The organism is Streptomyces sp. 12E, from assembly GCF_055633275.1.
Genome location: NZ_JBVNCJ010000003.1, coordinates 111,087 through 168,206 on the forward strand (window position 1 = coordinate 111,087; position 57,120 = coordinate 168,206).

Here is a 57,120-nt window from a genome sequence, read left to right on the forward strand (position 1 = left end):
CCTGCGCGAGGAACCGCGGGGCCACCGCCAGGGACCGCACGGGGACCACCAGCCGCGAGGAGAGCCGGACGCCTCGGAGCGTGTCGTCCACGACCTCCAGGCCGGTCACCTCCCCCTGCACGACCTCGACGCCGCGGGCCGCCAGGCGCTCCCACTGCTCCTCCTCGGGCTCCGGCGCCGTGTGCAGGAAGAGCGTCACCCGGCTGGACCACTGGCGGAACAACAGCGCCTGGTGCACCGAGGCCGCACTTGTGCCGAGCACACCGATCGGCGTGTCCCGTACTTCCCACCCATGGCAGTAGGGGCAGTGCAGCACGTCCCTTCCCCACCGCTCGCGCAGCCCCGGCACCTGCGGCAGCTCGTCCACCAGGCCCGTGGTCACCAGCAGCCGCCGGGCCCGGAAGCTCGCACCGCTCTGCGTGCCGACGACGAAGAGCCCTTCCACGCGCATGGCGTGCGTGGCACGGTCGGAGAGCACCTGCCCGCCGTACCGGCTCACCTCGGCCCGCCCGGCACGCAGCAGGTCCAGCGGCGCCACCCCGTCACGCGAGAGCAGGCCGTGAGCCGCAGCGGCGGGGGCGTTGCGGGGCTCCCCCGCGTCCAGCACCAGCACCGACCGCCGGGCCCGCGACAGGGTCAGCGCCCCTGACAGGCCGGCCACACCGCCGCCGATCACGACTACATCGAAAACGCCGGAATCCAGTTTGTCGTTCATGCGGCACACGGTGCGGGGCTCCGACAAAGGAAGCAAACTCTCTTGCCGGTCCGGCAAGGAAAGAGCCGTCTTTCGTGTTCACATGGTCGACGCAGGCGAGCAGCCCGTCGCTCCGGAACCGGACGATCGGCACCTTCGCCTGGGCCTCGATCAGGGCGACGTCGGGGTCTGCCGGAAGGCGGGCGGGGACGGCCGGGTGGGCCCGGCGCCGGTTCTCGTCGCGTCGTTTCCCGGCCTCCCGCTCCGCCTCGCATGGTGCCGTGCCGGGCTCGGAGGCATACTGGGGTGGTCGCAGATTCGCGTACAGGTGCGGCAAGGCCCCGGCAGTCCCGCCGGGGCCTTGCTGCTTCTCCCGCGTCAGGCGACGGCGTGGAGGCCGCCCTTGCCGGGCTTGGGGGGACGCTTGCCGTAGCCGGGGACCCTGATGGAGGGCGGGCCGCCCACCGACAGGAGCTGGGTCATCTCCTTCTCCAGCTCCGTCTGCGACTCGTAGCCGGCGACGGCCGGGTTGAGGGCGTAGCGGTGGCCCCGGCCGCCTCCCGAGCGCAGGACGATGCCCCGCTCGACGAGCAGGGCCATGGCACGGCTCATCGACGCCTGGCCCACGCCGAGGATCTCGTCGATCTCGGACTGGTTCATGCCGACCGAGCCGCCCGGCTGCTGGTGGGCCACCATCACCGACAGGACGTCGATGGCCGTCGGCGTCAGCCGGAGCTGGTGCAGCATGCCCAGCAGGCCCGTGGTGTTGAAGAGCATGGCGATCAGTATCCCTTCCGTCAGCCGGTGCCGGTCTTGGGGAACCGGGTCAGTTCGGGGGAGAGTTCGTCGGGGAAGCGGGAGTCCAGGGCGAGGGCCCGCAGTTCGGCGAGGAAGTCGTACTGCTCCTGCCCGTTGCCGTTGTAGGCCACACGGGGATTGAGCTGATAGGTCGACCTCTTGGTCCGGTGGATCAGGTTCTTCTCGCACAGGGCGTCCAGGGCGTGGCCGATGCTGGTGCGCTTCACGCCGAGCTCCTCCGCGATCTCCGCGTGGGTGACCGCGATCCTGCCCTTCTTCTGCCGGCCGATGATGTTCGACAGCACGGCCGACTGCAGCTTCGTGATGGCGTTGTGCATCAGGCAGTAGGGCAGCACGCGCCGCAGGAAGTAGTTGCTGACGAGCGAGTAGCCGTCGGCGCCGAGCATGTCGTGCGGGGGCCGCCGGTAGACGGTCGTCTTCACCTCGTGCACCGGGGTCTTGCCGAACTGTTCGGCGATCAGGCGCGCCAGGTCCGGGCCGTCGTCGGCCCTCACCGCCCGTACCGGTCTCGCCTGCTGTGGTCCGGGCCCCGCGTGCAATCCACGCAGAGGCTGTGCAGATTCACCCATGTGGGGATCCTTTCGCATACAGGTGCTGGGCACTGTACGGCAAAAGTTGTGGCCATCCGCATGTTCCGCCCCGGAGAGTTGCGGGTGGCGGCAAGTCTGTGTCGGCGGCCACCGGCATACGGTGTTCCGGCCCCGATACGGAACCAGGGCATCCGGCCGGGACCGGCCCGGTTCTGCCTGTGAACGCCCTCGGTGAGGGAAAGTTGCGTCTGTCCGCATGTTTCCGACGGAAGTTGCGGACAGACGCAACTTTCCCCTCGGAATGTCGGCGCTCAACGACATTCAGGGAGGCGTAATGTCGGCGGCCACCGACATTTGCTCACGTAAACCCGCAGCTCAGAGGCCGGTTTTCGGAAATCCCTCTTAAAAAAAGAACCCCCGGTGGCTCAGCTCGCTTCGCGTGCGGCGCCGTTGACCCGTGAAGGCCCTGGTCAGCAGCAGCGGTGCCGAGTCCCGGGTGGTGCCGGCCGTGACGGAAAGACAGCACCGAAAGCGTGGTGGCGGCAGGGGGCGGGCCGTCCTCCGAGCCTCCGGCCCGGAGGACTCCGTACCTCCGCACCAAGTCGGTCGGCCGCGGGTCGTCGCACCGTCCGTTCGGGGGCCGGGGCCGGAGGGCGGAGGTCGTTTCGAGGGCGGAAGGTGTGCGCGAACCACTCAATGGGCGTGCGCGAACACGGGAACGGAAACGCACGCGCCTTCCTAGCGTGGAGGTCTCGCACGACGAGCCGTGTGCCCACGGCCGTTCACGGCTGTCCACGGCCGTCCGCCGTTCCGAGCACCCCCGTGTCCGCCACGTCCACGCCGCTGCCCAAGGAACCCCGAGGTGTCCCGATGACCGTTCTTCCCGAAGCAGGCACCCGGCACGAGGCGTCCGCCGCCGGCCGTCTCCAGGCCGTGCTCGCCGAGGCGGCAGAGGTGGTCGGCGCGGACCGGGTCACGTACCCCGACGAGGAGACGACCGGCACGCCGGCCACCACGCTCGGGCCGAACGCCGGCCTCTACCGCCCGCGCGCCGTCTTCGGGGTGGTACGGCCGCGGACGGCCGAGGACGTACGGCGCGTCGTGGAGCTGTTCGCCGACGGGGAGACTCCCGCCGCGCTGCACGCCTTCAGCACCGGCGGGAACTGGGGGCTCGGCTCGCGCGAGCCCGCGCGGGACGGGGCGGTGGTGCTCGACCTGTCCGGCCTCGACCGGATCCGCGACGTCGACGTCGCCCGGGGCTGGGCCGTGGTGGAACCCGGCGTCACCCAGGCCCGCCTCGCCCGGCTCCTCGAGGGCAGCGAGCGCATGCTGAACGTGACGGCCTCCTCCGCGCACACCAGCGTGGTCGGCAACGCCCTGGACCGCGGTGTGGGCCTGCGCCACCAGCGGGTGGAGGACCTGACGGGCCTGGAGGTCGTGCTGCCCGACGGCGAGTTGATCCGGGTCGGCTGGTGGCCCGAGCAGGACCGGCCGACCCCGGTCTACGCCCACGGTCTCGGCCCTTCGCTGGTGCAGCTGTTCGTGCAGTCCGACCTCGGCGTGGTCACCGCGGCCACCGTGCGGTTGCTGCCGAGGCCCGAGGCGCTGCGGGTGGTCCGGCTCGCCTTCGCCCCCGACCGGGTGGAGGCGGCCGCCGCCGAGGTGCGGCGCTGGGTGACCCAGGGACTGACCCGCGGTGTGGTGAAGATCTACAACGAGGTGGCCGCCCGGGCGTACGGCGGCGAGCCCGGCCAGTACCTGGTCCATGTGTGCGTCGACGGGACGCCGGAGGTCGTGGACGCGCTGAGCGGCATCCTCGTCGTGGAGGCCGTCAGGTCCCGCCTGTTCAGCGCGGTCTCGGACTCCGACGCGACCGATCCGGACGCGGCCGGCCACGACGTCGCCGTACGGGTGGAGCGCGCGTACGCGGGTGACCCGGACCCGTCGGACGCGCTGTTCGAGGCGAAGACGGGCCGTCCGGCCGGGCGGCTGGACGAGGAGGGCGGCTTCCTGTTCTTCCTGCCGCTGGTGCCCTTCGGCGGGGCGGCGCTGGCGCGGGCGGACGAACTGGTCGGGCAGGTGCGCGCGGAGACCGGGATCCGGTGCGGGGTCACGCTCAACGTGCTCGGCGCGGACGTCGTCGACTGCGTCGTGACGATGAGGTTCGCCCGGCGCGGCGAGGAGGCCGAGCGGGCCCACCGGGCGCTGGACCGGCTCTACGAACTGTTCGCGGGCGAGGGGTTCCTCCCCTACCGCCTCGACGTCGATCACACCGGCTGGGCCGGCCGGCTGCCCGCGGGCGCCGGTGCGCGGGCCTTCGCCCGGCGGCTGAAGGACGCCGTCGATCCCCACCACGTCATCGCCGCGGGGCGTTACGCGTGAGTCCCGCGCGCCGGGAAGGAGAAGGCCGCATGAGCCTCATCGACCTGCTGGATTCCGTCTCCGCCGAGGAGGGCGCCCTCACCGCGGAGGAGATCCTGGCGCGCGCCCGCGCCGTCGCGCCCCGGCTGCGCGAACGGGCCGAGGACATCGAGAACAGCCGGCAGCTGCCGCCGGACGTCGTCGAGCTGCTGCGCGGGACCGGTGTCTTCCGCATGGCCCGTCCCAAGGCGTGGGGCGGGCCCGAACTCGACGCCGTGCAGCAGACGGAGGTCGTCGAGGCCCTGGCCACCGGTGACGCCTCCGCCGCCTGGTGCGCGATGATCGGCATGGACACCCCGATCTACGCGGGGTTCCTCCGCGAGGACGTCGCGCGCCGGCTGCTGGCCGACCCGGACGCCGTCACCGCCGGGGCGATCACGCCGACGGGCCGTGCCGAGCGGGTGCCCGGCGGCTACCGGGTGACGGGGCAGTGGCACTTCGGCAGCGGGATCACCCACAGCACCTGGGTCGTCGGCGGTGTGCTGGTCACCCGCCGCGGCGAACTCGAGCCCGGGCCGCCCGGGGCCCCGGGCAACTGGCGCATCGTGGTGGCTCCCGTCGAGGACTTCGAGACCGAGGACACCTGGTACACGACCGGTCTGGCCGGCTCCGGCAGCAGGGACTACCGCACGGAGAACCTGTACGTGCCCGAGGAGTACACGTTCAGCTTCGCCCGGCCGCGGGTCACCGGCGCCGCCGCCACGTCCGACGCGGTGCTGCGCAACATGCCCGGTGTGCCGCTCGGGGTGGCCCGTGCCGCGATCGACCATGTGCGCCGGATGGCGGCGACCCGTGTCGACCGCGCCGCGCGGACGCCGTGGTCGGAGAGCTACCGCGTCCAGACGGCCGTCGCCCGGGCGGAGATGGAGCTGGCCGCGGCCCGGTACGCCGTCTACGGCAGCCTGCGCGAGCAGTGGGAGGTCCTCCAGGCCGGTGACGTGCCCACGCCCGACGAGCAGGTGGCGACCGTGCTGGCCCGGGCGGGCGCCTTCCGTACGGCCCGTTCCGTCGTGGCCTCCCTCTTCGACCTGGTGGCGACCGCCGCGGTCTACCGGCCCTCCGTGCTGGACCGCTGGCTGCGCGACCTCACCACGATGTGCCAGCACGTCGTGGCCCAGGACCAGGTCCTCCAGTCCGCGGGCGCCCGTCTGCTGGGCGGTGTCCCGCACAACGCCTACACCGTGGGCGTCGTCCAGTGAGACCGGGCCGGCCGTTCGGTACGGCGGGCGGGAGTCCGTATCCGGCCACGTGTGTCAGGTCGGCGCCCGGGCGAGAGGGCCGTCCGGGCGGTGAAGCCGGGGCGAAGTCCCGTGTGGCGACGGAGGAATCCGGTCGATCGTGTCCACGGGCGAGGGCGGAGAAGGCTCCTCCGATAGTTTGTGGATCATGAAGCGGGACGGCCCTTTGGCAGGTAAGTGCGTCTTCATCAGCGGGGCGAGCAGCGGGATCGGCGCCGCGGCCGCACGCGTGTTCTGCCGCGACGGCGCGGCGGTGATGCTGGTGGCCCGTCGCGAGGAGAGGCTGCGGGCCCTCACCCACGAGTTGCGCGCCGCGGGACACGAGGCGGAGTTCACGACCGCCGACGTCGTGCGCGGTGCCGAGGTGGCCGCCGCGGTGGAGCGCACGCTCGCCTGCTTCGGGCGGCTGGACGTCGCCTTCAACAACGCCGGCGCCGCGGCCCCCCAGGTCCCCCTGCACGAGACGGCGGACGAGCTGTACGACCTGATCATGGACACCAATGTGCGCGGGGTGTGGAACTGCATGCGGCACCAGATCCGCGCGATGCTGCCGTACGGCGGGGCCATCGTGAACACCAGCAGTACCGCGGGACTGGTCGCCACCCCCGTCGCGGCCCCCTACGTCGCCTCCAAGCACGCCGTGATCGGACTGACGAAGGCGGCGGCAGCGGAGTACGCGGCGCACGGCATCCGCATCAACGTCATCGCGCCGGGCTCGACGCGCGGCGAGATGCTCGACGACTGGCTCGAACGGCAGCCCGGTGCCGAGGAGTTGATCCGCAGCGCCACGCCCCTGCCGCGTCTGGCCGACCCGGAGGAGATCGCCGAGGCCGCCGCCTGGCTCGGCAGCGACCGGGCTTCGTTCGTCGTCGGCGCCACCGTGCCGGTGGACGGTGGCTGGACGGTCCGTTGAGCGGCTGCGGCGGGGTGCCGCTTTCGGCGTCGTCGCAGGTGTGCGCGCTTGCCGGGTCCCGGCGCGGTGGGGCGCGGTCGGGACCCGGCAAGCGCACGGCGGCGGCCTCCTCGGCGTACAGGTGTGACCGGGGGCTCTTCCGCTGGGGGAGGGACGGTGACGGGCCGGTGGAGGGGGCGGCACGTGGCGCGCGTACGAGGGGGACGCACCCGGTGACGTGCTCTGCCGGGGCAGGCCGTGGGGGGATGCCGGTGCGGGGGGACGGCGAGGCGGCACCCGCGGAGGGGGGTCGTGCACGGACTCGTACGGCGACGGCGGTTCGGCTCCGTCGGAGAGCGGGACGGCGGCCCTGCCGGGCGGTCTCCCGCGGGAAGGCGGCGTGGCGCCGCGGGGCCCTATCGGGCGGCGGTGTCGGCGAACTCGATCACGAAGGCGAGTTGCTCGCCCTGGTGACCGGTCACGCGGACCGAGGTCGTTCCGTCCTCGGTGGTGTCCTGGTGGGCCTCGATCCAGCACGGCTGGTCGAGCTCGACGTACCGGCTGAAGTTCATCCTGGAGGACGACGGGACGAACCGGCTCCTGGGGGCGGTCAGGCCGGCGGCCTGCTGTGCGGCCTCGACCAGGACCATCGCAGGGATGTGGTCGTTGACCCGGTCGAAGAAGAGGGTGTTGGCCGGGTCGGCCCGCAGCCGCCAGCGGCCGGGCCGGTCGGCCGCGGCGAGGACGACGTCGCACGCCCGGGCGTGGTGGACGGTCGGCGGGTCCACCGGGGTGGGCAGTGCGGCGGCCAGGTCGGGGGCGCCGGTGGTGGGGAGGGAGCCGCGTATGCGGGTGTACGCGGCGGGCGAGGTGATGTTGAAGCGGATGGAGCCGGCGCCGACGGCGCGTCCCGCCGCGCGGATCGTCATCTCCAGCGCCACCGCGGACGGTACGGCGCCGCGTCGGCGCAGGTCCGTCACCTCGACGTCCAGGGTGATCCCTGTGGAGGGGGTGTCGAGGGTCGGCAGTTCCACGTCGAGGCGGTGGCCCATGTCCCACATCACGAAGTGGTGGCCCAGGGGAACGCCCAGTTCGGCGTGTGAGACCAGGAGCGTGGTCTGCCGGATCGCCTCCAGCACGTATGAGGCCGTGCACCGGCCGTCCGCGGTCGTGAAGAGCCGGTGGCGATGGGGGAGGCGTGCGGAAACCGTGAAGTTGGTGTCGTCGTGGCGGGTCAGTTCGGTGGGGAGCACGTCGTGCGCCTGTGCCCGGTGGACGAGTTCCCGGGCCACCGGTCTCGGCGCGACGGGCGGTCTTGCGGCTTTGACCTGCGGGAACAGGGCGTAGTGCGCCCCTTTGTGGAGTCCCCGGGTCTGTGAAGCCATAGCACTCGATGTCATTGCTGTCCCTTCGTCGGTGAAGGTGCACGCGGTGAGGTATGGCCGATCGCCCCCCGCGGTCGGTAAAGTACAGGCATGCGGGTTTGTTTTTCAATGGGATGGACGACGGGCCCGTCGAACAGGCACAGGAAGCTGTCCTTCCGGGCGGCTGAGCACAGATGGGAGGCCGCGTGGCACGACAGGAGCGTGCGGTCAGGACCAGGAAAGCGATCCTCGACGCAGCCGGTGAGGTCTTCGCCGAGCACGGCTACGCGGGGGCCACGATCTACGACGTCTACAACCGGTGCGGGGTGACGAAAGGAGCCTTCTACTTCCACTTCGCGTCCAAGGTGGAACTCGCCCAGGCCGTCCTCGACGAACAGGTCGGCGGCCAGATCGGCTACCTGGAGGTGCCGCCCGGCGAGCGCACGGTCAAGCTCCAGGAAGTGCTCGACATGGGGCTGCTCGTCGCCCACCGCCTCACCTTCGACCGGATGCTGCAGGGCAGCATCCGGCTGGCGGTGGACCAGGTGCACGAGCTCGACCGCCGGGTTCCGTACCAGGCGTGGATCGACGCGCACCTCAGGATCCTCACCGAGGCGGACGAGCGGGGCGAGCTGCTGCCGGACGTCGACATCCCCGACGCCGCGCAGATGATCGTCGGCGCGTTCAGCGGGGTGCAGCTGATGTCGGAGGTGATGAGCGACCGCAGTGACCTGGAGGAACGGATAGCGGTCCTCTACCGGGGGCTCGCCCGTGTGATCGCGACCCCCGAGACGTACGAGCAGCTGGACATCGCGACCGACCGCGGCAAACGGCTGATGGCCAGGGCCGAGCAGGAGCAGGAGCAGGCCGCCGCCGGGTGAACGGGCCCGCCGCGGGCAGGGGGAGCGCGGCGGCCCCTCGGCGCCCGGGCGGCGACGCGGCCGGCCCGGCCCGAGCAGGCTGTCCGCGGAACGGACGACCGGCTGCCGCAACCGCTCGGCCGTCCGCAACCGCTCGGCCGTCCGCAACCGCTCGGCCGTCCGCAGCCGCCGGTCGCGGACGGCCTGCCGCGGCGGTCGCGGCGGCCTCGGTGCCGCCCGTCCGCGGGAGTGACGACGCGCCGGCTCCGGGACGGCATCACGACCGGCCCGCCACGGCGGCTTCCGGTGTGCCGGGCCCGCGCCGCTCCAGGGCCCCGGCGGCACGCCCTCGACAGCCGCTGCGGTCCGGTCCGCCGCAGGCCCGCCCGAGGGCTGCGACGCCGAAGGCGCGCACCGGCGGGCGCCTGCGGCTCTCGGTGCCGTCCGGCCCCGGAACGGGAGGCCGGCCGTCGAGGAGGCGGCCTGTTCACGCCCGGGTGCGCGGCGCCGGCGGGCAGCGGCCGCCCACGGCGCGGCGCGGAGCCGGCGGGGCCGGTCAGCGGGCCGGCCGGAGGGACAGGGACCGCAGAGCCGCCCACGCGACCTGCGCGGCGTCGCGGCCCCGGGTGGGTACGGTCACCCGGGCGACCTCGCGGTAGAACGGCGCGCGCCGCGCGGCCAGTTCCCGCAGCCGGGCGGCGGCGTCCCCGGTGAGCAGCGGACGGCCCGCGACGCCCCCGCGGCGGCTCAGCACTTCTCGCACCTCGGCGTCGACGTGGACCACCGGACCGCCCGCGAGCAGCCCGCGCGTGTCCGGATCGACGACGGCGCCCCCGCCCAGCGCGAGCACTCCCGTGTGCTCGGCGAGCGCGGTGCGCACCGCCGCCTTCTCCAGTTCCCGGAACCGGTGTTCCCCGTCCCGGGCGAAGAGCTGCGCGACGGACCGTCCGGTACCGGACTCGACGTCCTCGTCGGTGTCCCGGAAGCCGACGCCGAGGTGTCCGGCCATCAGCCGCCCCACGGTGGACTTGCCCGCCCCGGGCAGGCCGACGAGCACGGCGAGGGGCCTCATGCGGGCACCGCCCGGCCGGGCGGGCGGCAGGCGGCCGGCGGACGGGTCCGGGCGTCGCGCAAGGCGTCCTCCGTGGGTCGGCGGGCCGGTGACTTTGATGATCGGCGCCCATGGGCGCGGGGGCGCGCGGACCTGACACACCGGCACCGTGGCATCGCACTTTCCGATACGAATTGAAAACCCGCATGCGGGTTTGTTTTTCTGTCACCAGCTCCCCTGGCGCTTGATCCGCTTCCGCACCCGCCGTGCGTGCCGTACCCGATGCCCGCTGCCCGGCGCGGAGGTGCGACGAGGGCCGGACGCCGGAGCCCGGGCTCACCGACCACGGAGAAGCCACATGATCAAGCTTGACGACATCCGCCGGCATGCGGCTGCCCGCCCCGACGCGATCGCCGTCGTGGACGGCGCGACGCGTCTGTCCTGGACGGACTTCGCCGACGCGGTGGACCGGTGCGCGGCCGGCCTCGTGGCCCGGCTGCCCGAAGCCGGCCCCGTCCGCGCGGTGTTCCTGGCCGACCCGAGCGGGGAACTCGCGGTCGCCCTGGCCGCCTGCGCGACGCTCGGCATCCCCTGCACGGGGCTCGACCCCGCGCAGGAGGGCGACCGGCTCGACGCCCTCCTCGGCACGCTCGACCCGTGCGCGGTGTTCGTCGACCCGCACCACCGGCCGCTGCTGGAGGGACGCACGTGGCCGAACGGGCCCGCGTCCTCGTGGATCACGCTGGACACCACGACGGAGGGCGGGACCGGACCGGCGGAGGACGTACCCGCGACGGACGTGCGGGAGCCCGTGCCGGGCGGAGCCGGGACCCCGGAGGCTTCCGGTGCGCCGTGCACGGAGGTGTCGTCGCGCCGTCTGTCGGAGAGCGAGCCGCTGCGCCGGCTGCCCGGACCGCTGCACCGGGAGTCCCTCGGTGTGGTGCCCGGCGGGCAGCGGATCACGGTGCGCCGGGCCGCCACCGAGGGGCGCGGGCTGGTCGGTCTGATCGACGAGTTCGGATTCGACGCGCACGACACGCACCTGGTGGCCGCACCCCTGTGGCTGCCCCTCTCCCTGCAACTGGCGCGCACCCTGCTCGCGGTGGGCGCCACCGTGGTGCTGGACGCCACGGGGGACGCGCGGACCCTGGCCGCGCTCGTCACCGCCGAACACGTCACCACCGCGGTGTTCGACCCCGGCGCGCTCGGCCGGCTGCTGGCCCACCCGGCGTCCGCGCCGCTGGCGTCCCTGGGGCGTCTGCGCTGCGTGATCACCCCCGGCCGGCACCTGGGCCGCTGGACGGTCAACGCCGCCTGGGAGCGGCTCGGCCCCGTGCTGCACCTGGCGTACACGACACCCGAGACCGGGCTGAGCGCGATCCTCACCCCCGAGGAGGGGCAGGTCTCCCGCATGCGCACGGGACGGGCGGTGTTCGGCACCACGATCGCGGTCCTGGACGCGGAGGGGGCCGTGCTGCCGGCCGGAAGACCCGGCCGGGTCGCCGTCTGCGGGCACCACGTGATGGACGGCTACCTCGACGGCGAGGACGCGTTCGTCACCCTCGACGCGGGAGCCGGGGAGCAGCGCTTCTTCGTCACCGACGACCTGGGCGTCCTCGACGAGCAGGGCCGGCTCACCCTGACCGGGCGCGGTTCGGGCGTGACGTCGCCCGCCCGCGACCGCGCCCTCGACGCGGCGCTGTTCCGCCTCGAGTCGGACCTGCTCAACCTGCCCTGCCTGCGCGACACCGCCGTGGTGCGGGTCAGTCTGCCCGCGCTCGGCGACGCGCTCGTCGTGCCGTTCATCGCCGTCGCCGTCGGCCGCGAGGTCTCGGGACACACCGCGCTGCGCACCGCCTGTGCCCGCCGGGTGCCGTCGATCCCGGCCCACGTGATCGCGGTCGACCACATCCCCTACAGCCCCATGGGCCGGATCCGGACCGCCGAGCTGCTGGAAGCGGTGCTTCCGATCATCACCCTCAACCTCCAGCTGGAGCAGACCGTGCATCAGGAGGTCTCCGCATGACCGTCCACCCCGCGTTCGACCTCTTCGAGGACGTCCCGGACGCCGACCTGGACAGCGGCTTCTTCGCCCTGGAGGGGGAGCTGCTCGAGCTGGCCTGCGTGCGGGAGTGCGCCGTGGTCCACACCGAGCTGCCCGAGCTGGGCGGCGCGCTGGTGGTGGCGTTCGTACCGCTCTCGCCGGAGCGGGAGATCTCCGGGCGGCGGGCCGTGCTCGCGGCCTGCCAGCGCAATCTGCCCGCCCTGTACGCGCACGCCGTGGCCGTGGACGAGCTGCCGCGCACCGCGGAGGGGGCGGTGCGGGAGGGGGAGCTGCTGGACGGCGTGATGCCGCAGCTCGCCCGGGACCTGATGTCGCCGGTGGCGATGTCCGACTGAACGACCGACCAGGGTCGAACAGAAACAGGCATGCTGGTATCTTCCCTTGTCCCAGGAGCGTGGTCGGAGAAAGGGGCCATGTCATGCAGTTCCAACAGTTACGGGCCTTTCGCGAGGTGGCGGCCGAGCTGAGCTTCACGCAGGCCGCCAAGAACCTGCACTACGCCCAGTCGACCGTGACCGCCCAGATCAAGAACCTCGAAGAAGCCGTCGGGACCGAGCTGTTCGACCGCAGCCGGCGCCGGCTGTCCCTGACCGAGGCGGGCATGCGGCTGCTGCCGCACGCCGAGCGCATCATCGAGATCGCGGAGACGGCCCGGCGCGAGATCGCCCTGTCCACGCCGACGGTGCGGCGCCCGCGCGGCGGCCCTCTCACCCGCCCGGTGACCCGGCGGCCCACCGGGCCGGTGAGCGCCGGCCTTCCTTAGCCCGCTCCCCCCTCCCCGGCCCGTTCCCTCTCCTCCCCCGGCCGGCCCCCTTCGGGGCCGGCCGTCGTGCGCGGGCGAAGGGGGCGGCCGGGGCGCGTGATTCCGCAAGGGTCCGTGCGCGGGGCGGCAAATCGTGCGTCGGGTTCGTTCCTAGAGTCGTCGGCAGCGGATCGCTCCCGTCGCCGTCGGACGTCCGCGTTCGTCTCCCGTGCGCTCCGTCCGCGGACCCCGCGCCGCACGTCCCCCACCCGGAGAGGATCCATCATGGGCCAGGCCCCAGCAGCGGACCGGACGGCGGGCGCCGTCGACGCCCCCGGCGGCCCGCACCGCGAGGAACGGGCCGCCCGCCGGCGCGGCGCGACGACCGTCGGCTCCCTCGCCTCCGTGCCGCTCGAACCCTCGCGGGCATGACCGCCGCGGGAACGTCTCCCACCGGGCCCGGCCCCCGCGAGGACGGCCCCCGCCGGGACGACCGGCACGGGAACAGCCCCTGCGGGAACGGCGCCCGCGCCACCCCCGGTGAGGCCCGGCGGCGGCCGTCCGCGGCAGGGGCGGGCCGCCGCCGCGTCCCGCATCCGTCCGGCGCCGGGTTCCCGGCCTCCCCGCCCGAGCCCTCCGCATACCGATAGGTGACTGACACATGTCCTCTGGAATCTCGATCGGCGTCGTCGGCGGCGGCGCGGCGACCGTCTGCCTGATCGACGCCCTGGCCCGCAGCGAGGGCGACCCGGGCGGCATCACCGTGTTCGAGCCCTCGCCCCATCTGTGGCGCGGCCGGGCCTACCAGGTGGACGCCGAGACGCTGCGCGTGAACGCGCCCCCCGACGACATGTCCGTACGCGCCGGCGACCCGGGCCACTTCGAACGCTGGCTGGAGACCCGCGACCGCGTCACCGGTGTCCGCCAGGGCGTCGACCGGATGTCGGGGGCCCGGTTCGCTCCCCGCCCGGTCTACGGCGCCTACCTGGAGGAGTCCGCGTACGCGGCCCTCGCCGAACTGCGGCGCAGGGGCTGGCGCGTGGACATCATCGGCGAGGCCGTCACCTCCGCCGCCCGGCTGCCCGACCGGGTGCTGCTGCGCACCGGCCCGGGCTCCTCCCGCGCCTTCGACTACGTCGTGCTGTCCGTCGGCGGGGACAGCCCCAAGGACGTCTACGGTCTCGGCGGCGTCCCCGGCTTCGTCGGCGACCCCTACCCGGTCTCCGGCGCGCTCGGGGACATCGGCGAGGACGAACACGTCGCCGTCATCGGCAGCGGTCTGACGGCCGTGGACATCGTGCTGTCGCTGGTCTCCCGGGGCCACCAGGGCCCGGTCAGCCTGCTGTCGCGGCGCGGCGTGCTGCCGGGCGTGCGGCAGCGGCCCGTCCACGTGGAACTGCGCCACCTGACGCCGGACCGGATGCGCGGCACGGCCAGGGGCCGGCGCGAGCTGGCCCTCGAGGACGTCGCCGCGGTGCTGCGGGCGGAGTTCCGCGACGCCGGGGCCGACCTGGACGCCGTCATCCACGAGATCGTCCGCGTCGACCTGGAGGACCCGGTCGACCGGCTGCGACGGCAGATCGACGAGGTCGACTCGCCCCGGCCGGGCCTGCGCATCCTGCAGCGCGCCGTGCCGGAGACCGGGCCCGACGTGTGGCCGCTGCTGCGCGAGGCGGAGAAGATCCGGCTCCTGCGCGCCCACTACCGCACCATCATGAGCCTGTGCTGTCCGATGCCGCCGGGCAGCGCCGCCGTCCTGCTCGAACTGGTCGAGGCGGGGCAGCTGGAGATGTTCTCCGGCCTGCTCGACGTCACCCCCTCCGAGGACGGCGGCTTCGACGTGCTCGCGGCCGACGGCACCGCCTTCCGCGCCGACCGGGTGATCAGCGCCGTCAACGCCGCCGAGGGGCGCATCCCCGCCGGCGCGATGCCCCTGGTCACCTCGCTGATCCGGGCCCGCGCGGCCAGCCGCCACCCGCACGGCGGGCTCCAGCTGGCCCGCGCCACCAGCCGGCTCACCAGCAACGGCCGGCCCGACCCACGGCTGTACGGGCTCGGCAACATCGCCGCCGGAGCCCTGTTCTTCACCTTCGGCATCCCCTCCCTCGTCGACCGCAGCCAGGACATCGTCGCCGCGATCCTCGAGCACTCCGCCACCGTGCAGGCCGCCCGCGGCGAGGCCGAACCGGTCGCCGCCTGACGGCCGCCGGACCGGTCACCGCCCTACAGGAAGGACCCACCCGCACATGAGCACGACCGCCACCGAGCCCCGCCCCGCCCACCTGGCCGACACCGCCACCGGGCTGCCGATCCCCGGCGAGCCGTACTTCGCCACGCACGAGGAGGCCCGCCGCCACCGCAAGCAGCGGCTCGCGGCCGCGCTGAGACTGTTCGGCAAGCACGGGTTCGGCGAAGGCATATCCGGCCACATCTCCGTGCGCGACCCCGAGCACCGGGACCGCTTCTGGGTCAACCCCTTCGGCATCTCGTTCAACCGGGTGCGCGTCGCCGACCTGATCTGCGTCGACCCCGCCGGGCACGTCGTCAGCGGCCGCCACCCGGTCAACCCCAGCGCCTTCGTGATCCACTCGCAGATCCACGCACTGCACCCGGACGCCACCGCCGCCGCCCACGGCCACACCCCGCACTCCCGGGCCCTGGGCGCGCTCGGCCGGCTCCTGGAACCCGTCGACCAGGAGTCCGCCGCGTTCTACGGCCGCCAGGCGCTCTACGGCGACTACCGGGGCCCCTCCGTCTCGGTGGCCCAGGGCCGCGCCATCGCCGAGAGCCTCGGCGACAACCTGGCCGTCCTGCTGCGCCACCACGGGCTGATCACGGTGGGCGGCTCCCTGGACGAGGCCGTGCACTGGTTCCTCACCTACGACAGCTGCGCCCAGGTGCAGCTGCTCGCCCGGGCCGCCGGCACCCCGCAGGCCCTCACCCACGAACAGGCCCTGGCCGCCCGCGAGGGCTTCGGGGACCGGCAGCTGGGCCGGTTCAGCTTCCAGCTGCTGTGGGACGAGATCGTCGCCGAGCAGCCCGACCTGCTCGAGGAGTAGCCGGCGCGGTGGTGCCCGCCCCTGTCCTCCCGCGCCGGCTCCGGCGCTCCGCACCCCACCGAAGGAAGTGCATTGTCTGCTTTGCGATGGCTCACCGCCGGCGAGTCGCACGGGCCGGCCCTGACCGCCGTGCTCGAGGGACTGCCGGCCGGTGTGCGGACCTCCACCCACGAGGTCGCCGACGCCCTCGCCCGCCGCCGCCTGGGACACGGGCGCGGCGCGCGCATGAAGTTCGAACGCGACGAGGTGGACTTCGTCGGCGGAGTACGGCACGGCCGTACCCTCGGCAGCCCGCTCGCCGTCCGCGTCGGCAACAGCGAGTGGCCGAAGTGGGAGACCGTGATGGCCGCCGACCCGGTCCCCGCCGAGGACCTGGCCGGCCAGGCGCGCAACGCCCCCCTCACCCGGCCCCGCCCCGGCCACGCCGACCTGGCCGGCATGCAGAAGTACGGGTTCGACGACGCCCGGCCGGTCCTGGAGCGGGCCAGCGCCCGCGAGACCGCCGCCCGGGTCGCGCTGGGCAGCATCGCCGAGGCCTTCCTGCGGCAGGCGTACGGGATCGGGCTGGCCAGCCACGTCGTGGCACTCGGCACCCGGCGTTCCGCGTCCACCGCGCTGCCCGGCCCCGAGGACACCGAGCGGCTCGACGCCGACCCCGTGCGCTGCTTCGACGCCGCCGCGTCGGCGGCCATGGTCGCCGAGGTCGACCGGGCGCACCGCGCCGGGGACACCCTCGGCGGCGTCGTCGAGGTCCTGGTGCACGGGCTGCCGCCGGGCCTCGGCTCGCACGTGCACTGGGACCGCCGGCTGGACGCGCGCCTGGCGGGCGCCCTCATGGGCATCCAGGCCATCAAGGGCGTCGAGTTCGGGGCGGGCTTCGCCCTCGCCGCCGTCCCCGGCTCCGAGGCGCACGACGAGATCGTCCCCGCCGACGACGGCGTACGCCGCGCCAGTGGCCGCTCCGGCGGTGTCGAGGGCGGCATCTCCACGGGCGAACTCCTGCGGGTGCGCGCCGCGATGAAGCCGATCGCCACCGTGCCGCGGGCCCTGGCCACCGTCGACACGGCCACCGGCGAGGCCGCCGTGGCGCACCACCAGCGTTCCGACGTGTGCGCGGTGCCGGCCGCCGCCGTGGTCGCCCAGGCCGTGACCGCCCTGGTGATCGCCGACGCCGCCCTGGAGAAGTTCGGCGGCGACAGCGTGCCGGAGACCACCCGCAACCACCACGCCTATCTCACCCACCTGGCCGTCAAATGAGGCAGAACGTGACCCTTCCGATCCAGTCGTCCGCCGCGTCCACCACCCTGCTCGCGGCCGGCCCCGCGCCGTACCCCGTCGTCGTCGGCAGCGGCCTGCACGAGCAGGCCGGGCGCATGCTCGGCGAGGACGTGCGGCGCGTGGCACTCGTCCACCCCCCGAAGCTGGCCGCGGCCTGCCACCGGATCGCCGGCGACCTCGAGCGCCACGGCCGCCACGTGCTGCCGCTGGTGGTGCCGCCCGGCGAGGGGGCCAAGGACGCCGGCGTCCTCGTCTACCTGTGGTCGCAGCTCGCCGAGTCCGGCTTCACCGGCTCCGACGCGGTGATCGCCCTCGGCGGCGGCGCCACCGTCGACCTCGCCGGCGTCCTCGCCGCCACCTGGCAGGGCGGCATCGGCCTGGTCCTGGCCCCCACCACACCGGCGGCCATGGTCGACGCCGCGGTCGGCGGCCGCGCCGCCCTCAACATCCCGCAGGGCAAGAACCTGGTCGGCGTCCGCCACCGGCCGGCCGGCGTGGTGTGCGACCTGGACCTGCTGGCCCAGCTGCCGCGCGCCGACTACACCGACGGCCTCGCCGAGGTCGTCAAGGCGGGCCTGATCGGCGATCCCGCCCTCCTGGACCTGATCGAGGACGACCCGCGGGCGGCCGCCGACCCGGCGGACGCGCGGTCCCGGGAGCTGATCGAGGGCGCGATGCGCGCGAAGGCCGCCGTGGTCGCGGGCGCCCCGCCGGCCGAGGGCCCGTGGGAGTTCCTCGACTACGGCCACACGCTCGCCCACGCCGTCGAACACGCGGAGAACTACCGCGTCGGACACGGCCGCGCCGTGTCCATCGGCATGGTGTTCGCCGCCGAACTCGCCCGCGCGGCGGGACGGCTGGACGACGGGCACGTGGCGCGGCACCGGGACCTGCTGGAGTCGCTGGGCCTGCCGACGTCCTACCCCCGCTACGCCTGGGAGCGGCTGCGCACCGCGTTCGCCTCCGACGGCACGGCCCACGGGACCCGGCTCAGGTTCGTCGTCCTGGACGCGCCGGGCCGCCCCGGCCTGCTGGAGGACCCCGCGGCCGGGCTGCTGGACGCCGCCTACGGCCGGGTCGGCAGGTGAGCGGGCCCGCGGCCGCCCTGCGGGACACCGGCGCCGGCGTCCGGCCCGGCGCCGGCCCGGACGGCCTCCCCCGCGCCGGTCACGGGGCGACCGCGGGCACCGGCCCCGAAGCCGAGGTGCTCGCCGGCCTCTCCCACGGGGTCCTGCACTCCCTCGCCCGCCGCGACCAGCGGCGCAGCGGTGAGCTGTACCTGCGCGGGCTGCTCGCGGCGAGCGGGCGCAAGACCATCCGCAACATCGCCTCGCACACCGGGGTGCCGGCCGACGCCCAGCGGCTGCACCACTTCATCAGCGACTCGACCTGGAGCTGGGCCCCGGTGCGCGCCGCGCTCGCCCGTCACATGGGCGCGCTCGCACCGCCCCGCGCCTGGGTCGTGCGCACCGCGACCATGCCCCGCGCCGGACACGGCGGAGTGGGAGCCGACCACGTCGCCGACCCGCGCACGGGACGCTCCCGCACCGCGCAGCGGGCCGTCGGGCTGTGGGCCGCCTCCGAGTGCGGCGGCTACCCGGTCGACTGGCACCTGCGGCTCGGCCCCCGCTGGCTGGGCGACGCCCGCCTGCGCGAGCAGGCCGGCATCCCCGCCGGCACGGTCGCCCTGGACCCCCTCGAGGCGGGTCTCGAGCTGCTCCTCGGCTCCGCCCGCACCACGAGGGCGCCCCACCGCCCGGTCCTCCTGGACGCCCGGCAGGCCTCGGCCGGCCGGGTCGCCGCCCTGCTCGGCGCCGAGGACTTCCCCTACGTCCTGCGCGTCAGCGCCTCGCAGCTGCTGACCCCCCTCACCGCCGACGGCCGCGCCACCGGCCGGCTGATCACCGCCCGCCGGCTGGCGGGCGGCCTGCCGCCGCGCCGCTTCAGCCGCGTACGCGCCCCCGAGCCCTGGGCGGGCCGGCACGAGGTCGCCCGGATGCCGTGCCAGGCGGCCGACACCCCGCCCGGGCCGCAGCGCCCACAGCTGCTGCTGGCCCAGAAGGACCCGCTCAGCCCGCTGCACACCGCCTTCTGGCTCACCGACCTGACCACCTGGCCCACCGGCGCCCTGATCCAGCTGGCCGCCGCCTCGGCGCGGGTCGCCCGGGACGCGGCCGGGACCGGCCGCCGTAGCGGCCTGTACGACTTCGAGGGCCGCACCTTCGCCGGCTGGCACCGCCACATCACGCTCGCCTCGACCGCCCACGCCGCCGCCCTGCTGCTCCTCTCCCGGGACCACGGCGGCCCCCGCCGACCGACGTCCCCCGCCGCCCGGCGGCCGCACCCCAAGGAGGCACCATGACCGCAGCGCTGCTCACCGCGTCCGCCGTCCGGGACAGGGCGGCCGACGGCCCGCTCGACGGACTGCTGCACGCCCACGGCACGGACGGCGCGACGGTGGCGTACCCCGGGTACGACGCCCACCTGCGCGCGCTGGCCCGGCGGGGACGCCCGGTCGCCGGGGCGCTCGCCGAACTGGTCGCCCACGGCGCGCGCCGGGCCGCCGACCGGCTGCGGCCCCGCTACGAGGCCTCCGGCCGCGCCGACGGCCACGTCTGCGCCGCCGTCCCCACCGCCCTGGCCCACTCCTCCGGCGCCACCGAGGCGGGGGCGCGCGCCCTGCACGAAGCCGTCGGCCGGCCCAACCTGATGATCAGCGTCCCGGCCACCGACCCGGGGCTGGAGGCGATCACCGCGTGCCTGTCCGAGGGCATCGGGGTGCACGCCGTGTCCGTCGCCTCCCTGGAGCGGTACGCCCGCCTCGTCGACGCCGTGCTGACCGGGCTGGAGCGCGCCGCGGCCGACGGGCTCGCCCCGGCCGCCGTCCCGTCGGCCGTCTCCCTCACGACCGCGGGCCTGGACGGGGCGGGGGCGGACCCGGCCCGGCCGGCGGGCGTGGCGGCCGCAACCGTCCACCTGGCGCGCCGGATGCGCGAGGAGGTCCACGGCTCGCGGCGCTGGCGCGCGCTCGCAGGGCAGGGCGCCCGCCCGCACCGGCTGATGTCCGACGCGCCGCCCGGGGCGCACGGCCACGACGACGCGAGCGCCTGGCGGACCCTCGACGCGCTGCCCTCGTACGGCCTCTGCTACCGCGAGCTGACCGCCGCCGCGGAGGCGGCCGACCTGGCCCGCTCCGCCCGCCGGCAGCGCCGGACGGCACACCTCGTCGGGGCCGCCCTGCGCGGGGCGGCGGAAGAACTCCACCGCGCTCCCTCTCCTCACCCGCTCGGCTGAGGAGAGGGAGCGCACCGTCCTCGGGCCCCGGTCTCCAGAGCCCGCGCCCCTCCCTCCCCGGGCGGCAGCCGACATAAATGGAGGCATGTCATCCGTGCCACAGCGATCGGCTTCCGCCCGGTCCGCCGGCCGGCACGGCTCGACGGCGTCCGGCCCGCCCTCGAGGGCCGTACCGAACCCACCGGTCCCACGCCGCCGGCACCCGCTCCGCGCCCTCGGTGCGTCACCGTTCTCGGCACGGCCGGCCGCGGTGGGAGACCGGCCGTCCTCGTCACAGGTCTCTCGGTGGAACTTCCGCCGGCGAGGGCGCCGGCCCCTTCAGGCGCTCCTTCGCTCTCACCCACGCCCGGGCCGGACGCGTCCTCGCAGCCGTCGCGATCGCCTACGAAGGCGTCCTGAGCCTGCTCTCCGGCGTTCTCAGCCTCGCCCTGCTCGGCCATCCGGGATACGGCGGCAGCGCCGACGGGCTCGACGACGCCCTCGTCGACGTCGTCCACGCCGCCGTCGCCCCGCCCGTACGGCCTTGCTGATCGCCGGCCTCACGGTCACCTGCATCGACCTGCGCGCGAGGTCCACCGACGGCTCCCCGCACGAACCCGCCCGATCGAACGTGTGTCGGCTTGCGGGTCATCGAAGCCTCCGATATTGCTACGATACCAGCATGCGGGTATGTTTCTCTGAGGGTGAGGTGACGGTGCGCCCACGGGGGTGGCCGGCTGCGTCCCGTACGCACGGATGGAGGCTGATGCGGTGCCACGCATCGACGAGTTGAAGCCGACGCACGCCTTGGCCGGGCCCCTTCCCGCCGGCCGCAGCGGAGTGCAGATCGTCAGGGGACACGACGAGCCGGTCGACGGGACCGTGCGGACCCACCAGTTCGGTGGGGTGCGGGTGGCACTGGTCAAGGGCGACGGCCCCAGGGAACTGATCCGGCCGGCCCGGCAGATCGACCCGCGCACGGCGGGCTGCCTGCGCGTGGTACGGCCGCTGACCGGCACGGTCTGGGTGTTCCAGGACGGCCGGCACGGGATCGTACGCGCCCCCAACCTCGTCTGCTTCGACAGCACCCGCCCCTACAAGGTGGTCATGCCGGAGAACTTCCGCCTGGTCGACATCATGGTGACGCACCGTCTGGTGGGCCTGACCGCCCACGACGCCGAGCCCCTGACGGCCCGGCCGTGGTCCGGCGCCGAAGGGCTCGCCGCCCTGCTGTCCTCCCTGCTCGACGGGCTCGGCCGGCACGGCAGGGAGGTGGAGACCGCGGTCGACCTGCTCGGCGGCAGCGTCGCGGGGCTGACCGCCGCGCTCTTCGCGGAGCGCATGCGCGAGGTCGCCGAGGACCCGCAGATCGCCCGGCAGACGCTGATGCTGAACATCCAGACCCATGTGCGCGAGCGGCTGGCCGACCCCGGTCTGAGCCCGGTGACGATCGCCCGCGAGCACAACATCTCACTGCGCTACCTGCAGAAGATCTTCCAGGAGCACGGCATCAGCCCCGCCCGCTGGATACGCGACGAACGGCTCTCCCGCTGCCGCAACGAACTCGCCGACGCCTCCCTGGACCACCTGCCCGTCGCGCTCATCGGGGAGCGGGCCGGACTGTACGGGGCGTCCCACTTCAGCCGGCTCTTCCGCGACCGCTACGGCATCACCCCCCGTGAGTACCGCAGAGAGCGGAACGGCTCATGACCGCGGCCGGGCTCTCCCTGCTCGACGGCGGGCCCGCCCCGCGGCCGGAGTGCGCCACGCTCGGCAACGCCCTCGTGCGGGCCGCGCTCGCCTCCCCCTCCCGGGGCCTGTGCTTCGTCGGCGCCGACGGCGGCGAGACCCACTGGAGCTACGCACGTCTCCTCGAGGAGGCTGCCCGGACGCTCGGCGGGATGCGGGAGGCCGGGGTCCGCCCCGGGGAACGGGTCGTCCTGCACATCGCCGACGAACCCGAGCTGCTGACCGTGTTCTGGGCGTGCGTGCTGGGCGGATTCGTCCCGCTGCTCGTCGGCGCCGGCGCCGACCGCGCCGCCGGGCCCGGCCTGCTGCACGCGGTGTGGGAACGCCACGGCCGTCCCCGGGTCGTCACCGGCCGGGACCAGCGGGTCCTCGCGACCACCCGGGCGCACTCCGGCTGGGGCAGGGCCTGGCTCGGCCACCCGCACCACCTGCGCGCCGCCGCACCCGACCACCACCGGCACCCGGCCCGCCCCGGCGACCTCGCGGTCCTGCTGCTCACCTCGGGCTCCACCGGCGCGCCCAAGGCCGTGACGCTCACCCACCGCAACATCCTCAGCCGCAGCGCCGCCACCGCCCGCGCAGGCGGCCTCGGCGCCGCCACCCGCACCGTCAACTGGATGCCGCTGGACCACGCCGGCGGACTGCTGCTGTTCCACGTGCGGGACGTCTACCTCGGCGCCCACCAGGTGCACGCCCGGCGGGACTGGGTCCTCGCCGACCCGCTGCGCTGGCTCACCCTGGTCGACCGGCACCGCGCCTGCACCACCTGGGCGCCCAACTTCGCCTTCTCGCTCGTCAACGACCAGGCGCACCGGCTCGCCGGCCGGACCTGGGACCTGAGCTGCCTGCGCTACCTCATGAACGGCGGCGAGGCCGTGCACGCCTCCGTCGTCCGGCGCTTCATGGCCCTGCTCGCCCCCTTCCGCCTGCCCGGGGACGCGATGTTCCCCGGCTGGGGGATGTCCGAGACCGCGGCGGGCGTCGTCGACTGCAGGCTGTCCGACCTGGACACCGGGGACGACCGCTACGTGCCCGCCGGACGGCCCCACCCGGGCACCGCCGTGCGCTGCGTCGACGACCACGGCGCACCGGTCCCCGTCGGCACCGTGGGACACCTCCAGGTGAGCGGCCCCTCGGTCACCGGCGGCTACCTCGACGACGCCGAGCACACCCGCCGCTCCTTCACCGCGGACGGCTGGTTCCGCACCGGGGACCTGGCGTTCGTCGAGAACGGCGTCCTCACCGTCACCGGCCGCGCCGACGACCTGATCGAGTGCGGCGGCGTGCGCTGCCACAGCCACGAGATCGAGGCCGCGGTGGAGGAACTGGACTTCGTCACCCCGTCCCACACCGTGGCCTGCCCGGTCACCGGAGCCGACGGCGACGAGCTCGCCGTCTTCTACCACCCGCGTCCCGGCACCGCGCCGAACGAGGCGGAAGCCGCCGTCCGCGCCCGGGTCGCCGACCGCCTCGGACTGTCCGTGGCCCGCGTGGTGCCGGTGGACGCCCAGGACGTCCCCAGGACCGGCATCGGCAAGCTCCGCAGGACCCGGCTGCGGCAGTGGTACGAGGCAGGGCGCGCCCGGACCGACCACACACCCACGGACCGGCACCCCACTGCCGTCGTGAGCGAGGGGCCCGCAGCGCGGGCAGGAAAGGAAGAGGACGGCATGACAGACACGGCACGCACCGCCGCCGACGGCGGTGCGCTGCGGATCGGGGTGCTCGGCCCGCTGGACATCCGCTCGCAGGACGAGGACCGCACGCCCACCGCGCCGATGGCCCGGCGCACCCTGGCGGTGCTGCTGCTCAACGCCAACCGCCTGGTGTCCACCTCGGCCCTGATCGAAGAGCTCTGGGAGACCGAACCGCCGCGCCTGGCCCGCAAGACCGTACAGACGTACGTCTACCAGATGCGCAAGGCGCTGCGCTGCCCCGGGGATCCGGACGAGCGGGTGCGGACCGGCCCGAACGGCTACCGGATCGACCTCCGGCCGGGGGAACTGGACCTGTGGGAGTTCGAGCACGGGGTCGCGCGCGCCCGCACCGCACTGAGCGAAGGGGATCCGCGCACCGCCGCGACGCTGCTGCGCCAGGCGCTCGCGCTGTGGCGCGGCGAGCCGTTCGCCGGGCTGGAGACGGGAGTGCTCCTCGGCGCGCGGATCGCGCAGATCGCCGACTCCCGGCTCGGTGCGCTGGAGCTGCGCATCACCGCCGACCTGCAGCTCGGCCGCCACCGCGCGCTGATGGGAGAACTGCGGCAGCTCACCGCGGACCACCCGCTCAACGAGGAGTTCGTCGCGCAGCTGATGCTCGCCGCGCACCGGTCGGGGCAGCGCGCCACCGCCCTGGAGGCGTTCGCACGGCTGCGCCGCCGGCTCGTCGACGAGTTGGGCATCGAACCGGGCGAGCGGCTCCAGCGGCTCCAGCAGGACGTGCTGAACGAGACGCTCCCCGGGCCGGAGGCCGTGCCCGTCGCAGCGCCGGCCGCCGCCCCCGTGCCCGAGCCCGCGCGGCCCGCCCACGGCCGGCTGCCCCTGGACACCCCGGACTTCACCGGCCGCGCCCGGGAACTGGCCGAACTGACCGCGCTGGCGGGCGAGGGCGGGGACGGGGACAGGGGCGGGACACCACCGGGGGCGCACGGCGCGGGCCCGCGGGTCGTGGTGGTGCTGGGCCCGGTCGGGGTGGGCAAGACCGCGCTCGCCGTGCACGGGGCGCACCGGCTGGCCGGCGACTTCCCCGACGGGGTGCTGCACGCCCGGCTGCACGGCGGCGACGACCGCCCCCGTACGGCGGCCTCCGTGCTGCGCGGGCTGCTGCGGGACTGCGGTACGGGCCTGACGGAGCTGCCCGACGACACCGACGAACTCGCCGGGATGTTCCGGGCGTTCAGCGCCGGGCGGTCCCTGCTGGTGCTGCTGGACGACGCCGCCGGCACCGACCAGGTGCTGCCGCTGCTGCCGGCCGACGACGCGAGTCTGGTACTGGTGACCTCCCGGGTCCGGCTGCCCGGCCTGCCCGGCGCCCGGCCGCTGTCGCTGGGGCCGCTGTCGGCCCCGGACGCGGCCGCCTTCTTCGCGGGCGTCGCCGGCCCCGAGCGCATGACCGGCGGGCCCGGCGCCGTGGGCGAGGTGACGGAACTGATGGGCCACTACCCCCTCACCCTGCGCGCCGTGGGCGAGAAGTTCGCGGCCCGTCCGATGTGGACGCTTCCCGACCTGGCCCTGGGGCTGGTGCACGACGGCCGCCTGGCGGCGGAACTGCACGACGAGGCCTGTGACGTACTGGCCCGGGCGTCGGCCGCCGTCGCCCGGCTGCCCGTGTCGCTGCGCCGGGCGCTGGTCCTGCTGGCGTCGACCGGGGCGGACTCCTTCGACATGGACGAGGCGGGGCGGGTGCTGCCCGGCGACACCTGGGCCGTGCAGTCGCTGATGGGCCGGCTGCTCGACCACCACGTGGTGGTGCGGACGGACCAGGCCGACCCGTCGGCCCTCACCCTCCGCCTGCCGGACCTGGTCCGGATGTCCCTGCCCTCCCCCGACGACGCGGAACTCCACGTCCTCCCGGGCGCCGACCGCGCGCTCGGCGGCCGCTCCGTCGCCGGGGTCCTGACCTCCACCGGCTGAGCTTCCTCACGAGCGCTCCACGCCTGCCCCGGTGGCCCCTGGGCCGGACGGCACGGTCCCCCACCCGCGCTCCGGCCCGGGCGCCATCGGGGCAGGTCAACACCGTTGGAGAGCCGCCAGGTTGTAGATTGACCGCTCGTGCCGCTCTGGTGTGCGGAGCGGTCGGCGGGACGCGAAAAAAGTTTTCGAAGAAAGTTCTCGTCGGATGTCGAGGACCCGTTTCCCGCTCCGACTGAGGGGTGACAGCGCGCCGACGGGGCGCGAGGGAGTGAGGGGACACACCCGGGATGAAGTACGTCGCGATGATCTACGGCAACCAGGCCAAGTGGGACTCCTTCCCGGCCGAGGCGTGGCCGGAGGCGATCGCCAAGCAGGAGGCGTTCAACAAGAAGTACCGCGAGAGCGGGGAGCTCCTCGGCGCCTACGGTCTGGCGGACGCGGCCAACGCCCAGCTCGTGCGCCGCGAGGACGGCGTCCCGGCGGTCACCGACGGCCCGTACCTGGAGACCAAGGAGTACATCGCCAGCTTCTACCTGCTGGACTGCGACAGCCTGGAGCGGGCGCAGGCGATCGCCGCGGACATGCCGTTCGCCGACGTGGAGCCGGTCGAGCTGTGGCCGGTGCTGCACGAGTCCGCGGCGGACGTGTGACCGCCGCGCATCACCCCGCCGAGGACCTGCTGCGCGAGCTGGCGCCGCAGGTCCTCGGCGCGCTCGTACGCCGCCACGGCGTCTTCGACGCGTGCGAGGACGCGGTCCAGGAAGCCCTGCTGGCCGCCGCCCTGCAGTGGCCCGAGGCCGGCGTCCCGGACAACCCCCGGGGCTGGCTGCTCACCGTCGCCTCCCGCAAGCTGGTCGACCAGGTCCGCAGCGACAGCGCCCGCCGGCGCCGCGAGGACGCCCTCGCCCTGGCCACCCCGCAGGCCGAACTGCTCGGCCACGCCGCCGACACCGTGCCCGACGCGGACCGGGACGACTCGTTGGCCCTGCTGTTCCTGTGCTGCCACCCCGCGCTGTCACCGGCCAGCCGGATCGCGCTGACCCTGCGCGCGGTCGGCGGCCTGACCACCGCGCAGATCGCCGCGGCCTTCCTGGTGCCCGAGGCGACCATGGCCCAGCGCGTCAGCCGGGCCAAGCAGACCATCAGGACGTCCGGCATCCCCCTGTCCGTACCGGAGGGGGCCGATCTCGCCGAGCGGCTGGCCGAGGTGCGCCACGTGCTCTACCTGGTCTTCAACGAGGGGTACACCACCACCCACAGCGCCGGCCTGACCACGCCGGAACTGTCCACCGAGGCGATCCGGCTCACCCGGCTGCTGCACCGCCTGGTGCCCGACGACACCGAGACCGCGGGCCTCCTCGCGCTGATGCTGCTCACCGACGCGCGCCGCCCCGCCCGCACCGGCCCGTCCGGGGAACCGGTGCCGCTGGCGGAACAGGACCGCGGCCGGTGGGACCGCCGGCTCATCGCGGAGGGGGTCGACCTGATCAGCCGGACCCTGCCGCTCGGCCGGGTCGGCCCGTACCAACTGCAGGCGGCCATAGCCGCCGTGCACGACGAGGCCGAGGACACCGACGCCACCGACTGGCCCCAGATCCTCGCCCTGTACGAGCTCCTGGAACGGTTCGGGCCGAATCCGGTGGTCACCCTCAACCGCGCGGTCGCCGTCGCCATGGTCCACGGCCCGGCCGCGGGACTCGACCTGGTCACGGCACTGGAGGCCGACCGCCGCACGGCCCGCCACCACCGGCTGCTCGCCACCCGCGCCCACCTCCTCGAACTCCTCGGCGACCACGAGGCCGCGGCGGCCTCTTACCGCGAAGCCGCCCGCCGCACCACCAGCGCCCCCGAGCGCCGCCACCTCAGCGCCCGCGCCCACCGCCTGGAGGCCCGTGCGTGACGCGCCGCGGCGGTCGCCCGTGGGGGCGACCGCCGGACAGCCCGGTGCGGACCATGCGAGTCGCTGACGCTTCAGGGGACCTGGCGGTAGACCTCGCGGCGGTTGCCCACGGTCAGGACCCACACGACGAGCCGGCCGTCCTCGACGGTGCAGACGACCCGGTGGTCACCGACCCTGAGCCGCCACCGGGCGTTGTGCCCTCGCAGGGCCTTCACGTCGAACGCCGCCGTGTCCCCGGCGTCCATCGCCTTCTGGAGTTCGGCCAGGCGGTACAGGACGCGCAGGGCATCAGGGCGCGGGATCTTGAATATGTCCCGCTGGACGTGCGGTCGATCCGCAACAGCTCGCGGACGTGCGCCGTAACCCGCTCGACGGCCTTGACGGACGAGGACGGCACGACGAGTGCGTACCGTATACGGGCGTCCCGGCTCGTCATGCGGCGCAGCAGCTGCCCGTAGGCGATGTCGGCGTCGATGCCCTTCTCCTTGGTGCGGCCCTTGGCCTCGCAGACCAGTCGCTCGTCGCCGCGCACGGCTTCGAGGTCGGTCCAACGGTCCGTGGGCTCGACGGGCGTCCAGCCCTCGGCGAGCAGCCAGGTGCGGAAGGCGTCGGTGATCCGGTCCTCGTCGCTGTCCCGGGCGAGGATCTTCCGCAGTGCCGCCAGGTCGGCCTCCTGGTTGCGCCGCGTCCGTCCGCGTCGAGGTCGGCCGGCCGGACCACGACCAGCCGCAGCCCGTGGGCGGGGATCTCGGTGTCGCGGCGGGCGTCGTACAGGGCCCGCTGCTCGCCCCGGTGGACACCGCTCACGGTGAGCCGGTCCGGCTTGTCGAAGTGGGGCACCGGCTGGTCGTGCTGGAGCTCCCGGTACTCGACCACCAGCCGATGGCCCGGCCAGTACGCGTCGACCGGCAGCCGGACCTGACGGCCCCTGCCCCCGGGTCGCCCCGCAGCCAGTCGAACCGGTGCTGCGTCAGGGCCTGTTCGCCGAGAATGCGGTCGCACAGACCAATCACGTACGCCTCGTCGCTGTCGTCTCTCGCTCCCATGGCGCGCATCCTGTCAGGCGGCACCGACAACGCCGGAAGCGCGCCCCTGTCGCTCCGGGCCAGTGCCGCACCGTCGTCCGCCACAGCCGTACTCGTGGTCAAGCGGGCTCGAGGAGGTCCACGACGGAGAGCCCGGTTTCGCCGTTGACGAGAGTCAGGGCGACATCGGCGCGGGCGGCCAGATCGAGCGGATCGAGGCCTTCGACGTAATCGGCGTGGATGATCCGGTCCAGGCCCGCGCCGACCAACGGGGCAGCGGTGCGGAGTGAGGCTTCCAGCGCCACGCCCTGGGTCGCGCCGCCGTGCAGGATGATGTTCCGGGTCCGATACAGGCGCCGGAGCGCGATACGGAAGGCACCGGCGACATCGCTCAGAACCGGGCGCGGATTCTGCACCAGGTCCGCCATGCGCTGCGCGGCAGGACGGTCGCTGTACTTCGTGGAGGCGCCGGTGAAGTCCAGTGCCGTGGCCCCGTGAGCGAGAAGGGCCTCTGCGACCACGCGGGCCCGCTCCTGATTAGTGGTGCATCCTGCGATATCCCGGGCGAGTCCGTCCAGCACGCGTGGCTTGTGCCGGTGCGCGAGGGCAGTGAGCTCGGCCCGGGGCCAGGAACACGCGATGATGGCCGCCATGCGGTCTGCCGCCACCGCCTTACCGGACCGCTCGCCCTCCCCCTTGGGGTCATCGGGGTTCGACAGCAACGACTCGATGGCCGCCCAGGCGCCCGCCACGGCCGGAGCCAGTGGACCTCGGTTGACCGCGGCCGCGAGCTCCAGGGCGTCGTCGGTCCGACTGCGAGTACCTGCGACCTTGTACAGGTGGCCTTCGTTGACCAGGGTCAGAACATCCGCGCCGCGCGCGGGAGGATCGAGCGGGATGGGACGTGGGTGTCCAGCGACCCAGATATGAGGGAGGGGTTTCACACCGCCCCGGTCGCGGCGCAAGAACTGGGAACGGGCTGTCATCCGCTCCAGCATCTGCCGAGCCTGTTCAGCGGCGCTGAAGGGATCGAGAGCCGTGAACCGGTAGACGAACCCGCCGCCGGGCCGGATGCCCGCGGTGTCGTGACCGTGCTCGCGCAGCCAGGCCACCACCTTGCCTTTGCCGTACCAGTGTTCCAGCGGTTCGGCGAGCTCCCGTCGGGGCACCTTCTCCAACGCCACCAGAACGTCGTACGTGCGGGCCTGCGCACGAGCCAGCTCAATTGCCGCAGCCGCCGTGTCGGCCATGGTGGCGTGCGCACCGTACAGGTCTTTCGCCCAGGCCTTCAGGTAGCTGGCGCTGTAACCCAGGTCGAGAAGGTGAGAGGCCACGGTTCGGGAGAACCTCTCCGGTTTGACGCGCTGATCGGCGGGAGCACTGACCGCCGTCGCCCACCGCTCCAGATAACCGGAGCGGACATGGCCGATGATCTCCTTGAGCCGACGACGTCCAGGACTGGGATCCGGCAACGGCTGCTTCAGCAGGCTGGTGAGCTCCTTGCGCAGCTCCTTGTCTCCAAGACCTCGGTCAGGGCCGATCAGAGCACCGAGCTGGATACGCTGCCAGTCACACGCGGCCGGTGAGAGTACCCCGTGGGCCTGCCAGTAGCCGGCCTCCCAGAGCTCTTCCAGGGCCAGCACCGAACCTATGTCCCAGAGACGGCGCGCCCACGGCGTGCCTTCGTCGGTGAAGAAATCCGTCATCCGGGCGAGCACATGCCGGGCATAGGGGTCTGAAGCGGAGGCCATGACCATCGCAGCACCCTAGCGGAGGACGGGATCTGCCATCGCGGACGAGCGGACTCGTGCTACCGTGGTAGCAGACTTAAAGGGGCACCCGCCGTTTAACGGCCGCTGCCCCTTTCTTCTTTCTCCGTGCAGTGCCCTGACGTCATAAATGCAGGGACTCGCGTACGGCAGACCGGCCTCCGCACCCATCACTTTCCGTCCTGGCGCCTCCAGCAAGAACAGGCTGCGCGCCTTGACGCCGCTGGACGCGGGGTCGAACCCACGGCACGGACTTCCCGCTCCCGAGCCGCGTGCGCAGCTTCTCCACCTACGCGTTCGGAAACCGCACGACGAGCTCGCCGTGGACCGCGTCCAGCCGGGCACGCAGGGTCTCGGGGTCCCGCGGGGTCCAGGCGCGGTGGTGCGGAAACGGTCGTGTTTCGTCATGGCAGGTCATGTGTCAGGCCCCTGTACCGACGGTGTCCACGGCAGCCCGGGGAGGTGGTGGGGTGAGACAGCGGGGGCACCGTGTCTCGTCGCCGATCGGGCGGAAGAGGGTCGCCTGGATGTGGTCGCCCTCGCATTCGCGGAGGGTGGCGAGGCGACCGGACGAGCGGGCAAGGGCGGGCCGTCCGGCAGCAGGAGCGGTGCCGGACGGGGGCTGCACAGGTGGCACGTCGCGGAGCAGGTAGCGCAGGAGGCCGCCGGGGCGGTGGACGGGGGTGCCGTCGTCGGGGAGGCCGCGCAGGATGTGCGTGCGGACGGCGGCGGGGGTGTGGCCGGCGGTGAGCCAGTGGGAGACGAGGCGGGTCAGTTCGTCGTGCATGCCCCGGGGGATGCGGCGAAGGTCGGGGGAGAGGTGGGGGAGGGCGGCGACGAGGGCGCGGGCGGCTTCGGGGACCTCGGTCGTCTCCGGGGCGGGCTCAGGGTCCGGCTCCGGCTGCCGCTCCGGCTTCCGCTCCGGCTCGGCGGGATGGTGGGAGGTGTTTTCTCCAGGGTCTTTCCTTGGATAGCCGTCGGTGAGCGGAGGGGTCGGAGCACCGACGGCCGGAATGCGGGGACTCGGCGCGACCTGCGGTGACGCGTCGGCGGAGGGGGTGTGGACGGGCATCCGGGCGAGGATCTTGGCGGCCTCGGCGGCGTTCAACGGCACGTTGGAGACGAGCTGCTGGGTCACCCAGTGGCCGCCGGCTCCCTGGAGCCGCCGTTCGTGCACGAAGCCCTCCTCCTTGAGCTGCCGCTTGGCCCGCGTGAAGGCGCACGCCCCGATGCGGGCGCGCTCGGCGGTGCGCGACAACGACTCGCGCGCCCCGTCGGGGAGGGAGAGCTGCCAGGTCAGCAGCCGCACGGCGTCGGAGGACAGCCGGGGGTGCCGGATCAGGTCGTGGGAGAACTGGGAGAAGCCGCTCGGGGGCGCGATACTGTGCCGGTAAATCACGGTGGAGTCCATTTCCACTGGTGGTTCAAGGCCCTCGCGGACGGTTGCAGCCGTTGCGGGGGCCGATTTGCTGCGACAGTACCGCACGGAGAGTGCGCGCACGTATGCGTTGAGTGAATATCCGAGGCTCGCCGTTCGGCTGGTCGGAGCCGAATGAGGTGTCGCTCCGCCCCGTGACCGGCGCCCTCGCCCTCCGACAGGGCGGCCACGGCACGCTGCGCCCGGCCAGGTCGTTGACCGTGGCTTCACCGGGCCTGGACCGGACGGGTCCACTTTGGGCGAGGCGGTCCCGTTCGGACGCGCCGGTACGGCACGGTCCAGGTGAGGAGGCGGTATGCGGCACGAAGAGCACGAGATGACACCGGCCCGCTGGCTGATGGTGCCCGCGGGGGTGGAGATCGACCTCGACCCGCCGTGCGGGTCCGCCCGGTCCGTGGGCCGGCACCCGGGCGAGGAGTACGCGGCACGGCACGCGGCCGTCTGCCGCCGCTGCGGCGCACCGCAGCCGGCGCGCAACGGGACCTGAGGCGGGGCCCGGGCCTCAGGCGGCGGACGCCGTCGGCGCCTGCTCGCGCGTTTCGTGCGCGGGGAAGTGCGGCAGGACGTACTCGCCGAGCTCCCGCAGCACCTCGGCGGCCGGCCTGCGGCCGTGCCGGAGGTCGAGCACGACGTGGTGCACACCGGCGTCCCGCAGCCCTTCCAGATGGCTGCGCAGATAGCGCCGCCCGGTCCGGTAGCCGAGCGGGATGGTGCTGGGGCGGGCGTCGAACCGGTCCACGAGGTCGAGGCGGAGCGACTGCGCGAACGGCTTGCGGGGCTCGCCCGCGTCGTGGACCGCCTTCTGCCACAGGGCCGTCGTGCGGCACTGCTGGATCAGCGGGCGCGGCTCCATGAGCCAGCCGTCGGCGTGCTCGGCGATCCACGGCACGCTCTGCCGGCTGTGGCCCGTCACCAGGACCGGGATGCGGTCACCGGAGGCGCCGTGGTGTGGGTCGACGGCCCGGGAGTCCTCCGCCCACAGGCGCCGCAGGGTGGAGACGGCGGTGCGGAACAGCGCCCCGCCGTCGTCGCCGTCGGGTCCGTGCGCGGGGAGCCGCGCGTCCCGGTCCCCGGCGGCCGCGCCGAGCACCAGGCGACGGCCGCTGAGCAGGTCCAGGGCGGCGGCGGACCTCGCGGTGTCGACGGACCTGCTCGGCGGCAGCACGGTCGAGCCGGTGGCCAGGGCGATGCGTGAGGTGCGCGCCGCGATGCGGGCCAGCCGGGTCCAGGGGTCGTGGATCCGCCCGGCGTCGCCGGATGCCGCGGCCGGCGGCGGGACGTCACGCGCCCACAGGGCCGCGAACCCGGCGCGCTCGGCCTGGACGGCGCGTTCGGCCTGCTCGGCGGCGTCCGGCCGGGCCACCGGGCCGTCGTACGGCTCCAGGGGGAGGAACACGCCCAGGGTCAGGGCGCCGGGGCGGAACATGCGCGCGTATCCGGGGCGCGACGCGAACCGTGAGTCGAAGCAGGACATACGGCCTCCGGGAGAGAGTTCGCCCACTGCCACCACTTTCCGTGCGTCAACGTAGGGGCCGTTCCTCTCCCCGGCTGCCGAAACCGCGCACCGTACCTGGCCTGTCCGCGCACCGCGCCGCCGTGCCCGCCCGTGCCCGCGTAGCCTCGAAACATCCTCTTGACCAGCACGTTTGCCGCGCCTTGGTCTCGTCTTGGACGCCCCGTCCGAGGCTGCCTGAGCACGCAGTCGGGAACGAGTGGCGAGGTGGGACGGAATGCAGACCAGGCTGCACAGGCGCACCATGCAGGACGAGCTGTTCCCCCCGGCACCGGGGGTCTCCCCCGGGAGTGTCCTGGAGGAGCTGAGCACGGTGCTCTTCGAGTCCCTGCCGCGCAGCGACCAGCGGCGCCGGGGCGTGGAGTACGTACAGGGCCTGCTCGGTGTCGAGGGCCGCAAGTCGATACGGAACATCTCCTCGTTGTTCGGCGGTGAGGCGGCGGAGCAGAGCCTGCACCACTTCATCAGCGGTTCCACTTGGGACTGGAGTCCCGTCCGCCGGGCTCTCGCCCGCCATCTGGAGGAGCTCGTGCCGGCCCGCGCCTATGTGCTGCGGCCGATGGTGATACCCAAGGCGGGCGACAGTTCGGTCGGTGTGGACCGGCGCTTCGACCCCGCCCGCGGGCAGATGATGAACGCGCAGCAGGCCGTCGGGGTGTGGGCGGTGTCGGACGAGCACAGCACTCCCGTCAACTGGCGTCTGCACCTGCCGGAGGCGTGGCTGGACGACGCCACCCGGCGCCGGCAGGCGTCGATCCCGGAGAGCGCCTCGCCCGAGACCATGGACCAGTGCTGTGTGGAGGCCTACTGCGGCACCGTCCGGGACTGGGGCCTGCCGGCCCGCCCGGCCGTCATGGACGCCCGCGAGGCCGACGTCGCGGGGGTCGTGGGCGGGCTGCGGGCCGCGGGCGCGCCGATGCTGCTGCGGGTCAGCGCCAATCTGCGGGTGGCCGCGGTCGACCCGGGTCTGCCCCGTACGACCGCCGAGACGGAGATGACGGCGCACCAGCTGATGCTGGTGGCCCGTCCGCTGCGCCAGCCGGTCATCCAGCGCGGGCCGGACGGTGACGGTGTGCACGCGGGTCTGACCGCGGCCGTCAAGGTGCGGCTGCCCCAGCGCGCCTCCCGTCGGCCCTCCCGGCACGGCGGTCTGGTGCTCCTCGGCGTCGGCGAGAACGGCGGGCGCTGGCCGGGCGAGCTGTGGCTGACCAACATGACCGACCTGCACCCCGCGCAGCTGCTGCGGCTGATCCGGGCGACCCGCCGGGTGGAGCAGGACTTCGCGAGGATCGCCGAGCGGGTGGGGGTGAAGGACTTCTCCGGCCGCTCCTTCAACGGCTGGCACCGGCACGCCACCCTCGCCTCGGCCGCCCACGCGGTCGCGGTGCTGTCCGGCACGGCCGAGCCGGCGGCGGAGGTGACCGCCGTGCCCGCGTGAGCGCGGGGAGCGGCGCAGTGTACGGACGGGGCGGGGACCTGTCCGAAACCCATCGCCCGTTGTGTCAGCTCACCGGCCGATCCGGCCGGTGAGCTGACGGACTCTGCGGGGCAGCTGACGGATTGCCGGAACGGTCTTTGGCGACCTCCGAAGCGGCGGAACAGGATCGGCGGACCGATCCGTCCGAGTGCCCGAGGAGTCCACCATGGCCAGCCAGCCGCAGGTCGCAGGCAAGCGTCCGGGTGTGTCCGCCGTCGTCGCGGACCCGTCCCGCGCCGTGACCGGGAACCGGGTCGTGGTGCGCACGTCGGCCGGGCGGGTGGCCGGCGAACGCGCCGGCCGCGTCGCCGTCTTCCGCGGTGTCCCGTACGCCGCGCCGCCGGTGGGCGCCCTGCGTTTCGCCTCCCCGCGGCCCCCCGAGCCCTGGTCCGGCGTGCGTGAGGCCGTGCGCTTCACCGACGTCTCCTTCCAGAGCGTCATCCCCAACCGGCCGGTGCCGCCCAGCAGTGAGGACTCGCTGTACGCCAACGTCTGGACGCCGGACCCCGGCGGCAGCCGGCCGGTCCTGGTCTACGTCCACGGCGGCGGCTGGCAGGCCGGGGCGGGCAGTCTGCCCGCGTACGACGGGGCGCGGCTCGCGCACCGCGGCGACCTGGTCGTCGTCACCTTCAACTACCGCCTCGGTGTTCTCGGGTTCGGCCTGCACGAGGACCTGGCCGACCCGGGGACCGGGCACTTCGCCAACTGGGGGCTGCAGGACCAGGAGGCGCTGCTGCGCTGGGTGCACGCCAACGCCGCCGCCTTCGGCGGGGACCCGGGCAACATCACCGTGTGCGGCACCTCGGCGGGCGGCGCCGCGGCCTGGCAGCTGGCGCTGCTGCCCGCTCTGCGCGGCCTGATCCGGCGCATCGTGTCGATCAGTCCCAGCCACGTCACGCCGCCCGCCACCTGTCTGACGCCGCAGGACTCCCGTACCGTCTACGAGGCCGTGGCCCGCCGTCTCGGCACCACCGTCGCCGGGTTGCGGGCCGTGCCGGCCGCCGCGCTCGCCGGGGCCTGGGAGGAGGTCTTCGCCCCGCGGCCCGAGGACCGGATCGTCGGCAGCGGGCGCTGGTACCGCGGCCCGGTCGTGGACGGGCGCACCATGCCCGCGTACGACCACCTGCTGCCGACGCCCGACGTGCCCGTGCTGTCGGTCCACACCAGCACCGAGGGTTCCTTCTACACCGGCCCGAGTTCCCCGCAGCCCGAACCCGCCCCGCGCGACGACGCCGACTTGCTGCGGGTCGTGCGCGAGGTGCTGGACCTGGGCCGGCCGGGCGCCGGCGACGATCTCGCGGCCGCCTGCGTCAGCGCCTACCGGGCCGCGGCCCAGGACGCCGGTCTGCCGGCCGACCCGCTGTCCCTGTGGACCGAGGTGCTGGGGGACGCGTTCTTCCGGCACCAGGTCGTCCGGTTCGCCGAGCGCCACGCCCGGCTCGGCACCAGCCCCCTGTACGCGATGGAGTTCGCCCACCCGGTGCTGCCGCCCCACTTCGGCACCCCGCACGAGGCGACCTCGCCGTTCCTGTTCGGCACCCACCGGCTGCCGCAGTTCGCCCCGGTCTTCGGCGACGGGCCCGTCGAGCGGCTGCTGTCCGACGTCTTCGTCGACGCCGTGGCCGCCTTCGCCCGTACGTCCGTCCCCCACACCCCGAACACGGCCGGCTGGCCGCCGTTCACCCCCGGGGCGCCCAGCACGCTCGTCCTCGGCGGACCCGGCATCGCCGAGGTCGCCCGCACCCCGAAGCTCGCCCAGCTCGGCTTCTGGGACACCGTCGGCTGGGAGCCCCGCCTCTGACCCGCCGTCACGCACGGCGCATGGACCGGCCCCGTTTCCCGGCCGGTCTCCCCACCACCCGCGCGCCCGTATGCGTGGGCGTTCCGCCCACTTCTTGCGTCTGGAGAGATTCGTGGACAACTCGCTCGTTGATATCGAACTCAAGTTCGCTCCCCAGCAGCCGCCCTGGGACGACCCCGCTCAGGTGCGCCGGGTCCGGTCGGACCTCGCGAGCCGGCCCCCGCTGGTGCGCGGTGACGACGTGCGCACCCTGCGCCGCCAGCTCGCCCGGGTCGCGGCCGGCGAGGCCCTGGTGGTGCAGGCCGGGGACTGTGCGGAGAACCCCGACGAGAGCTCCGCCGGGCACGTCGCCCGCAAGGCGGCCCTGCTCGACCTGCTGGCCGGCGCGCTCCGGCTGGTCGCCGGCAAGCCGGTGATCCGCGTGGGCCGTATCGCGGGACAGTTCACCAAGCCGCGTTCACAGTCCACCGAGCAGGTCGGCGGTCTCGAACTTCCCGTCTACCGCGGCCACATGGTCAACGACCCCGATCCCACGCCCGAGGGCCGCCGCCCCGATCCGCTGCGCCTGCTGACCGGCTACATGGCGGCCGACGACATCATGAGCCACCTCGGCTGGAACCGGCCGTCCGGGCCGGACCGCATCGACCCCGCGATGTGGACCAGCCACGAGGCCCTGCTGCTCGACTACGAGGTCCCGCTGCTGCGGGACGAGGAGGACGGGACCCTGCTGGCCTCCACGCACTGGCCGTGGATCGGCGAGCGCACCCGGCAGCCGGACGGCGCGCACGTCGCCCTGCTGGCCGGCGTGACCAACCCCGTGGCCTGCAAGGTGGGCCCGCGCACCACCACCGACGAGGTGCTCGAGCTGTGCCGGCTGCTGGACCCGCGGCGCGAGGCAGGACGGCTCACCCTCATCGCCCGCATGGGCGCCGGCGCCGTCGCCGACGCCCTGCCCCCGCTGGTCGAGGCGGTGCGCGAGGCCGGCCACCCGGTGATCTGGCTGACCGACCCGCTGCACGCCAACACCGTCACCACCCCCGGCGGATTCAAGACCCGTTACGTGGAGGCGGCCGAGCGCGAGGTCGTCGCCTTCCACCGGGCGGTCGTGGACCACGGCGGCGTCGCCGGCGGTCTGCACCTGGAGGCGACCCCCGACGCCGTCCTGGAGTGCGTGGCCGACGAGACGGAGGCCGCGAGGGTCGGCGACGCCTACGAGAGCTTCTGCGACCCGCGGCTCAACGCCGGCCAGGCCATCTCCGTCGTCTCCGCGTGGCACATATGAGCCGCCCCGGACGTGGCGGTTCCCACCCGCACGGCAGTGAAGGAGGAAGGCACGACATGCAGCACACGAGCGAGAACAGACTGGCCCTGGTCACCGGCGCCGCCGGCGGCATCGGCACGGCCGTGGCCCGCGTCCTGGGCGAACGGGGTGTCGCGGTGGCCGCGGTGGACCGCGACGCCGAGCAGCTCGACGAGGTGACCGAGAAGATGGGCGTGGACGGGCTGCCGGTGTCGCCCTTCGCCGCGGACGTCACCGACGGCGCCGCGGTGGAGACCGTCGTCGCGGAGATCGAACAGCGCCTCGGCCCCGTCGACTACCTCGTCAACGCCGCCGGAGTGCTGCGCCTCGGCGAGGTGAGCACCTTCAGCGACGACGACTGGAACAGCACCTTCGCCGTCAACACCACCGGTGTCTTCCACCTGTCGCGCTCCGTGGTGGGCCGCATGGTGTCACGCGGCCGCGGGGCCGTCGTCACCGTCGCGTCCAACGCGGCCGTGACGCCCCGTTCGGGGATGGCGGCGTACGCGGCCTCCAAGGCGGCCGCGGAGATGTTCACCAAGAGCCTCGGCCTGGAGGTGGCCCGGCACGGCATCCGCTGCAACATCGTCGCACCCGGCTCCACCGACACCCCGATGCTCAGCTCGATGTGGCAGGACGCGTCCGGTCCGCGCGCCACCATCGCCGGGAAGCCGGAGGCGTTCCGGGTCGGCATCCCGCTGGGCAAGCTCGCCCGGCCCGACGACGTCGCGCACGCCGTCGCCTTCCTGCTCTCCGACGAGGCCTCCCACATCACCCTGCACACCCTGACCGTCGACGGCGGGGCCGCCCTGGGCGCGTAGCGCCCGCCGAGCGCGGCCGGAGCGGGAAACGCGGTCCGCCGGACCGCGGGCCCGTACCGGCCGCGCAGCTCCCCCGCGCCCCCTCGGGGCGCGGTCCGCACCGACGAGAAAGGACACCGAGCCCGCATGACCGGCCTCCCGCCCATCGAGTCCTACCCCCTGCCCGCCGCCTCCGAGCTGCCGGCGAACACCGCCCCGTGGATCCCCGATCCCGCCCGCGCGGTGCTGCTCGTCCACGACATGCAGCGCTACTTCCTCCAGCCCTTCCCCGAGCCGCTGCGCGGCCGGCTCGTGCACAACGCGGCCCACCTGCGCGAACGCTGCGCCGACCTCGGCATCCCCGTCGCCTACACCGCCCAGCCCGGCGGCATGACCACCCACCAGCGGGGCCTGCTCAAGGACTTCTGGGGGCCGGGCATGCGTCCGGCCCCCGCGGACCGCGCCGTGGTCGACGCCCTCGCCCCCCGCGACGGGGACTGGCTGGTCACCAAGTGGCGCTACAGCGCCTTCCACCACACCGACCTGCTCACCCGGATGCGCTTCCACCAGCGCGACCAGCTCATCGTCTGCGGGGTCTACGCCCACGTCGGCGTGCTGATCACCGCGGTGGAGGCGTTCAGCCACGACATCGAGACGTTCCTGGTCGCCGACGCCGTCGCCGACTTCGACGAGAGCCGCCACCGGATGGCCGTCGAGTACGCGGCCGCGCGCTGCGCGGTCGTCACCACCGCCAAGGAGGTCTTCGCATGACCGGCACCCGCGCCGGACGCCCCCACGAGGGCGGTCTGCTCGACGAGATCCTCGGCCCCACACCGCCGCCGTTCGCCCTGCTGCACCGCCCCGAGGCCACCGGCCCCGGCGTCCTCGACGTCCTCGTCGGCGAGGTGTCGCACCCCCGGTCCCTGGCCGGCATCCCGCTGCCCGAGCCGTCCGGGGCCACCGGCGCCCCCCGGCACGAGGTGCTCGCCCTCGTCCCCTACCGGCAGATCGCCGAGCGGGGCTTCGCCGGCCACGACGACGGCACCCCGCTGGTGGCGCTGAGCGTCGCCCGGCAGGAGACCGCCCCGCTGGCCGCCGTACTGCAACGGCTGCCCGACGACCCCATCCGCACCACCGGAGCCCGCTTCGACGTCGACGACGACGCCTACGCCGAGACCGTCCGGCGGATCATCGAGGACGAGATCGGCACCGGCGAGGGCGCGAACTTCGTCATCAAGCGGACCTTCACCCTCGACATCTCCGACTACACCCCGCGCTCCGCCCTGACCTTCTTCAAACGGCTCCTGGAGAACGAGAAGAACGCGTACTGGACGTTCGTGGTGCACACCGGCGAGCGCACCCTGGTCGGCGCCACGCCCGAGCGGCACATCAGCGTGCACGACGGCACCGCGGTGATGAACCCGATCTCCGGCACCTACCGCTACCCGGCCACCGGCCCCACCCTCCCGGAGGTGATGGACTTCCTCGCCGACCGCAAGGAGGCCGACGAGCTGTACATGGTCGTCGACGAGGAACTGAAGATGATGGCCCGGATCTGCCCCGGGGGCGGCCGGGTGACGGGACCCTTCCTCAAGGAGATGGCCCGGCTCGCGCACACCGAGTACTTCATCGCGGGCGAGACCGCCAGCGACCCGCGCGAGGTGCTGCGCGAGACCCTGTTCGCGCCGACGGTCACCGGCTCCCCGCTGGAGAGCGCCTGCCGGGTCATCGGCCGCTACGAGCAGGAGGGCCGCGGCTACTACAGCGGCGTCCTCGCCCTGATCGGCCGCGACGCCGCGGGCGGCTCGGCCCTGGACTCCGCGATCTGCATCCGCACCGCCGACATCGACGCGCACGGCACGGTGCGCATCGGCGTCGGGGCCACCCTGGTGCGCCACTCCGACCCGCTGTCCGAGGTGGCCGAGACCCACGCCAAGGCCGCCGGACTGCTCGCCGCCCTGGAGGGCGGGGGCGCGGCCCGGTTCGCGGCCCACCCCGAGGTGTGCCGGGCGCTCGAGGCCCGCAACGCCACCATCGCCGGGTTCTGGCTCGCGGACGGGGCGCGGCCCGCCGGGCGGGCGGCCCTGCCCGCGGGCCGCCGGGTCCTGGTGGTGGACGCCGAGGACACCTTCACCTCGATGATCGGGCACCAGCTGCGCTCGCTGGGCCTGGAGGTGACGGTCACGCGCTTCGACGAGCCGTACCGCGTCGAGGGCTACGACCTGGTGGTGATGGGCCCCGGCCCCGGCGACCCGCGCGACCTGGCCCACCCCAAGATCGCCCACCTGGACGGCACCCTCGCGAGGCTGCTCGGGGAACAGCGGCCGTTCCTGGCCATCTGCCTCAGCCACCAGGTGCTCAGCCGCCGCCTCGGCCTGGACCTGGTGCGCCGGTCCGTGCCCAACCAGGGCGTCCAGCGGGACGTCGACCTGTTCGGGCGGCGCGAACGCGTCGGCTTCTACAACACGTTCGCGGCCTCGAGCGCCGAGGACAAGGTCGAGACGGACATGGCCGGCATCGTCGAGGTCGCCCGCGACCCCGACAACGGGGAGGTCCACGCGATGCGCGGCACCCACTTCGCGTCGATGCAGTTCCACCCCGAGTCCGTGCTCACCCAGAACGGGGTCGCCATCACCGGCGAGCTGGTGCGTGGCCTGCTGAGCGGCTCCCCGCTGGCGTCGGCCGCATGACGCCCCGGCGGCCGGCCCGGCGCCTCCTCGGCCGGGCCGGCCGCCACCTGACGTACTCCCCGGTGACCTGACGGGTTCGGCGTCCGGCCTTTGCCCGGGACGGGGCGGGCTCGGGAGCATCGGCCTGCGCGGAAAGGCCCGAACTCTGACGGAAGGGTCACACAATGATCACCACGGGCACGGCCCGGTCCGGCCGGACGAGCGCAGGCATCGCGATCCTGGGAACGGGATCCTGTCTGCCCTCGCACGTCGTCGGCAACGACGAGGTGGGAGCCGCCGCCGGGGTCACCGACGAGTGGATCCGGCGCAAGACCGGAATACGCAACAGGCGCCGGGCCAAACCGGACGAGGCCACCTCGGACCTGGCGATCGCCGCGGGCCGGGCCGCGATGGAGGCCGCCGGCATCGTCGCCGCCGACCTCTCGCTGATCGTGGTCGCGACCTCCACCCCCGACCAGCCGCAGCCGCCGACCGCCAGCGTGGTCGCCGACGGCCTCGGCGCGGGCCACGGCGCCGCCGCGTTCGACGTCAACGCCGTCTGCAGCGGCTTCGTGTTCGCGCTGAACGCCGCCCAGCACGTCCTGGCGGGCTCCGACTCGCCGTACGCGCTGGTCATCGGCGCGGACGTGTACTCCCGCATCCTCGACCACACCGACCGGCGCACCGCCATCCTCTTCGGCGACGGCGCCGGAGCGGTGGTACTCGGCCCGGCCCGGCCCGGACGCGGCGTGCTGGCCGGACGGCTGGCCGGATTCGGCGCCGAACGCGACCTGATCGAGGTGCCCGCCGGGGGCAGCCGCCTGCCGGCGAGCGCCGAGACCCTCGCCGAGGGCCTGCACCACTTCACCATGAACGGGCGCGGGGTGCGCGACTTCGTGAACGCCACCGTCGCCCCGGCCATCACCGCCTTCGTCGAGGAGGCGGGCTTCACCGCCCGCGACGTCGACCACTTCGTGCCGCACCAGGCCAACGGGCGGATGCTCGAGGACCTCTCGGCCACGATCGGCGTCGTGGACGGCCACACCCGCTTCAGCTACGAGGACTTCGGCAACACCGGAGCCGCCTCGGTCCCCGTCACCCTCGACCGGGCGGCCCGCTCGGGAGAGCTCGACGACGGGGACCTCGTCCTGCTGGCCGCCTTCGGCGGCGGCATGGCGATGGGCCTGTCACTGCTGCGCTGGCAGCGCCCCCACACCCCACTCAGCACCACGTACGCCTAAGGAGACGGTGATGTTGGACGGCATCATGGACGACTACCTGCGCCGGATCGGCGCGACGCGGCCCGAGCGCGCCGACCTCGAAGGGCTCCGTCACCTGATGGAGCGCCACCTCCTGTCGGTCCCCTTCGAGAACCTCGGCTACCACCTCGGCGAGGACGTCTTCATGGACGAACGCGTCCTGCAGAAGATCGTGCGCGACCACCGCGGCGGCGGCTGCTTCGAGGTGAACCCCGCCCTGTCGTTCCTGCTGACCTCGCTCGGCTACGAGGTCGACATCCTGCCGGGCTGGGTGCACCGCCCGGGCGGGGTCCTCGGCCCCTTCCTCGGCCACCTGGCGCTGCGCGTCAAGGCCGACGGCGAGGAGTGGCTGGTCGACGTCGGCTTCGGCCGCAACAGCCGCTTCCCGCTGAACCTGGCCTCGCGCGAGGTCCAGCACGACCCGCACGGCGACTACCAGCTGCACGACGTGAGCGACGGCGTCGTCGACGTCCACCTCGCCGGCAAGCCCCTGTACCGGGTCGCCGACCGGCCGGTGACGGTCGCCGACTTCGCCCCCGCGCTGTGGTGGTACCGCACCTCGCCCGACTCGTCGTTCCTGCAGGGCCTGTTCTGCTCCATGCGCACCCCCGACGGCCTGGTCACCCTCAAGGGCAACCGCCAGGTGAGCATGGTCGCCGGCGAGGAGCGCTCCAAGTTCGCCCTCGACGGCGGGCCGGAGGCCCTGGAGGCGTACAAGAAGTACTTCGGCATCACCCTGGACCGGCTGCCCGACGAGCCCGCCGGGGGCGTCACCGCCGGCGTGCGGACGGATTGAGCACCATGGCCGAGAGCACCCAGAACACCCAGAACACCCAGGATCCCGCGACCGCGGCCGGCCCGTCCGACCTGGACGTGCTGGTCGTCGGCGCCGGGCCCACCGGCCTGCTGACCGCCGTGGAACTGATGCGCCGCGGCATACGGGTGCGCGTCATCGACCGCGCCGAGCAGCCGTCGACCACCCCCAAGGCGCTGTCCGTGTGGCCCCGCGCCCTCGACATCCTGGAGGACGCGGGGCTCGCCGACGGCATCACGCGCGAGTCCGGCCTGGTCAACCGGCTCAGCTACTTCTCCGAACGCAAGCCGCTCGCCTCCTTCGCCCTGACCGAGGACACCGCCTGCCGGGTGCTGCCGCAGCACGTGACCGAGCGGCTGCTCGCCGAGCGCTTCGCCGGGCTCGGCGGCAAGGTGGAGCGCGGGGTGCGGCTGCTGGCCCTGGAGGGCGTGGACTTCTCCGGCGACATCGGTGCGAGCGACGGCGTCACCGCCGTCGTGGAGCTGCCCGACGGAGGCCTCGACCGCATCCGGGCGCCCTTCGTGGTCGGCGCCGACGGCGCCGGCAGCGCGGTGCGCGGCCAGCTCGGCATCGGCTTCCAGGGCAGCACGTACGAGATGGCCTTCGCGCTCGTGGACGCGCGGATCGAGGGCGAACTCCCGCCGGACGAGTGCCTGTTCTACCAGGCGCCCAGCGGCGCCCTGGTCGTCGTGCCGATGCCCGGCGGCGTCTACCGCTTCCTGTCCGTCATGCCGCAGGGCCGCCACGAGGTCTCCCTGGAGATGATGCGGGGGATCCTCGAGGAGCGCGGACCGCGCGGGGTGCGGCTGACCGAGGCCGTGTGGCAGGCGGTCTTCAAGGTGCACGCCCGGCACGCCTCCGACTTCAGCGTCGGACGCGTCTTCCTCGCCGGCGACGCCGCGCACGTGCACAGCCCGGCCGGCGGCCAGGGCATGAACAACGGCCTGCAGGACGCCCAGAACCTGGGCTGGAAGCTGGCCGCCGTCATCCGCGGCGAGTCGCCGGCGTCGCTGCTCGCCGGCTACGGCGCCGAACGCTCCGAGGCCACCCGCCAGATCGTGCGCGACACCGACCTGCAGACCCGCGCCTGGGTGGCGGACAGCCGGGCCAAGGTGCTCGCCCGGGACGCCGCCTTCAAACTGCTCGACCGCACCGGAGCCGTGTCGCGGTTCTACACCCCGGTGATGGCCGGACGGCGCCTGGCCTACCCGCCGGTGCGCGACACCCAGCTGCCCTCCGGGCTCGCCGGCTGCCGCGTGCGGAACCGGATCCCGGGCGGCCTGAAGGACGGCGCCGTCTTCCCGCGGCGGCACGCCCTCGCGTACGGCGTCAGCGGACCCGACGTCGACCCGCACGCCTGGACCCTGGTCCTCGCGCCGCCGTCGCAGGCCTGGCGCGCGGAGGCCGGGCACGTCGTGGCCCGCCACGGCGAGACGGTGCGCACCGTGGTGCTGCGGCGCCGCGAGAGCGCCTTCGCCACCGGCTGCCGCAGCGCCGGGTACTGGCTGGTGCGGCCGGACGGACACGTCGCGGCACACGGCCACGAGGCCGATCTCGGCCGTCTGGAAGCCGAGCTGAAGCAGGTCCTGACCGGCTAGAACGGGTACACCCGAGGCGACTTGACATTAAAAGAGGCGGGCCCTTCTGGCGGACATTGCCGATGCGTAATGTCCGCAACATGAAGCTGCGGGAGGGCGTGGAGTGGGCGGTGCACTGCTGCATCAACCTGTCCTGGGTAGCGCCCGACAGGGCGGTGCCGGCCGCCCGGCTGGCCGAGTTCCACGGCCTGCCCGCCGCTTACCTGAACAAGCAGCTGAACGCACTGGGACGGGCCGGCCTCGTCTCGTCCCGCTCCGGACCTCGCGGCGGATTCCGTCTGGGCCGCGAACCGGAGGAGATCACCCTGATGGACGTGGCGGTGGCCATAGACGGTTCGGCACAGGCCTTCCTGTGCACGGGCATCCGCCACCAGGGTCCGGCCGGCGGCATCACCGGCCCGGCCGACCGCCGCACCCCCTGCACCGTGGCCCAGGCCTTCTCCCACGCGGAACTGGCCTGGCGGCACAACCTGGCGAGCCGGACCATCGCCGAACTGGCGGACACGGTCCGGCGGGCCGACCCCGCAGCACCGGACCAGGTACGCCGCTGGTTCGACCGCACCTGAACCGGAACCGAACCGAGAGCGCACCCCCGTAAGCGCCGGGGCCTCCCCGGCGGTGGCGCCCAGCGCGCCCGTCCCCATCCTGACCCCGTAGTGAAAGGCACAGTCATGCCGTCTTCGGCCACAGGCGCCGCCACCGAGGCACCGCGCCGGCGCCTTGGACTCCTCCTGGCGCTGCTGGCGTTCGCCCAGCTGATCATCTCCATCGACTACAACATCGTCTACGTCGCACTCCCCGAAATCGGCGACGGACTCGGCTTCTCCGCCCACACCCTGCAGTGGGTGATCAGCGCCTACGCCGTCGCGTTCGGCGGGTTCCTGCTGCTCGGCGGCCGGGCCTGCGACCTGTGGGGGCCCCGCCGCATCTTCATCCTCGGCCTGTCCCTGTACGGGGTGTCCTCGATGCTCGGCGGCCTGGCCACCGACCCCTGGGTGCTGGTCATGGCCCGCGCGGTGCAGGGCATCGGCGGCGCGTTCCTCTTCCCGGCCACGCTGACCCTGGTCTCCACCAAGTTCGCCGAGGGCAAGGAGCGCAACCGCGCCTTCGCCGTCTGGGGCACCGCCGGCGGTTCCGGCATGATCCTCGGCTCCCTCCTCGGCGGCGTCCTCACCGAGGCGTTCGGCTGGGAGTCCGTCTTCTACGTCAACGTCCCGCTGGCCGTCCTCGCCATCCTGGCCGCCCTCCCGCTGATCGCCCCCGACGCCAAGGGCGGCAGCCGCCGCTCCTTCGACCTGGCCGGTGCGCTGACCTCCACCGTCGGCACCACCTCCGTCGTCTTCGCCCTGGTCCAGGGCCCGGAGTCGGGCTGGGGCTCGGCTCCGATCATCGGCGCGCTCGTCTTCGGCGCGGCCCTGCTGGCCGCCTTCGTCGTCATCGAGAAGCGCAGCAGCGACCCGCTGATGCCGCTGCGCCTGTTCCGCAACCGCAACCTGAGCACCGGCGCCGGCGTCACCTTCTTCTACATGGCGACCTTCGGCACCCTGCTCTACTTCCTGACCGTCTACTTCCAGGGCGTGCACGGCTACAGCGCGCTGGAGACGGGCCTGGCGTTCCTGGTCCCGATGGTCGCCATCGCCATCGGCGCCCAGACGGCCGGCCGTCTGGCCACCAAGTACGGCCTGCGCGCCATCATGATCGCCAGCCTGGTGGTGGGCCTCGTCGGCACCGTGATCCTGGGCCTGACCCTGGCCACCGACGGCTCCTACGTCGCGCTGATCCCCGGCATGGTCGTCATGGGCCTCGGCCAGGGCGCCGGCTACACGCTGATGTTCGGCGCCGCCACGGTCGGCATCGACCCGATGGAGCAGGGCATCGCCTCCGGCTGGGCCTCCACCACGCAGCAGATCGGCGGCGCGGTCGGCCTCGCCGTCCTGGTCGCCGTCGCCAACTCCGGCCTCGAGGGCCTCACCGGCGAGGCGCTGCGCACCGCCACCACCGACGGCCTGCGCACCGCGGTGCTCATCGCCGCGGCCGGCATCGCGCTGACCGCGGTGGTCGCCCTCGGCCTGGAGAAGCCGAAGAAGCGGACCGTCGCCCAGGGCGGCGAGGCTGCGCCCGCCGTCGCCGAGAAGCCGCAGGCCGCCCAGGTCTGACCCCCACTCCGGCGCGCCCACCCGGACGCGCCGGCCGCCGGCCCCCCGTACCGACCATTCCCCCGCGGGTGCGGGGGTCCGGCACGTCCGCCCCCTCCGGGGCGTCGCGCCCCGTCGAGTCCCGTTCCGGAGCAGCTTTCCGGGACGGGGCCTCCTCCTTTCGGAGCGGGGGTTTCGGAGGTGTCCGCCCCCGAGGACGGATCGTCTCCCGGGTGGGGCAGCCAGCAGCAGTGCCGGGCCGATCAGCCGGTCGGACGCCGGAGCCTTGCCGGCGGCCGCCCGACGGGGAGCGATCGTTCGTCGCTGTGGAGCACTTCCTGTCCCCCCGGAGCCGGTGACTCCTCGACCATTCAGGGCCTACCGGGAGCGCTACCCGTCCCGGTGGTTCACGCTGTCGGACCCCCTGCATGACGTCCCGCCGACCGGGCCGGCGGGACGTTTGCTTCGCCTGCTCGACGGTGGGCACGCGGGTGGGCCCGATCGGCGTGTCGGGCCGACTCCGGTCTCCACCGTTCCGGGCGCGTGCTGCGGCCGTTGCCCCGGCCCCGGACACGCGGGTACGACGCGGCAGGCCCTCTCCCTGGAGAGCACTCCTTCCCCCGCAGGGAACAGGAACCTCAGGAAGTCCTGCCGTTGCAGGTCAGGAGTGCTTTCCGGGTTTCTGATCAGCTCTTGGACAACTCACCTCGTGAAAGCGCGAGGCCAGGAGGGTGTTCGCGGTCTCACCCGATCGCGCCAGTTCCTCGCGGGCGGTCGTGAGATCCCGCAGTGTTCGCGCCTGCCAGGTCGGCAGGTCCAGTGCCGTCCACCACTGCAGCGAGCGGTTCAGGTGGTCGACTGCCTGTTGGGGGCGGCCCGTCGCGAGGTCGAGTTCGCCCAGTGTGCGCAGCGTCAGGGCCTGGCCGAAGCCGTCCTGCATGTCGTTGCAGATTCGCAGGCACTCCAGCAGTTCGTGGCGCACGGTGTCGCCGAGCCCTTGGCGAATGCGGACCTTGGCCAGGGCCTGGACCGCGTAAGCGGACATGAGGCGGTCGCCCAGGTCGCGCAGGGTCTCGACGGCGGCTTCGGCGTGCTCGGCTGCCTCGGTGAGGCGGCCGGCGGCCCGATGGACAATGGACAACGACCGGAGTGTGATGGCCTCTCCGCGCCGGTCGCCGAGGCGCCGGTAGAGCTCCAGGGCGTGCAGGCATTCGTCCAGGGCGTGCTCGAGTTCCCCCTGTTCGGTGAGGATGCGGCCGAGGCCGTGGGCCGCCTGTGCGATGTGGGCCGGCTCCTCCAGCCAGGGAAGGGCGGAGTCGATCGAGGATCGTGCCCGTGCCAGTTCGCCGCGTTCTCGTTGCACGGTGCTCAGCGACAACAGGGTGGTTGCTTCCCCGCGGCGGTCGCCGCTGTCGCGGAACGCCTTGATGGCCTGGTCGTAGTAGGTCTGTGCCTCGTCGAACCGGTCCTGTTCGTATCGCAGCCATCCCAGGCCGGACAGCAGCCGGGCTTCGCCTGCGCGGTCACCGACTCGGCGAGCCGCTGTCAGCGCTGCCGCGTGGGTGCGCCACCACTGCGTGAACTGGTTGCGGACGGAGAAGTGGGATGCGCACAGGCCGGCTGCCAGCCGGGTGGCCAGGTCCGTCAGGTCCAGTTCGCTGATCCGTTCCACAATGCCGATCAGCGTGGTCTGCTCGGCGTCGAACCACGCCTCGGGAGCGGCCAGCAGTTCGGTGACGGTGCCTTCGTCGACGAAGGGGTCGGTGTCGGTGCTGGCCGGATGGTCGAAGCCCGCGTGGGGGATGCTCCGGTCGGCCAGTTCCGTCAGTGTCAGGCAGGTCCGTGCGGCCCGGGCGCAGGCCGCCAGCACTTCGACCGCTGTCTCCTCCGCCTCGCCTTGCTGGCGTGCGAACACGCGGGTCAGATCATGCAGGCGGTATCGCAGGAAACCGCCCTCTTCTCCGATGAGGGTCACCAGTTGGGCGTCGACCAGTCGTTCCACGACCTCCTCGGCGTCGGCCTGCGAACAGTCGAGCAGCGGGGCGACGAGCCAACCGCCGAAAGTGCTGACGTCGAGCAGTCCCAGCCGTCGCAGAGCCGTGCGCTCGCGCCGTGCCAGGCCGTCGTAGCTGAAGGCCAGGCTGCTGCGCACTTCCAGGTCGCCGAGGGTGAGTTCCTGCAGCGTCCGGCACTGCACTCTCAGGCGCTCCGCGAGCCGTGACAGTTGCCACTGCGGCCTGGCGGCCAGTCGGGCACCCGCGATGCGCACGGCGAGTGGGAGCTGTCCGCACAATCGTACGATTTCCTCGGCCGCGCGGGGTTCTGCCGCCACGCGTTCGTCACCGACCACACGGTTGAGCAGTTCGAGAGCCTCGTCGTCGTCCAGCACGGGCAGGTGGGTGTGGACGGCTCCGTCCAGGGCGCCCATCCGCTCACGGCTGGAGACCAGCACCGCGCACGAGTTGCCGCCGGGCAGCAGCGGGCGGACCTGACGTTCGTCCCGTGCGTCGTCCAGCAGGACCAGTACACGGCGTTCGGCCAGCAGCGAACGGTAGAGCCGGGCGCGTTCGTCGGGGTCGTCGGGGATCGCTGTTTTGGCCACTCCCAGGGCACGCAGGAATCCGGCGAGCACTTCGCCGGTGTCCGCGGGCACGGCGTGGACGCCGCGTAGGTTCGCATACAGCTGTCCGTCGCGAAAGTGGGTGCGTACGGCGTGTGCGACGTGGGTGGTCAGAGTGGATTTGCCCGCGCCGGGTTGGCCGAAGACGGCGCAGACTCGCAGTGTGTCGGATTTCTCGGTCAGGTGTCGCACCAGACGTCCGGCCTGTGCCGTCCGTCCGGTGAAGTCGGCTATGTTGCGCGGAAGCTGGCTAGGGCAGGGTGTGATTTCGGCCGGTTCACGGGTCTGGCTCCTCGGCTCGGTGCGCAGGATGCGCTCGTGAACGGATCGCAGGGCGGGGCCGGGGTCCACGCCGAGATCCTCGAGCAGCGCCTGTCGGCCCTCGTGATAGCAGGCCAGCGCTTCCGCCTGGCGGCCCGTGTGGTGCAGTGCGAGCATGAGCTGGCCGCGCAACCGCTCCCTGAGCGGGTGCTCACCGACTGCCGCCGTCAGTGCGGGAATGACGGCTTCGCCGTGGTCCATCGCCAGGTGGGCCTCCGCCCAGTCCTCCAGCGCGGTCAGCTGCGACTGCCGCAGCCGGCCGCGCTCGCCCTCGGCCCAGGTTCCGCGCGCTCCGCCCAGCGCCGGGCCGTGCCACAGGGCGAGCGCCGCATCGAGCCGGGCAGCCGCCTCCTCGGGGTCGCCGTCCGCGAGCGCTGCCCGGCCTGCTGCCGCATCGCGTGTGAACACATGCAGGTCGACCTGGTCCTCGGGCGCCGCGAGCTGGTAACCGCCGTTGCTGCGGCGTAGGGACGCGGCACCGCCCGCGATAGCCCGTCTGAGCGCCGATATGTGGGTGTAGAGGGAGCTGCGCGCCTGCTCCGGCGGGGCCTCGCCCCACAGGGCGTCCACCAGCTCGTCCAGCGAGACGGTCCGGTTCGCATGCATGGCCAGGATGGCGAGCAGTGTGCACGCCTTGGATCCTTTGATGGCAGTCAGGCGTCCGTCGATCACGGCTTCGACCGGCCCCAATATGCGGATCTCCATGCCACCCCCCGCGGTCGCCTCAATGTAACTCGAGTGGGGCGAAAGGCAGGTGTGACGAGCGGGCCAAAACAAGACACCTTCGTGCCGGGCACACAGCGGTGCTGTGTGCCCGGCACGAAGGTGTGAGCTGTCGGGCTCGGCCCCGTGGGCGGGCTGTTCCTGCGGGTGGACGTGCGAGGGGGCCCGGTCGTGTGCCGACCGGGCCCCCTCGGGGGTCAGGACAAGTCGAATCCGGAGACGTTGGACGTCTGGTACCAGGGACCGTCGTAGGCGCCGGTCTTCAGGTACAGGCTGCCGTTCTGGATCATGCCGATCCTGTCGCCGCTGACTTCGAAGTCACCGATCGGTCCGTTGGCGACGGTCTTCCAGGTGCTCTGCGGGCCGTCCTCCTGCAGGACGAGCTTGCCGTTGTGCTCGGCGAGGATGCGGTTGCCGGACACGGAGAATCGGGAGATTCCGTCGGTGTCGTACCAGCGCTCCTTCAGGCCACCGTCCTTGACCGACAGCTTGCTGCCGCGCAGCACACCGATCCGGCCGCCGTCGAGATCGAAGGACGACACGCCTTCGGTGAGGTGCTGCCACGAGGCGTCCAGGCTGCCCTCCTGGACCATGAACGTGCCGTCCGTGGTCGTCACGCCGACCCGGTTGGTGTCCAGATCGAACGCGGTGACCCCGTTGGTGGTGTGCCACTTGGCGTCGAGCGAACCCGCCTTGGTGTGCAGAACGTTGCCCGGCTGCAGCACGCCGACCACGTCACCGTCGAGGTCGAAGTCGACCACGTCGTCCGCGATCTTCTTCCACTCGGCCTTCAGACCGCCTTCCTTGACGAGCAGCTGGTTGTTCTGGTTGATCACGCCGATGCGGTCGCTGGTGGCCTTGTACGCCTTGACGTTCTCCGTCAGCGAGGTCCAGCTGGTCTGCGGGCCTCCTTCCTGGGCGTGCAGGACACCGTTCTGCACGGCCAGGACGCGGGGAGTGGGCGGAGCAGGAACGTCCTGTTCCAGACCCACCGGGGACACGAAGGCACTGATGGTCTGGCCGAAGATGTTGCTGCCGACCTGGCCGTAACCCTCGCTGTACGACACTGTCGAGGTGGCGGCGTTGCTGCCGCCGAAGTTGCCGTTGGTGACCTGGATGGTCCGGTCGGCGTACACCTGCACGACCACTCCGACGTGATCGGCCCTGCCTCCGCCGTGGTAGTTGAACACCACGGCGTCGCCAACCTTGGGCACGTAGTTCTTTTCGGTGTGGAGGGTTCCCTTGTTCTGCCCGTAGAGGTAGAAGCTGCCGGCTGCCGGCGTCAGGCCGTCGACCTGGGCTCCTGTCTTGGCCCACAGCCACTTGGCGTAATCCGCGCACCACGCCTCGGGAAAGCCGCCGGCCCCCGTGCAGCTGCTGTAGAAGCCGACCTCGCCGTAGCTGTTCGTGCTGCAGGCGTTCTTGGCGAAGTTGGCCTGGTTGAGCTTCACCAAGTCATGTGCGGTGGCGGCGGAGGCGGTCGGCGTCGCGGTCATCATGATGGCGGAGCTCGCGGTCAGCAGGAGTACCGTGCGGGCGGTCTTGGTGAACATGGCGGTCTTCTCCCTGGGCCGGGTGGTACACAACGGATCGGACTGTCGTCCTGTGCCGCCGGCCGGGGGAGCGGCCTGTGCGCCGTGCGCTCACACCGCGGTGGGGCGTGCCGTGCGCGAGGCCTCGGCGCCGAGCCCCTGGCGAGCCGGTGCCTTCCCCTGTGTCGACCGGTCGGCTGGACGGGAAGAACACTGACAGCGGGGTCCAAAGGGAACCTCAAGACGTCGTTTGAGGAATTCTTCAGCATGGGCTTGGAGTGCCCGAGGGGTGCGGGCGAGTCAGCGAGTGATCAGGCTTCACAGCGTCGTTCGGGCGGCTCGGAATGGCGGTCAGGGCGCGTTGGGACAGACCGTGATCGAGCGCGACCGCAGCGCTCCGGGCGGTGCTTCGTTGCGACACGGAAGGGCGCCGGCGGTTCGCTCCGCACGTGATCCGGCAAGCCGTCACTTTCTCCGCGCCTCCGGGCGAGCCCTCTCCCCAGCAGGTGTCGGTGAGTTCCTGCGGCCGGCCGGCGAAGCGGTGCTCCGGACGGCGGGAAGGAGTCACCGGTTGGTGCCGCGCTCCGTCCTCGTCGGCAGCCGATGCCCCCACGGCGACGAGCGCGCGGAGGCATCGACCGAAGTACGAGGCGGCTCGGGCCGTCCGGATGCGCCCAAGCCGGTGCGGCCGCTGGTGAGGACGTGCTCGAAGCCGAGGAGGCTCCGGCCGTCCTCTTCTTCGATGTGCCGGTACAGCTCAGGCGCGACGCCTCGCACGGCCTCGTGACACGGGCGTCTCAGGAGGCGGGCGGAAGGGTCCGCACGAAGACGTCCCAGGTGTTGTTGGTGTCGCCGGGGACGATGTCGGAGTCGCGCGACTCGAAGGCGAACGTGCGGCCGTCCCCGGTCATCGCCACCTGTCCGGGATAGCCGGTGGCCGGACCGCCGTCCCTCGTGACGGTCACGAGCTCCCCCTGACCCGTCTCCCGGTCCCAACGGAAGACCGGCGGAAGCGGCGTGTTCGGCCCCATGACACCCGGCATGAAGAGCACGAAACGACCGTCGGCGCTGAGCGAGCCGTGGCTGGTGGGCTGACTGGACGGGAGCGGCCGGGTGGTGCCGGTAGCCAGCTCGCGGAGGAAGGTGGTCGCCTTCTGGTCGTTCGCGGTCACCGGACTGCTGTCGGAGCGGTGGAAGAGGACCAGACTGCCGTCCGCGCTCAACGACAGCCCGCCCACGGCTCGCTCCGGTGTCGTGCCGTCGTGCGAGACGTCCACCACCTGCCGCTCGCCGGTGCTCCGGTCGATGAGGTGGGCATGGCCCTTCCCGGGGCCCTTGGGGAAGTACCTGATGTCGGTGTACGCGATGCGCTGCCCGTCGTCGCTGATGACGGGCCAGCCCGCGTAGTAGGTCTCGGTCGCGGTGTTGGGGTGGCTCACCCACTGCGTCGTGCCGTCCAGCAGATCGCGTACGTACACCCTCGAGCCCTCGGCCGCAGTCGACCCCGGGGGCCGGCTCTGCGCGAACACGACGTGGCGGCCGGAGCCGCTGATCCGGGCGCCGGACGGGGAGCCGCCGGTGAACTCACCGAGGTCGAGGTCCACCCGCCGGGTGAGGCCCGTCGGCAGATCGCGCACGTACAGGCCGTTGAGCGACCTGATCAGCATCCGGTCCCCCGAGGCGCTGAAGTCGTACACCTCCGCCGGGGCGCCGTCGAGGGTCACCCGCTCCAGCGTGCCTTCCTGCAGGTCGCGCAGGTACGTCTGGAGACCCGATGGGGCCGGGTCGGAGGGCACGAGGTTCGTCGCCCGCGAGACGAAGGCGATGTAGCGGCCGTTCCTGCTGATCACCGGGTCGAACGACGTGTCATTGCCCTGCGTCCCGTCGGCGGCCACACTGATCCGCGCCGTCGCCGTGCCACCGTCCCCGGTGTCGGCGCTCGCCGTCCCCATCGGCAGCAGCGCCGCCAGCAGACCGGCCCCCAACGCGCCCGCCACCGCGGGTAGAAGTCTTCGCACGTCCCCTCCCGGACTTCGTGGACCCCGCCCCCTGCGAGGTGCTCCGCGATACATACCCGGCGGGCCCGGCGCGGGCAATCAGTCCGATGACGTACAACCTCGGACGCGCTTCGGGCGTCAGGGCCGCCGGGTTCTCGGTGACCAGGACCAGGACCAGCGCCCGATGGCACGCGGTCACTCGATCTCTAAGCTCACTGCCACCCATGGCCCCGGACACGGCCGCCGGCTCACGCCGGGACCACCCCCACCAGGAGGTACGACAATGCCTGCCGACGCCGCAGCTCACATCCGCATGGCCCGGCCCTCACGTGACCTCCGAGCAGCGGAACGCTTCTGGGTCTCGGGCCTCGGCCTCGACGTCCTGTACCGGCACGCGGCGGACGGCACCCCGGGAGAGAGCTCGCTCCTCATGGTCGGCTGGCCCGATGCCGGCTGGCACCTGGAACTCGTCCACGATCCCGCGGCTCCCGTGGAGCCGCGGCCGACCCCCGAGGACCTCCTGGTCGTCTACCTCGGCGAACCGGTGCCCGACTCCCTGGTGGAACGGCTCGAGCGGCACGGCGGGAAGCGCGTGCCGGCCCACAACCCGTACTGGGACACCTGGGGCGTGACCCTCCAGGACCCCGACGGCTATCTGCTGGTGCTGTCCACCCGCACCTGGGCCAACGCTCGTTGAGAGCCGCGACGAGAACGGTCGTCTCGTTTCGAGGGCAGGAGGCCCTGCGGGGTGCTCGGCTCGGCCACGACTCGGTCCCGGCCCGGTGAACCGTGGTGCGGTGCACGGCGTCACGCACGAGCGTGTAGCCATGCGTTTCGAGCGGAGTACGCGTGTACCGCGCTTGCCGGAGGACGGCTCCCGCCCCGGGCGGCTCTCGGCCTCGCGGGGCGACGGGTTCGCGGGCGGCTGCATCGGCCTGATCGTGCTGCTCGTCGAACTCCCGGTCGCCTTTCTGCTGGGGCTGACGTCGGTCGTCCGTGGGTGGGGCCGTGCGGACGAGCACACCGTGGCACCCCCGATGGACTGGGCTCCCACCCTCTGGTTCGGCGGGTTCACGGTGGGTGTGCTCGTGATCGCCGTGATCTTCCTGTGCACGGCACATCCGTTCGCGGGCGCGGTCCAACTGCTCCTGGCCGCCGTCGCACTGCTCTTCACGATCGCTGCCTGGCACGACCAGCACGAGCGTGCCCACCCGCCTCCGCCCCCGACGGGGGCCGGGATGCCGCACGCTCCTTCGGACCGGATGACCGACCGGTGGGACCCGTAACGGCGGGTGCCGAAGCGCGAGGTACCGCCGGAGGAACTGCCCACTGCCCCTCTGCGCCCACTCCGCAGCGTCGACGGTCCTCGAGCCCGGGCCGGCCCGCCTGGGAGCCCCGGCCACTCCGGCGGCGCACGGTGTCCCCGCACCCACCGGTGCAAGAGGCCACTTGGACAGGGAAAACGCAACTTCGACATGGCCCGTGCGGGCAGCTACCTTCACCTGGTCCTCGGCGATCGTCCACGGTCGCACGGGAGTTCCCTCAGGCTGAGCCCTCCGCGACGGGATGAGTCGGCCACGCCCCACGAATCCCCGCCCCCATGCGCAAGCCACCGAACCGGGTCCCCACCAGGCACCCCCGACCAGGGAGAAACGCATGCCCCGTCTCGCGCTGTACACATTCGGCGTCCTGAAGTCACCTCTCGCCGATCCCACACCTCTCACACGCGAGTTCTACGACATCGGTGAGGCCGTCTACCGGAAGATCGGTCAGCACCCCGGGTACCTCGCGCATGCTGAAGCGGCAGACGGCGACCGGGGCGTGCTCTTCGAGGCGGACTGGGGTGCATGGGGAGAGTTCGCCGTACCGACCTGGTACGGCAAGGGCCGTACGGTGGAGACCACCGCCCTGGCCGCGACCCTCTCGCTCTGGACCGATCTGCGCTCCGCCTTCGACGCCGTCTACACCGGTCTGCACTGTGAGGCGCTGGGCAGGCGTTACGACTGGTTCGAGAGGACAGGGCACCCGACTCACGTGTTCTGGTGGGTCTCCGACAGCGTGACACCCACCTGGCGGGACGGGGTTTCCAGGCTGGAACACCTCCACGACCACGGCTCCGCGCCGCACGCCTTCACCTTCCACCACCCGTTCGCCCCGGAGGGAACTCCGACCAGGATCAAAGACATCGAGCCGAAGAGCGACCAGGCCCGCTGACAAGGAAGCCCGAGCGGCCGGGTTCGCTCCGCGTCCGGCGACACGGACCGTGTCCGTGGTCCGGGAGGCGGGGGGCGGGGTTCCTCACGCTCGGGAGATCCGGTCCGACCTGGGCGGTACGGCTCCCTGCTCCGCGAACCGTCGTCATCAGTCATCGGCGTCCATGAAGAACAAGCTCAGTGCCTGTGCCAGATCCTCCGATTTCAAGGCGCCCCCTACGGCTGTGCCCCTGAACGGCACTCACGTGCACAGCCACTCCGGCCGGATCAAGGTCAGGGCCAGTACCCCAGCGTGTGGACCGCCAGGAGGAAGCAGAACGTCAGCTGCACCGCCCCGATGACCGGGTGCCCGATCCGCAGCAGCAGGGCGGCCGTTACACCGACCGCCAGGGCCAGAGTGCCGAAGCCCAGCACCGGCGCCCAGTCCGGGGACGGCACGTCGGTCGCCGTCCGTCCGGAGTCGGCGCCCATCCGGCTCAGCCCTCGGACGGCGAGCACGATGAAGACCAACAGCCCGGCCGCCGCGTCCGCCACCAGTACGAGAAACAGGAG

General features: G+C 73.3%; 47 protein-coding genes (2 of these 47 running past the window's edge). 34 read left to right on the forward strand and 13 right to left on the reverse strand.

The window, feature by feature from the left end; translation table 11 throughout:
- From ACZ8ZB_RS35130 to ACZ8ZB_RS35140, 3 genes are all read right to left on the reverse strand, one after another.
- Positions 1-715 carry the 5' portion of an NAD(P)/FAD-dependent oxidoreductase gene (locus tag ACZ8ZB_RS35130; RefSeq protein ID WP_470741835.1) on the reverse strand. The gene continues 344 nt to the left of window position 1, outside the view, so the window shows 715 of its 1,059 coding nt (coding positions 1-715); it begins with the start codon at positions 713-715; its stop codon lies beyond the left edge, outside the window.
- 357 nt (positions 716-1,072) lie between these two features.
- Positions 1,073-1,471 carry a winged helix-turn-helix domain-containing protein gene (locus tag ACZ8ZB_RS35135; protein WP_037804698.1) on the reverse strand — a complete coding sequence of 133 codons (399 nt, stop codon included), beginning with the start codon at positions 1,469-1,471 and terminating at the stop codon, positions 1,073-1,075.
- Positions 1,472-1,491: 20 nt separating this feature from the next.
- Positions 1,492-2,007 (reverse strand): replication/maintenance protein RepL, encoded by a 516-nt coding sequence (locus ACZ8ZB_RS35140; protein ID WP_470741836.1) that lies wholly within the window; start codon positions 2,005-2,007, stop codon positions 1,492-1,494.
- Positions 2,008-2,913: 906 nt separating this feature from the next.
- Between ACZ8ZB_RS35140 and ACZ8ZB_RS35145 the strand changes: the two genes are divergently transcribed.
- The 3 genes from ACZ8ZB_RS35145 to ACZ8ZB_RS35155 all read left to right on the forward strand — a co-directional run bounded on the left by ACZ8ZB_RS35145 (position 2,914) and on the right by ACZ8ZB_RS35155 (position 6,615).
- Positions 2,914-4,425, forward strand: a complete 1,512-nt coding sequence (locus ACZ8ZB_RS35145; RefSeq protein WP_470741837.1) for an FAD-binding oxidoreductase — start codon at positions 2,914-2,916, stop codon at positions 4,423-4,425.
- 29 nt (positions 4,426-4,454) lie between these two features.
- Entirely contained in the window at positions 4,455-5,663 is a 1,209-nt protein-coding gene (locus ACZ8ZB_RS35150) for an acyl-CoA dehydrogenase family protein (RefSeq protein WP_470741838.1), read from the forward strand.
- Between the two features lie 187 nt (positions 5,664-5,850).
- Positions 5,851-6,615, forward strand: coding sequence for a glucose 1-dehydrogenase (locus tag ACZ8ZB_RS35155; protein ID WP_470741839.1), 765 nt, complete (start codon positions 5,851-5,853; stop codon positions 6,613-6,615).
- Positions 6,616-7,010: 395 nt separating this feature from the next.
- Here ACZ8ZB_RS35155 and ACZ8ZB_RS35160 read toward each other — a convergent pair whose 3' ends face one another.
- Positions 7,011-7,979 carry a ScbA/BarX family gamma-butyrolactone biosynthesis protein gene (locus ACZ8ZB_RS35160; RefSeq protein ID WP_470741840.1) on the reverse strand — a complete coding sequence of 323 codons (969 nt, stop codon included), beginning with the start codon at positions 7,977-7,979 and terminating at the stop codon, positions 7,011-7,013.
- Between the two features lie 185 nt (positions 7,980-8,164).
- Between ACZ8ZB_RS35160 and ACZ8ZB_RS35165 the strand changes: the two genes are divergently transcribed.
- Entirely contained in the window at positions 8,165-8,839 is a 675-nt protein-coding gene (locus tag ACZ8ZB_RS35165; protein ID WP_470741841.1) for a ScbR family autoregulator-binding transcription factor, read from the forward strand.
- A gap of 535 nt (positions 8,840-9,374) precedes the next feature.
- On the opposite strand, the gene ACZ8ZB_RS35170 is transcribed toward ACZ8ZB_RS35165, so the two are convergent.
- On the reverse strand, positions 9,375-9,890 hold the full coding sequence (locus ACZ8ZB_RS35170; protein ID WP_470741842.1) for a shikimate kinase: 516 nt from the start codon (positions 9,888-9,890) through the stop codon (positions 9,375-9,377).
- 337 nt (positions 9,891-10,227) lie between these two features.
- Between ACZ8ZB_RS35170 and ACZ8ZB_RS35175 the strand changes: the two genes are divergently transcribed.
- The 15 genes from ACZ8ZB_RS35175 to ACZ8ZB_RS35245 all read left to right on the forward strand — a co-directional run bounded on the left by ACZ8ZB_RS35175 (position 10,228) and on the right by ACZ8ZB_RS35245 (position 27,564).
- The gene (locus ACZ8ZB_RS35175; protein WP_470741843.1) at positions 10,228-11,895 is read left to right on the forward strand and encodes a class I adenylate-forming enzyme family protein; all 1,668 of its coding nucleotides are present in this window, start codon (positions 10,228-10,230) and stop codon (positions 11,893-11,895) included.
- Positions 11,892-12,269 (forward strand): AMP-binding enzyme, encoded by a 378-nt coding sequence (locus tag ACZ8ZB_RS35180; protein ID WP_470741844.1) that lies wholly within the window; start codon positions 11,892-11,894, stop codon positions 12,267-12,269. The genes ACZ8ZB_RS35175 and ACZ8ZB_RS35180 overlap by 4 nt, the downstream gene beginning before the upstream one ends.
- An 83-nt stretch (positions 12,270-12,352) precedes the next feature.
- A complete protein-coding gene (locus tag ACZ8ZB_RS35185; protein WP_470741845.1) occupies positions 12,353-12,697 on the forward strand; it encodes a LysR family transcriptional regulator in 345 nt (114 codons plus the stop codon).
- A 264-nt stretch (positions 12,698-12,961) separates the two neighbouring features.
- Positions 12,962-13,108 (forward strand): hypothetical protein, encoded by a 147-nt coding sequence (locus ACZ8ZB_RS35190; RefSeq protein ID WP_470741846.1) that lies wholly within the window; start codon positions 12,962-12,964, stop codon positions 13,106-13,108.
- Positions 13,109-13,337: 229 nt separating this feature from the next.
- Positions 13,338-14,876 (forward strand): FAD/NAD(P)-binding protein, encoded by a 1,539-nt coding sequence (locus ACZ8ZB_RS35195; protein ID WP_470741847.1) that lies wholly within the window; start codon positions 13,338-13,340, stop codon positions 14,874-14,876.
- 46 nt (positions 14,877-14,922) lie between these two features.
- Positions 14,923-15,735 (forward strand): class II aldolase/adducin family protein, encoded by an 813-nt coding sequence (locus tag ACZ8ZB_RS35200; protein ID WP_470741848.1) that lies wholly within the window; start codon positions 14,923-14,925, stop codon positions 15,733-15,735.
- Between the two features lie 81 nt (positions 15,736-15,816).
- Positions 15,817-16,992 carry a chorismate synthase gene (gene aroC, locus ACZ8ZB_RS35205; RefSeq protein ID WP_470741949.1) on the forward strand — a complete coding sequence of 392 codons (1,176 nt, stop codon included), beginning with the start codon at positions 15,817-15,819 and terminating at the stop codon, positions 16,990-16,992.
- A gap of 8 nt (positions 16,993-17,000) precedes the next feature.
- Complete coding sequence (locus ACZ8ZB_RS35210; protein WP_470741849.1) at positions 17,001-18,101, forward strand: 3-dehydroquinate synthase family protein; 1,101 nt, start codon at positions 17,001-17,003, stop codon at positions 18,099-18,101.
- On the forward strand, positions 18,098-19,375 hold the full coding sequence (locus tag ACZ8ZB_RS35215; RefSeq protein WP_470741850.1) for an IS701 family transposase: 1,278 nt from the start codon (positions 18,098-18,100) through the stop codon (positions 19,373-19,375). Before ACZ8ZB_RS35210 ends, ACZ8ZB_RS35215 begins: the two co-directional genes overlap by 4 nt.
- Positions 19,372-20,307 carry a transaldolase family protein gene (locus tag ACZ8ZB_RS35220; protein WP_470741851.1) on the forward strand — a complete coding sequence of 312 codons (936 nt, stop codon included), beginning with the start codon at positions 19,372-19,374 and terminating at the stop codon, positions 20,305-20,307. Before ACZ8ZB_RS35215 ends, ACZ8ZB_RS35220 begins: the two co-directional genes overlap by 4 nt.
- 218 nt (positions 20,308-20,525) lie before the next feature.
- Positions 20,526-20,837 (forward strand): hypothetical protein, encoded by a 312-nt coding sequence (locus tag ACZ8ZB_RS35225; protein WP_470741852.1) that lies wholly within the window; start codon positions 20,526-20,528, stop codon positions 20,835-20,837.
- Between the two features lie 220 nt (positions 20,838-21,057).
- The gene (locus ACZ8ZB_RS35230) at positions 21,058-21,996 is read left to right on the forward strand and encodes a helix-turn-helix domain-containing protein (RefSeq protein WP_470741853.1); all 939 of its coding nucleotides are present in this window, start codon (positions 21,058-21,060) and stop codon (positions 21,994-21,996) included.
- Positions 21,993-25,664 carry an AMP-binding protein gene (locus ACZ8ZB_RS35235; RefSeq protein WP_470741854.1) on the forward strand — a complete coding sequence of 1,224 codons (3,672 nt, stop codon included), beginning with the start codon at positions 21,993-21,995 and terminating at the stop codon, positions 25,662-25,664. The genes ACZ8ZB_RS35230 and ACZ8ZB_RS35235 overlap by 4 nt, the downstream gene beginning before the upstream one ends.
- 287 nt (positions 25,665-25,951) lie before the next feature.
- A complete protein-coding gene (locus ACZ8ZB_RS35240; RefSeq protein WP_402693294.1) occupies positions 25,952-26,314 on the forward strand; it encodes a YciI family protein in 363 nt (120 codons plus the stop codon).
- Entirely contained in the window at positions 26,311-27,564 is a 1,254-nt protein-coding gene (locus ACZ8ZB_RS35245) for an RNA polymerase sigma factor (RefSeq protein WP_470741855.1), read from the forward strand. Before ACZ8ZB_RS35240 ends, ACZ8ZB_RS35245 begins: the two co-directional genes overlap by 4 nt.
- 71 nt (positions 27,565-27,635) lie before the next feature.
- Here ACZ8ZB_RS35245 and ACZ8ZB_RS35250 read toward each other — a convergent pair whose 3' ends face one another.
- The 3 genes from ACZ8ZB_RS35250 to ACZ8ZB_RS35260 form a co-directional block, all read right to left on the reverse strand.
- Positions 27,636-27,875 (reverse strand): type II toxin-antitoxin system RelE family toxin, encoded by a 240-nt coding sequence (locus ACZ8ZB_RS35250; protein WP_470741950.1) that lies wholly within the window; start codon positions 27,873-27,875, stop codon positions 27,636-27,638.
- An 833-nt stretch (positions 27,876-28,708) separates the two neighbouring features.
- Positions 28,709-30,346, reverse strand: a complete 1,638-nt coding sequence (locus tag ACZ8ZB_RS35255) for a hypothetical protein (protein WP_470741856.1) — start codon at positions 30,344-30,346, stop codon at positions 28,709-28,711.
- 433 nt (positions 30,347-30,779) lie between these two features.
- Complete coding sequence (locus ACZ8ZB_RS35260; protein ID WP_470741857.1) at positions 30,780-31,769, reverse strand: hypothetical protein; 990 nt, start codon at positions 31,767-31,769, stop codon at positions 30,780-30,782.
- Positions 31,770-32,091: 322 nt separating this feature from the next.
- Here ACZ8ZB_RS35260 and ACZ8ZB_RS35265 point away from each other — a divergent pair, with 322 nt between their 5' ends.
- Positions 32,092-32,283 (forward strand): hypothetical protein, encoded by a 192-nt coding sequence (locus ACZ8ZB_RS35265; RefSeq protein WP_470741858.1) that lies wholly within the window; start codon positions 32,092-32,094, stop codon positions 32,281-32,283.
- A gap of 15 nt (positions 32,284-32,298) precedes the next feature.
- Here the strand turns inward: ACZ8ZB_RS35265 and ACZ8ZB_RS35270 are convergent, their stop codons facing one another.
- Positions 32,299-33,222: an LLM class flavin-dependent oxidoreductase gene (locus ACZ8ZB_RS35270; protein WP_470741859.1), complete on the reverse strand. Its 924-nt coding sequence runs from the start codon at positions 33,220-33,222 to the stop codon at positions 32,299-32,301.
- 304 nt (positions 33,223-33,526) lie between these two features.
- Between ACZ8ZB_RS35270 and ACZ8ZB_RS35275 the strand changes: the two genes are divergently transcribed.
- From ACZ8ZB_RS35275 to ACZ8ZB_RS35325, 11 genes are all read left to right on the forward strand, one after another.
- A complete protein-coding gene (locus ACZ8ZB_RS35275) occupies positions 33,527-34,747 on the forward strand; it encodes an IS701 family transposase (RefSeq protein WP_470741860.1) in 1,221 nt (406 codons plus the stop codon).
- 205 nt (positions 34,748-34,952) lie between these two features.
- Positions 34,953-36,587, forward strand: a complete 1,635-nt coding sequence (locus ACZ8ZB_RS35280; protein ID WP_470741861.1) for a carboxylesterase/lipase family protein — start codon at positions 34,953-34,955, stop codon at positions 36,585-36,587.
- A 112-nt stretch (positions 36,588-36,699) separates the two neighbouring features.
- Entirely contained in the window at positions 36,700-37,869 is a 1,170-nt protein-coding gene (locus ACZ8ZB_RS35285) for a 3-deoxy-7-phosphoheptulonate synthase (RefSeq protein WP_470741862.1), read from the forward strand.
- A 56-nt stretch (positions 37,870-37,925) separates the two neighbouring features.
- Positions 37,926-38,708 carry a 2,3-dihydro-2,3-dihydroxybenzoate dehydrogenase gene (locus ACZ8ZB_RS35290; RefSeq protein WP_470741863.1) on the forward strand — a complete coding sequence of 261 codons (783 nt, stop codon included), beginning with the start codon at positions 37,926-37,928 and terminating at the stop codon, positions 38,706-38,708.
- A 126-nt stretch (positions 38,709-38,834) separates the two neighbouring features.
- The gene (locus ACZ8ZB_RS35295; protein WP_470741864.1) at positions 38,835-39,458 is read left to right on the forward strand and encodes an isochorismatase family protein; all 624 of its coding nucleotides are present in this window, start codon (positions 38,835-38,837) and stop codon (positions 39,456-39,458) included.
- Positions 39,455-41,377 (forward strand): anthranilate synthase family protein, encoded by a 1,923-nt coding sequence (locus tag ACZ8ZB_RS35300; protein WP_470741865.1) that lies wholly within the window; start codon positions 39,455-39,457, stop codon positions 41,375-41,377. Before ACZ8ZB_RS35295 ends, ACZ8ZB_RS35300 begins: the two co-directional genes overlap by 4 nt.
- Positions 41,378-41,541: 164 nt before the next feature.
- Positions 41,542-42,597 carry a 3-oxoacyl-ACP synthase III family protein gene (locus ACZ8ZB_RS35305; RefSeq protein WP_470741866.1) on the forward strand — a complete coding sequence of 352 codons (1,056 nt, stop codon included), beginning with the start codon at positions 41,542-41,544 and terminating at the stop codon, positions 42,595-42,597.
- 10 nt (positions 42,598-42,607) lie between these two features.
- Positions 42,608-43,411, forward strand: a complete 804-nt coding sequence (locus tag ACZ8ZB_RS35310) for an arylamine N-acetyltransferase family protein (protein WP_470741867.1) — start codon at positions 42,608-42,610, stop codon at positions 43,409-43,411.
- 5 nt (positions 43,412-43,416) lie between these two features.
- On the forward strand, positions 43,417-45,027 hold the full coding sequence (locus ACZ8ZB_RS35315; protein WP_470741868.1) for an FAD-dependent oxidoreductase: 1,611 nt from the start codon (positions 43,417-43,419) through the stop codon (positions 45,025-45,027).
- Between the two features lie 80 nt (positions 45,028-45,107).
- Positions 45,108-45,593, forward strand: a complete 486-nt coding sequence (locus ACZ8ZB_RS35320; RefSeq protein WP_470741869.1) for an RrF2 family transcriptional regulator — start codon at positions 45,108-45,110, stop codon at positions 45,591-45,593.
- 105 nt (positions 45,594-45,698) lie between these two features.
- Positions 45,699-47,183 (forward strand): MFS transporter, encoded by a 1,485-nt coding sequence (locus tag ACZ8ZB_RS35325; RefSeq protein WP_470741870.1) that lies wholly within the window; start codon positions 45,699-45,701, stop codon positions 47,181-47,183.
- Positions 47,184-47,823: 640 nt separating this feature from the next.
- Here ACZ8ZB_RS35325 and ACZ8ZB_RS35330 read toward each other — a convergent pair.
- The 3 genes from ACZ8ZB_RS35330 to ACZ8ZB_RS35340 all read right to left on the reverse strand — a co-directional run bounded on the left by ACZ8ZB_RS35330 (position 47,824) and on the right by ACZ8ZB_RS35340 (position 54,376).
- A complete protein-coding gene (locus ACZ8ZB_RS35330) occupies positions 47,824-50,808 on the reverse strand; it encodes an AfsR/SARP family transcriptional regulator (RefSeq protein ID WP_470741871.1) in 2,985 nt (994 codons plus the stop codon).
- A gap of 215 nt (positions 50,809-51,023) precedes the next feature.
- Entirely contained in the window at positions 51,024-52,379 is a 1,356-nt protein-coding gene (locus tag ACZ8ZB_RS35335) for a CHAP domain-containing protein (RefSeq protein ID WP_470741872.1), read from the reverse strand.
- Between the two features lie 776 nt (positions 52,380-53,155).
- Positions 53,156-54,376, reverse strand: coding sequence for a hypothetical protein (locus ACZ8ZB_RS35340; RefSeq protein WP_470741873.1), 1,221 nt, complete (start codon positions 54,374-54,376; stop codon positions 53,156-53,158).
- Positions 54,377-54,638: 262 nt separating this feature from the next.
- Here ACZ8ZB_RS35340 and ACZ8ZB_RS35345 point away from each other — a divergent pair, with 262 nt between their 5' ends.
- From ACZ8ZB_RS35345 to ACZ8ZB_RS35355, 3 genes are all read left to right on the forward strand, one after another.
- Entirely contained in the window at positions 54,639-55,052 is a 414-nt protein-coding gene (locus ACZ8ZB_RS35345; protein ID WP_470741874.1) for a VOC family protein, read from the forward strand.
- Between the two features lie 130 nt (positions 55,053-55,182).
- Entirely contained in the window at positions 55,183-55,641 is a 459-nt protein-coding gene (locus tag ACZ8ZB_RS35350; RefSeq protein ID WP_470741875.1) for a DUF6234 family protein, read from the forward strand.
- A gap of 370 nt (positions 55,642-56,011) precedes the next feature.
- Positions 56,012-56,569, forward strand: a complete 558-nt coding sequence (locus tag ACZ8ZB_RS35355) for a DUF3291 domain-containing protein (RefSeq protein ID WP_470741876.1) — start codon at positions 56,012-56,014, stop codon at positions 56,567-56,569.
- Positions 56,570-56,841: 272 nt separating this feature from the next.
- On the opposite strand, the gene ACZ8ZB_RS35360 is transcribed toward ACZ8ZB_RS35355, so the two are convergent.
- On the reverse strand, positions 56,842-57,120 hold the 3' portion of the coding sequence (locus ACZ8ZB_RS35360) for an inner-membrane translocator (RefSeq protein ID WP_470741877.1). The gene runs 60 nt beyond the window's last position; only the last 279 of its 339 coding nucleotides appear in the window; its start codon lies off the right edge, out of view; its stop codon occupies positions 56,842-56,844.

What these genes read in the sequence shown, in the direction of transcription:
- ACZ8ZB_RS35135 (WP_037804698.1), bottom strand. Translation starts at nt 1,471, where the DNA reads ATGCTCTTCAACACCACGGGCCTGCTGGGCATGCTGCACCAGCTCCGG.
- ACZ8ZB_RS35145 (WP_470741837.1), top strand. Translation starts at nt 2,914, where the DNA reads ATGACCGTTCTTCCCGAAGCAGGCACCCGGCACGAGGCGTCCGCCGCC.
- ACZ8ZB_RS35150 (WP_470741838.1), top strand. Translation starts at nt 4,455, where the DNA reads ATGAGCCTCATCGACCTGCTGGATTCCGTCTCCGCCGAGGAGGGCGCC.
- ACZ8ZB_RS35155 (WP_470741839.1), top strand. Translation starts at nt 5,851, where the DNA reads ATGAAGCGGGACGGCCCTTTGGCAGGTAAGTGCGTCTTCATCAGCGGG.
- ACZ8ZB_RS35160 (WP_470741840.1), bottom strand. Translation starts at nt 7,979, where the DNA reads ATGGCTTCACAGACCCGGGGACTCCACAAAGGGGCGCACTACGCCCTG.
- ACZ8ZB_RS35170 (WP_470741842.1), bottom strand. Translation starts at nt 9,890, where the DNA reads ATGAGGCCCCTCGCCGTGCTCGTCGGCCTGCCCGGGGCGGGCAAGTCC.
- ACZ8ZB_RS35175 (WP_470741843.1), top strand. Translation starts at nt 10,228, where the DNA reads ATGATCAAGCTTGACGACATCCGCCGGCATGCGGCTGCCCGCCCCGAC.
- ACZ8ZB_RS35180 (WP_470741844.1), top strand. Translation starts at nt 11,892, where the DNA reads ATGACCGTCCACCCCGCGTTCGACCTCTTCGAGGACGTCCCGGACGCC.
- ACZ8ZB_RS35185 (WP_470741845.1), top strand. Translation starts at nt 12,353, where the DNA reads ATGCAGTTCCAACAGTTACGGGCCTTTCGCGAGGTGGCGGCCGAGCTG.
- ACZ8ZB_RS35190 (WP_470741846.1), top strand. Translation starts at nt 12,962, where the DNA reads ATGGGCCAGGCCCCAGCAGCGGACCGGACGGCGGGCGCCGTCGACGCC.
- ACZ8ZB_RS35195 (WP_470741847.1), top strand. Translation starts at nt 13,338, where the DNA reads ATGTCCTCTGGAATCTCGATCGGCGTCGTCGGCGGCGGCGCGGCGACC.
- ACZ8ZB_RS35200 (WP_470741848.1), top strand. Translation starts at nt 14,923, where the DNA reads ATGAGCACGACCGCCACCGAGCCCCGCCCCGCCCACCTGGCCGACACC.
- ACZ8ZB_RS35220 (WP_470741851.1), top strand. Translation starts at nt 19,372, where the DNA reads ATGACCGCAGCGCTGCTCACCGCGTCCGCCGTCCGGGACAGGGCGGCC.
- ACZ8ZB_RS35235 (WP_470741854.1), top strand. Translation starts at nt 21,993, where the DNA reads ATGACCGCGGCCGGGCTCTCCCTGCTCGACGGCGGGCCCGCCCCGCGG.
- ACZ8ZB_RS35240 (WP_402693294.1), top strand. Translation starts at nt 25,952, where the DNA reads ATGAAGTACGTCGCGATGATCTACGGCAACCAGGCCAAGTGGGACTCC.
- ACZ8ZB_RS35255 (WP_470741856.1), bottom strand. Translation starts at nt 30,346, where the DNA reads ATGGTCATGGCCTCCGCTTCAGACCCCTATGCCCGGCATGTGCTCGCC.
- ACZ8ZB_RS35260 (WP_470741857.1), bottom strand. Translation starts at nt 31,769, where the DNA reads ATGGACTCCACCGTGATTTACCGGCACAGTATCGCGCCCCCGAGCGGC.
- ACZ8ZB_RS35265 (WP_470741858.1), top strand. Translation starts at nt 32,092, where the DNA reads ATGCGGCACGAAGAGCACGAGATGACACCGGCCCGCTGGCTGATGGTG.
- ACZ8ZB_RS35270 (WP_470741859.1), bottom strand. Translation starts at nt 33,222, where the DNA reads ATGTTCCGCCCCGGCGCCCTGACCCTGGGCGTGTTCCTCCCCCTGGAG.
- ACZ8ZB_RS35275 (WP_470741860.1), top strand. Translation starts at nt 33,527, where the DNA reads ATGCAGACCAGGCTGCACAGGCGCACCATGCAGGACGAGCTGTTCCCC.
- ACZ8ZB_RS35280 (WP_470741861.1), top strand. Translation starts at nt 34,953, where the DNA reads ATGGCCAGCCAGCCGCAGGTCGCAGGCAAGCGTCCGGGTGTGTCCGCC.
- ACZ8ZB_RS35290 (WP_470741863.1), top strand. Translation starts at nt 37,926, where the DNA reads ATGCAGCACACGAGCGAGAACAGACTGGCCCTGGTCACCGGCGCCGCC.
- ACZ8ZB_RS35295 (WP_470741864.1), top strand. Translation starts at nt 38,835, where the DNA reads ATGACCGGCCTCCCGCCCATCGAGTCCTACCCCCTGCCCGCCGCCTCC.
- ACZ8ZB_RS35300 (WP_470741865.1), top strand. Translation starts at nt 39,455, where the DNA reads ATGACCGGCACCCGCGCCGGACGCCCCCACGAGGGCGGTCTGCTCGAC.
- ACZ8ZB_RS35305 (WP_470741866.1), top strand. Translation starts at nt 41,542, where the DNA reads ATGATCACCACGGGCACGGCCCGGTCCGGCCGGACGAGCGCAGGCATC.
- ACZ8ZB_RS35310 (WP_470741867.1), top strand. Translation starts at nt 42,608, where the DNA reads ATGTTGGACGGCATCATGGACGACTACCTGCGCCGGATCGGCGCGACG.
- ACZ8ZB_RS35315 (WP_470741868.1), top strand. Translation starts at nt 43,417, where the DNA reads ATGGCCGAGAGCACCCAGAACACCCAGAACACCCAGGATCCCGCGACC.
- ACZ8ZB_RS35320 (WP_470741869.1), top strand. Translation starts at nt 45,108, where the DNA reads ATGAAGCTGCGGGAGGGCGTGGAGTGGGCGGTGCACTGCTGCATCAAC.
- ACZ8ZB_RS35325 (WP_470741870.1), top strand. Translation starts at nt 45,699, where the DNA reads ATGCCGTCTTCGGCCACAGGCGCCGCCACCGAGGCACCGCGCCGGCGC.
- ACZ8ZB_RS35330 (WP_470741871.1), bottom strand. Translation starts at nt 50,808, where the DNA reads ATGGAGATCCGCATATTGGGGCCGGTCGAAGCCGTGATCGACGGACGC.
- ACZ8ZB_RS35335 (WP_470741872.1), bottom strand. Translation starts at nt 52,379, where the DNA reads ATGTTCACCAAGACCGCCCGCACGGTACTCCTGCTGACCGCGAGCTCC.
- ACZ8ZB_RS35345 (WP_470741874.1), top strand. Translation starts at nt 54,639, where the DNA reads ATGCCTGCCGACGCCGCAGCTCACATCCGCATGGCCCGGCCCTCACGT.
- ACZ8ZB_RS35350 (WP_470741875.1), top strand. Translation starts at nt 55,183, where the DNA reads ATGCGTTTCGAGCGGAGTACGCGTGTACCGCGCTTGCCGGAGGACGGC.
- ACZ8ZB_RS35355 (WP_470741876.1), top strand. Translation starts at nt 56,012, where the DNA reads ATGCCCCGTCTCGCGCTGTACACATTCGGCGTCCTGAAGTCACCTCTC.